This is a genomic window from Rhizobium sp. EC-SD404 (genome assembly GCF_902498825.1).
Taxonomy (GTDB): domain Bacteria; phylum Pseudomonadota; class Alphaproteobacteria; order Rhizobiales; family Rhizobiaceae; genus Georhizobium.
Window position 1 is genome coordinate 1945568 of record NZ_LR701459.1, and the last position, 55503, is coordinate 2001070.

Genomic DNA, 55503 nt, shown 5'->3' on the forward strand with positions numbered 1-55503 from the left:
GGATCTCGTCCTGCTCGAGGCCATGGGCGGCGGCTTTACCTGGGGCGCCGTGCTCGTCCGCTGGTGATTGGCGACCGCTCCGAAAGCAGCAGGGCTGCTTCCTTGACGCGTGGCTCAAAGCCCAATAATCTCAATTCATTGAGAAGCGTTTTGACATTCGTTTTCGACATTTCGGAACGGGATTATGAGCGGAAAAACGATTACCAGAGCTGACCTGGCCGAGTCCGTATTCCGCAAGGTGGGCCTCTCCAGAACCGAATCTGCTTCCTTGGTCGAGATGGTCATCGAAGAAGTCTGCAACGCCATTGTGCGCGGCGAGACCGTCAAGCTGTCCTCCTTTGCCACCTTTCAGGTTCGCGACAAGAACGAGCGTATCGGCCGCAATCCCAAGACGGGCGAAGAAGTACCGATCTCGCCACGCCGCGTCATGACCTTCAAGGCCTCCAACGTGCTCAAGCAGCGCGTGTTGAAGACCCATCGGGTCCGCCAGACCGGCCAGAAGATCGCTTCCACCGCCTGACCGTTAAGGTCGCCCCATCGAATTCTGTGCACCACATGCGGCTGGGGCTTGAAATAAGTCCGGCAAGCGATTGAAATGCATGTCATTAGGCCCCCTCGTTGTGGTGCCCCTCGTTGCGACGGAGGTTGGCATGGAAAAAAGCCCAGACGCGTTTCGCACGATCAGTGAGGTCGCGGACGATCTCGATCTGCCCCAGCATGTCCTGCGATTTTGGGAAACCCGGTTCACGCAGATCAAGCCGATGAAGCGGGGCGGCGGGCGGCGATATTACCGGCCCGACGATATCGAGCTCCTGAAGGGCATTCGCCACCTGCTCTACGATCAGGGCTACACCATTAAAGGCGTCCAGAAGCTTCTGAAACAGAACGGCCCGAAATTCGTCATCGCCGTCGGCAATGGCGATGTCGCGTCGATGGAAGCGTTGACCGCCGAAGCGGCCACGAATGCGCCAAGTGTCGAGGTCGCCGATCCCGATCAGGTCATCGGCCGCGCCAAGGTGCCGTCCGGACGCCGATTCTTCGGCTTTGGCGGCGAGGGTGACAAGGCGGCAGCCACCGACGGTGCCAATCTCTCCAAGGAAAACAAGGCGCTGCTGCAGGAGGCTCTGTACGATCTGCTGGAGTGCAAACGCCTGCTCGATCAGGTTCGCTGAGTCGTCAGCCGAAGTGCGTGCCGCCCGCGGAATTTGCGCGCGGGCGGGCTTGCCTTGATCGCGGTGAACGACTAGACAGTCCGAGCCTTCACGAAGGCAGGTCGGAGCGTAGCGCAGCCCGGTAGCGCACTTGACTGGGGGTCAAGGGGTCGTGGGTTCGAATCCCGCCGCTCCGACCATTTTTCCCCCAACCCTCATGCCCCCTCGACGATTGTGAATCCCTCGAACTGCGGCGGGCCGAGATACTCTGCTTTCGTGTCGCCTGCATTGCGATGGGCCTGGCGGAACGCGTCAGATTTCGTCCAGTCCTTGAACGCCGCTTCGGACGCCCAGACCGTGTGCGAGGCGAAAAGCGTGTAGCCGTCGTCCGCGTAGACCGGCCCGCGCAGGAGATTGAACTCCTTGAATCCCGGCACGTCGGCCAGCGACGAGCTGCGATTCTTCCAGATATCCTCGAACGCCGTTTCCGACCCGGACTTTACCTTGAAGCGGTTCATGGCAATGAACATGCGATCTCCTGTTCCAGTTGGCAGCGCTTTGAACATGGCGTCGCCGAGGCGTTCGATCAACCACGTGCCCATGCAGGAGATTGTCGCGTCTTGCGCCTATGGGCTTGAAAAAGCGGTGTCGGCTGGTCAAGAAGGGAACTTGCCGGTGGCGGCCGCCGCATGGCTTTTCAAGACAAGCATGAGGATGCCCGATGATCTACCGCAAGCTCGGTCGCACGGATATTGATGTCAGCGCCATCTGTCTCGGTTCGATGACCTGGGGCACGCAGAACAGCGAGGCCGAAGCGCACGAGCAGCTCGACTACGCGGTGGATGAAGGCGTCAATTTCATCGACACCGCCGAGATGTATCCAACGAACCCCATGTCGAAGGAGACGAAGGGCGACACCGAGCGCTTCATCGGCAGCTGGCTCGCGCGATCCGGTCGCCGATCTGACGTGGTGATCGCCACGAAGATCACCGGACCGGGCAGGGACTATGTGCGCGGCGGTCGCAAGATCGATCGCGCCGGGATCCTCGAGGCGGTGGACGAGAGCCTGAAGCGGCTGCAGACGGACTATATCGATCTTTATCAGCTCCACTGGCCGAACCGCGGTTCCTACCATTTTCGCCAGTCCTGGACGTTCGACCCCTCCAAGCAGGACAGCCAGCAGGCGCAGAATGACATTGCCGAAGCGCTGCAGGCGCTGGACGAGGTCGTTAAGGCCGGCAAGGTGCGCCATGTCGGATTGTCGAACGAAAGCGCCTGGGGCACGGCGCAGTATCTGAAGGTCGCGGAAGCCGGCGGCCTGCCGCGTGTGCAGTCCATCCAGAACGAATACAGCCTGATGCAGCGCATCTTCGACCTGGATCTGGGCGAACTCGCCCACCACGAAAATGTCGGCCTGCTCGCCTATTCGCCGCTCGCAGCCGGCCTACTCACCGGCAAATACCAGGGCGACGTCACGCCCGCAGGCACACGCCGTGCGGCAACGCCGGATCTCGGCGGCCGCATCGGCGCCATCTCCTTCGCCGTCATCGATGAATATCTCGCGGTTGCGCGCAAGCACGGGCTTGACCCGGCCCAGATGGCGCTCGCCTTCTGTCTCAGCCGGCACTTCATGACTTCGGTCATCATCGGCGCAACGTCGATGGCGCAGCTGCGCACCAATATCGCCTCCGTCGACGTAACGCTCGGGGACGACGTGCTGGACGACATCCAGGCCATCTACCGCCGCTACCCGGTCCCGATGTGAGCAAAGCCCGGTGACCATGCGGCAGATCAGCGACACGGCGATCATTCTCGCGATCGCTGCTGTAGGGGCAGCCATCGCCACGCTCATCGGCTTTCCGGCGCCGTTTCTGACCGGCCCGGCTGCAGCCGTGTCGCTCGCGGGCGTCGCCGGGGCCCGGCTGACCTTGCCTATGCCGCTCGTCAATTTCGCGCTGATCATGATCGGCATGAGCATCGGCACGGGCGTTACGCCGGAGGTCATCGACACGGCGCGCCAATGGCCGGCAAGCTTCATCGTGCTCGCGCTCAGCCTCGTCGTCATCATGATCGCGACGAGCCGCTACTTGATGCGCATCCATGGCTATGACCGGAACACGGCGCTGCTTTCGGCTGCACCCGGTCACCTGTCGTATGTTCTGTCGCTGTCTTCCGACCTCGACGCCGACATCCGCAGGGTCAGCATCGTGCAGTCGATCCGCGTTCTGGCGATCACGCTGATCGTGCCCGTCGCGATCACCGCGATGGGCGGCAGCACGGATCTGCCGCCGACGGCGCTTGCAACGATGGAGCCGCTCGCGATCGTCCTGATCTTCGTCGCGTCGCTCGCCACCGGGTTGGTCTTCAAGAAACTGCGGGTACCGGCGGCGCTTCTGATCGGCGGCATGGTCGTCTCGACCTTCACGCACCTCACCGGCTTCGTTTCCGGCGTCATGCCCAACTGGCTCCAGATGCCGGCCTTTCTGGTCATGGGAGCGATGATCGGATCGCGCTTCTCAGGCGTTACGCCGCAGATGCTGAAGAGCTCGGTCACCGCCGGCGTCGCCATCACCGTGCTTGCGACGGCGCTCGCAGCTGCCTTCGCGGCTATCATCGCGATTTCGCTCGGCCTGCCGATGACGCAGGTGCTGATCGCTTTCGTGCCGGGCGGCGTGGAAGCGATGGTGGCGATGGCGGTGCTGCTCGACGCGGATCCGGCCTTCGTCGCAGCCCATCACGTCATGCGGCTTTTCATCCTGACCGCGCTGGTGCCGTTGCTGCTCGGGCGCCAGAAGAAACCGAAGACATGACGCGCTCGCGTTGGAAACGCGCCTCCAGTGCGAAGCATCCCCACAAAATGCCGAGCAGCAGATAGAAATGGCGCCAGTGGTCCGTGTCGATCACGGTGCCGATCAGAATATGCCCGAAGAAGACGATGTAAGTCGTGAGAAGATATGGCTGCCATGGTCGGTCGCGCAGCAGGTAGCGGAAGCCGAGCGTCAGCGTCCAGAGCATCAGGCCGAGATAGGTGACGAAGCCGAGCCAACCGTAATCCATCAGCGCCTTCAGCCAGATATTGTGCGTATCTTCGCCGTAGATCGTACCGAAAACGACGGCGCCGACACCGAGCGGCTTTTCCATTGCCAGGATGAAACCGATCTTGTGGCGTTCGAAACGACCGAACCGCGCGCCGTCATAATCCTGGACGAGCTGCGCACGCACCGTGAAGAGATCGGACACGGCATCGAACTGCAGCGCGACGGCCAGGGCGCCGACCATGGCAAGGATGGCGCAGAGTGCTAGCGTGAATATCCGCAGGCGGAACTTCGCGCTCTGCGAACTGATGAGCATGGCGAAGACCATGATCAGGATGCTGACCGCGTATAGCCCCCAAGCCGCGCGTGAAAACGACAGGAAGATCGCGAAGGTCAGGACGAGGAGGGCGGCGAGTTTCAGCGGAGCGGCCGTGATCTTGCCGGTCAGCAGACTGTGGATCAGATAGAGCGCCGGAAGGACGAGATAGGGACCGAAAACGTTCGGATCCTGGAACGCCCCGCGGGCCCGATCGTAGAGAGTGAAGAGCTCCGCGTTGGGAATGGCGCCAAAGTAACCGAGAATGCCGAGCATGGCAGTCGCCAGCGCGCCGAAGACGTAAGCGATGAAGATGAGTTTCAACCGCCGATGGTCGGCTTCGATGATGACGGCAAAGAAGATCGACGTCAGCGCCAGGAAAAGCGACACCGCCATGTAGAGCGGTCCGCCTTCCAAATTGGCCATCTGGGTGAGCGCGATCATTCCTCCGACATTGAAGAGAATGAGCAGCACGACCAGCGGCATGATCGCGCGCGAGAGCGACATGCCGAAGACGGCCCAGAGCCCGATGAGGCCCACCATGAAGAGTTCGTAGGGCGCCGGTTCGTTGATGACGAACCCGGAGAGGAAGACGCCCAACGCCACCATCGCCGCACCGACCAGGCGGAACGAATGAGAGACCGGCGCTGTCGCCGGTCGGAACGTCTCATGGGCGTGGCCGACGAGGCTCAATAGGCGTTCTCCGTATTGAGCAGGCGCAGCGGTGTCAGGAAAAGGATCTTGAGGTCGAGAAACAGAGACCAGTTCTCGATGTAGTAGAGATCGTAGGCCGTACGTTGCTTGATCTTCTCGTCACTGTCGATCTCGCCGCGCCAGCCGTTGATCTGCGCCCAGCCGGTTACGCCTGGCTTGACGCGATGGCGCGCGAAGTAACCATCGACCACTTCAACGAAGAGCCGGTCGCGTGTCTGCGCAAGGACCGCATGAGGACGGGGGCCGACGAGCGAAAGGTTGCCCTTCAAAACGTTGAAGAGCTGCGGGAGTTCGTCGATCGACGTCCGCCGAATGAAGCGACCGACCGGGGTGACGCGCGGGTCGTGCTTCGTGACCGCGAGCAGGGCTGTCGGGTCGCTCATCTCCGTATACATCGACCGGAACTTGAAGACCTCGACCTCTTCGTTGTTGAAGCCGTGGCGCTTCTGCTTGAAAATGATCGGACCCTTCGACGTCGTCTTCACCGCGATCGCGGCCGCCAGCATCACCGGCCAGAGGACCAAAATTGCACCCAGCGAAAAGCAGATGTCGAAGATGCGCTTGGCGACCGAGTCCCAATCGCGGATCGGCCGATCGAAGATATCGAGCATCGGCACATCGCCGACATAAGAATAGGAGCGCGGCCTGAAGCGCAGCTTGTTGGTATGGGCCGCCAGCCGGATATCGAGCGGCAGCACCCACAGTCTCTTCAAGAGCTGCAGGACGCGCGCTTCCGCTGTGATCGGCAGCGCGATGATCAGCATGTCGATCCGCGCGCGGCGAGCGAAATCCACGAGATCGGTCGTGTTGCCGAGCTTCGGATAGCCGGCCACCATGCTCGGCGACCGAGCCTCGTCACGATCGTCGAAGAGGCCGCAGATGCGGATATCGTTGTTCGGTTGCTGTTCGATCTGGCGGATCAGGGTCTTGGCGGTGTCACCACCGCCGACGATGACGGCGCGCCGTTCCATCGTGCCGTCACGCGCCCAGCGCTTGATGGCGAAGGCGGTGAACTGGCGGCTGGCGAACAGGAAGGCGCAGCCAAAGAGGAACCAGACAGCAAACCAGAAGCGCGAGAATTCTTCCCCGATTTTCAGAAAGAACGCCGCCAAGGCCATGATCGCGATCGTCGCACACCAGGCGACGAGCGCCCGTTTGAGCGTGCGCATGGGGGTGCGCAGAGCAGGAACCTGATAGGCGTCGGCCGCCTGGATGAGAAACACCGCAAGCAGGGAGCCGATGATCATGGATGTCGGGTAGCTGATCGCAAAGGCTTCTTGCGGCAGCACATAGATCAGATAGATGCCGATGGCGCCGAGAAAGAGCCCGGCAAATTCGAAGAGGCGCAGAAGCCCGACGATCATGCGCGGCGAGTAGCTTTCTTCGCGCAGCTGCGAGGCGATCTGGTCCGCCAGACGCCGGGTTTCATCGGACGCGTTAGCCACGGGCGTTGCTTCCGACCCGGATTCGCTGTTGACGAGATGCTCGCGAAGCGCCTGCGGGTCGAACAACGGGGCACGTTTGTCGTTCTTCATGAGCGCACGGACCTCTTGATCGGTCCACAACGCCTAGCAGAAAGGAGCTAAGAAAGGCTTGATGGAAAGCGCTTCAGCCCACGCGCGTTGCCCTCATCGAGCGCTGTACCGTAAGCGGACATAACGCCGTCGGCCATGGTCTCGACGGAAAAGCGCTGGGCGAACTGTGCCGCATCGGGCATTTCCGCGTCGAGGCTAAAAGGGTCCACAATAGCCACCGACATCGTCGCTCCGAGCGCGCGCGCATTGCCTGGCTCCACCAAAGCTGCGCTGTCTTTGCCCAAGATTTCGGGAATGCCGCCGACGCGACTTGCGATCACCGGCTTTGAGCTCGCAACCGCTTCCAGCACGATATAGGGCATCGCTTCCGCCCTCGACGGAACGATGACGGTGCGTGCCATCGCGAAAGCCTCGCGCGCCGGCATTGCGGGGCGCATGGTGACGCGATCGGCGAGCCCTAGCGTTTCGAGGGACGATTGGTAACGAGGCTTGTCGTCGCCATCACCAACCATCAGCGCCGATAGCGGCCGGCCCGACAGGCGCTCTGCCTCGACGAAAGCGTCGATGAAGACGTCAGGGCCCTTCAGGTCCCGCATCATGCCGATGTAGAGGAAATCCACTGCGGTTTCGCTCAACCTCACGGGTTCGAATTCGGCGGCGCGCAGTCCGTTATAAACGACTTGGCAAGCCGCGCGCGGAGCGCCGATCTTGCGGGTGTAGACGTCGCGCTCGTAGTCGCAGACGAAGACCAGCCTGTCCGTCATGCGCTCCAGAAAGCGTTCGATCGCGAAGAATACACGGCCCTTCGTTGAGCCTGGGTCATAATGCAGGCTCCCGCCATGCGGCGAATAGAAACGGGCTACGCAATACCCAGATGCCCGTAGGAACGTGCCGGCGAGCCGGGCATAGGCGCCACCTTTGGCGCCATGCCCATGCAACACATCCGGCCGCAATGCTTTGATCTCTCTGTAACTCTTTACCCCGGCGCTGAGATCGCTCGGACTGATGGATCGCCGCATAGGCAGCCGGGTCAGACCCAGCGCCAGATGCGGGCGAATGCTTTCGAACAGCGCGTCTTCATAGGCGCCGCCGGTTGAACTGTCGCAGACGATGCCGACTGCATGTCCTTGCTGGCTGTGACGCTCTGCGAGATCGCGCACATGCCTGAAGATGCCGCCGACGGGCGATCGAAAGCAGTGGATGATGCGCAGGGGTCCTTGAGTGGACATCTGGCTCAGAACAGCCGCTCGCGGACGTAGATCGTGTCACCGGCAATGATCGGATCGGAAATTGGGACGCGGCCTGTGATCACCTCGCCGTTGATCTTGCGGGTGACGTCCGCATCGTTCTGGTTGGCACGCGAGGTGAAGCCGCCGGCAATGGCAATGGCGTTCTGTACGGTCATGCCCGGCACGTAGGAATACTGGCCAGCCGCACCGACTTCTCCCATGATGAAGAAGGCACGGTACTGGTCGACTTCGACCGTGACGTCCGGATCGCGGAGATACCCCTCGCGCAGCTTGGCGGCGATGGCACCTTCCAGTTCCTGTACCGAGCGGCCGCGCGCCGGCACCGAGCCGATCAGCGGGAAGGCCACGTAGCCTGCCTGGTCGATGGAATAGGTGCCTGTGAGGCTCTCTTGCTCGAACACGGTGATACGCAGCCGGTCGCCGGCGTCCAGTTGGTATGGCTGCATGGTTGCCGCGCTGAACCCTTCCGGCGCTGGCCGGTAGCCGGAGCATCCGCCAAGCAGCAGCGAGGCAGCAAGAGTGAGGAGCAGCGCCCGTGGGCGAGGGTTGGCGATCATGAGTTTCCGTCCATGCGCGTTCGACGCAGCCGATCAAGGCTCCCCCACTTATCGAACTGTTAGGGTTAATGGCCGGTAAAGAGGCGTCGAAAGAAGATGTCTCCAAGCATTCACGCGGATCGTCGACGAAATTAACGGTTGAGTTACCATGATTATTTACGGTCGCGCATGAAGCATTCCGCGCGTGCGCCGCTGCGCCCAGTATTCGCGGAGATCCTGAAGGAGCCCAGAATGTCCGGCAATCTATCGTCACGCGGGGATGTCGATATCGATTTGGCCGGTCTGGCCGCTGCGCTCTGGGCGCGAAAGTTCGCGATAGCGGCCAGCGTGCTCATCGTCGGAGCGCTGACTTACTTCACCACAAGCTCCATGGCGCCGCTCTATCGCAGCGAAGCGCGCATCCTCATCGAAGAGCGCGGGTCGGCCTTGTCGCGGACCAGCGAGGGCGGGGCGGTCAGGGATCTCGTTCTCGACGAGCAGGCGATCGCAAGCCAGGTCGAAGTCATCCGCTCCTCCGACCTTCTGCGCGAAATCATCGCCGAACTCGACCTCGGCAGTCGTGCGGAATTCGATCCGGCCGGTCAGCCATCGATGATCGGCGACCTTCTCGTGCTGCTCGGCATCGGCAACGATCCGATCGATGACAGCGCGCAACAGCGCGTTCTCGAAGCCGTGCGCGAAAACATCCAGGTCTATCAGGTGCAGAATTCGCGCGTGATCGCGATCGAATTCTCTTCCGAAGACCCGGAATTGGCTGCGGCCGTCGCCAATGGTCTTGCGGGGGCTTATCTCGAAGTTCAGAGCGGCGCCAAGCTCGATTCCAATGCCGGCGCTGCCGCCTGGCTCGAGCCGGAAATCGCCGAGTTGCGTGGCCGTGTGCGCGATGCCGAAGCGGAAGTTGCAGCATTCCGCGCCGAAAACGGACTTCTTCTCGTCACGGAAAACAATACGCTCGTCACGCGGCAACTCTCGGACATCACCACAGAACTGTCGCAGGTGCGGACGCAGCGCGCCGATGCTGAAGCGCGTGCGTCGAACGTCCGTTCGGCACTCGATGCAGGCCAGTCGGCGGACGCGGTCAGCAGCGTCGTTGACTCGCCTTTGCTCCAGCGCCTACGCGAGCGGCAATCGGAGATCGAGAGCCAGATATCCGATCTTTCGATCACCTTGCTCGACAACCATCCCCGCATTCGCAGCCTGCGCTCGCAGCTTGCCGGCATCGGCACGCAGCTCGATGAGGAAGTCCGCAAGGCGTTGGTCAATTTGGAGGCCAATGCGGCCGTCGCCCGGTTACGTGAAGAGGAACTGACGCAGCAGCTCGATCTCCTGAAGCAAAATTCCGCTCAGGCCGGCACCGACGAAGTCGAGCTTCGGGCGCTCGAGCGCGAAGCTCGGGCCGAACGGGACCTCCTGGAGACCTATCTCGCGCGCTTCCGTGAAACCGTCTCGCGCGGCGACCCCAACGCGCTTCCGGCCGATGCGCGCATCATTTCCAGCGCTGGCGTACCAAGCGAGCCGTATTTCCCGAAAGTGATCCCGGCCGTCATCGTCGCCATGCTCGCGACCGCGCTCATTCACATGATCATCATTCTGCTGCTTGAGCTTTTCTCCGGTCGTGCGCTCCGCGAACGCGTGGTCATCGATGAGACAAGCGCGGCCACGCCCTCCCTTGAACCCGGCCTGATCGCTACGACGGGCACTGCGACTGCAAGCCTTGCTCATCAGCCTCTGGCGGCGTCCGCTCAGCCAGATCCCTCTCTTGCAACTGCGGGGCCGTCTGAGCTCGTGACGCATTCGGCATCGGCCGTCTCGAAAGTGGCGACCGAGGAAGAGGATTTCTCCGTCAACGGCGTCGCCGCCGCCCTGATTTCCAAACGCGTCCAGGTGGTCGCCGGCATCTCGCCGGAAGGCGATGCGGCAACGCTCGGTGCCGTTCTTCTGGCCCGCGCTGTGTCGGATCGGGGCCATCGGGTCCTGACAATCGACATGACGGGCGCCGGTATTCCCGGCGCGACGATGGCCGGGACGGGCCTGCCGGGAATCACCGATCTTTTGTGCGGTTCGGTATCGATCGCCGAATCCATCCACGCCGACTATGCATCGTCGGCCGATATCATCCCGCTTGGAACGGCTGATCCCGAAACCGCCATGCGCGGCGCTTCCAGGATCGCCATGATCATCGAAGCCCTCTCGGACGCCTATGATACGATCATCGTCGAGTGCGGCAGCACCGAGATCACGTCCGTCCAGAAGATGCTGGCAGACCGACCGATCACCGTCGTGATGTCGGTGGTCGATCCGGATGCCTCGATCGTCGCAGAAGAATTCGAAGCGTTGGTAGAAGCCGGCTTTGACGATGCGCTGATCATGCTGGTCGACGAGGACGGCCCCCAGTCTACCCGCAGCAACGCAGCCTGAGGGCTTCGGTCTACTCGGTTTAGCCCGTCAGGATATCCGGCGCTGAATGGCCCGAGCGATCTTGTCGAGCCGGGGATTGGCCTTGATCGCCTGCTTGGTCGATGCGATGGCACGAAGGGTCGCGCCAACGGCACGGCCCTTCGTCGTCAACGGCAGGTAGCAATCGTACTGCGTCGTGATCTGATCGCACCAGGACCGCTTGTAGGCCTCATCGCCGATACCGAAATCGAACATCATCTGGCCGTTGGCGCAGGCATCTTCGATAAGCCGGTAGAACAGAAACTCGCCGATGCTGAGTTCGTCCGCCAATTTTTCGTCGATCGAGCCGAATTGGCAGATCAGGTGCCCGTTCTTGCGCGTTACCCCTGATATCGCGCCGTAGCGCCCATCGGTCAGCTGCACGGCCGAAAGCCGCAGCAATGGCACGGTTTCTTCGGTCTCGGTGACGACCAGCCGACGGAAGAAGGCCTGCACGTCCGGCTTGGCGAAAACATCCAGCTTACCCTGCTTGTCGAAGCGGGCTGCCTTCTGAACGAAGAACGCCTCAAGCAGGCGAAGCGCCGTTTCGGGGTCGTCACCATGCACGATCTCGTAGCCGCCCAGTTCCTCCAGCGTGCGTTCGCCGAGGCGATGCTTCTTGCGCCGCTTCTTGCCATTGATCCGCGACAGCGCTTGGTCGAAGCCGCCGTCGAGCGTCATCTGGAACGCCTGGTTGTTGCTGACGACCCTGTCGAGCGGCATCAACGGGTTGTCCACCCCGCGCCAGCTTTCAGGTGTCCGATAGAGTGCGAGCAGATCGAGCTTCAATCCGGCGTCTGACAACGCAGACGACAGGAGCGGCGGCGAAAACTGCATGTTGTCCGGCGAAAAAAGGCCGAAATTCAGATTGCTGAAGGACGTGCCGATATAGCGGCCGACCTTTGCGCCACCCTGGCTGATGATTTCGAGCGGCAGCATGATCCGACCGCCGCCGGTGAAATGAAGCAGCACGACGACCGGTTCGGTACCTGTGGCTTCAAGCCAGTTGCGGCACCAGTCGTAGCCGAGGTGAACGGATGTGAAGAACTGCGTTTCGAGCGAGCGCCATTGGCGTTCGGCCTCTTCGATGCTGCCGAAAATCTCGACGCGCTCGACCGTCTGCGCAGCGCCTGGAGCAGGCACGTGCGATGTCACGCCAGCGATCAGCGGTGCTTCGATCGGTTCACCGGTTGTCTTGCGCGCAACTTCCATGGGTACGATCCTCGTCATCAAACGACCTCGTCACGATGCGCGCGAGGATGGTGGATCGTCCTGAACAAAGCGTTGTCCAATCCGCTCTTGGATGGATGAAAATGGGCAAGGTCCCCGATTAAGTCGTCCCATGCTTTCGGTGACGTTAATCCAAAAGATCGGATTTTCTCTTTGGCGGACGTTCCATCCAACTGATGAGAAGCATGGCCGGTACGACCCAAAGCACGCCGGAGAAGAGGAAATAGAGGAGATGCACCCACCAGGGCGATTCCGCCAGGCGATAGGTCGCGATGGTCGTGGCGACGAGCGCGTAGATGATGACCAGTGCGACGATGGCGAAGGTGCCGATGAACTTCTTGAGGCGGACGGGCATGGTGGTCTCCTTGATCCTTCACATAGCTGGTCGAGCGGCTCAGGCAAAGCGGCGCGACGCCATGCCGCAAAGCTCTTCGCCTTGAATTGAAGGGCAGGGTGGGGCAAATGCCATGGCAACCCGCAAGGACAGTGCAATGACCGTACTCGACGCCGTCTCACCCGCCTCCAGTCCCTCCGAAATCGCCGCCCAAGCTCGTCGCGGCGAACTGGAATCGAACCGTCGGATGGTGCGTCTCTGGCTCGGGATCGTCATGCTGGCGATTTTTGCGCTCGTCATTGTCGGCGGCGCGACTCGCCTTACGGAAAGCGGGTTGTCCATCACCGAGTGGAAACCCATTCACGGCGTGATCCCGCCGCTCAGCGTCGAGGAGTGGCAGGAGGAGTTCGATCTCTACCGACAGATCCCGGAATATCAGGAAATCAATCGCGGCATGAGCCTCGACGAATTCAAGACGATCTTCTGGTGGGAGTGGGCGCACCGGCTTCTCGCGCGCGCCGTCGGCGTCCTCTTTGCCGTCCCGCTGGTGTTTTTCTGGGCCACCGGCCGCATAGAGCCGCGCCTGCGCTGGCCGCTCGTCGGCCTGTTTTTCATCGGGGGGCTGCAAGGCTTCGTTGGCTGGTGGATGGTCGCGTCCGGTCTGAGCGAACGGGTGGATGTGAGCCAGTATCGCCTGGCGGTGCATCTGACACTCGCCTGTATCATCTTCGCCAGCATCATGTGGGTGTCGCGCGGCCTTGCCCCCCATTCCCCGGACGCGCCACCGACCGAGCGCTCGCACCTGGCCGCCGGCGGACTCGTGCTGTTCATCGTCTTCCAAATCTATCTCGGCGCGCTTGTGGCGGGTTTGAATGCCGGCTTTGCGTTCAACACCTGGCCGCTCATCGACGGCGCCTTCATTCCCGCCGGCCTGTTCGTGATGGATCCGGCTTGGCTAAACTTCTTCGAGAACGTCAAGATGGTGCAGTTCACGCACCGCATGACGGCCTATGCGATCTGGTTCGCCGTTTTGGTCCACATGATCGCGGCGCTGCGCCATGGCGCCGGCAGCACCCATGCCAACCGGGCTGTCGTGCTGTTCTTCCTTGTTACGATGCAGGCGCTGATCGGCATCATCACGCTGGTCATGGTCGTACCGCTCGGCTGGGCACTTCTGCACCAGGCGTTCGCCGTCGTCGTGCTCGGTTTTGCGGTGGCGCACTGGCGCGCGTTCTACGGATCCTACGCGCCGACCGGCCGGCTTGCCGAAGCCGGCTGATCGGTCATCAAAATTGGAAAGACTGCTGACGCCTGTCAGTCGACAGGCGTGATCCCGAGCATCAGGTCCATGTTCTGGACGGCAGCGCCCGAAGCGCCCTTGCCGAGATTGTCCAGAATGGCGACCAAATTGACGTGCTCGCCGCCTTCCGACCCGAACACGTAAATCTTCATCGTGTCCTTGCCGTTCAGCGATGTCGGGTCGAGGCGCTGGATCGCCATGCTCTCGTCGATATCGACGACGGTGACGATCTCCTGGCCGCGATAGTGCTCGGCAAGCGCCTCATGCACGCTGCGAAGTGAAGGGGAGCCATCGAGATCGGCGAGATGCAGCGGCACCTGCACGGCCATGCCCTGAGCGAACCGTCCGACGGATGGCGAAAAGAGCGGCGTCCGCTTCAAGCCACTGCGTATCTTGATCTCGGGGACATGCTTGTGCGCAAGCGACAGCCCGTAGAGGAAATGCGGTGCGCCGAGATAGTCCGGCCGGCTTTCGTCCTCCATCTGCGCGATCAACTGCTTGCCACCACCCGTATAGCCGGAAACGGCGTTGATCGTGATGGGGTACTCCGTGGGAAGCAGCCCCGCGTCGACCAGCGGCTTCAGGATGCCGATGGCGCCCGTCGAGTAGCAGCCGGGATTCGACACGAAACGGGCAGATGCAATCTGCTCGGCGCGCTCGGGATCGGACTCGGCGAACCCATAGACCCAGTCGGGATCGACGCGATGCGCCGTACTCGTGTCGATGATGCGTGTGGTGGACGAAACGCCAAGCATTGATACGGCTTCCTTCGCGCCGTCATCGGGCAGGCAGAGGATCGCGATGTCGGCTTCCCGCAGGAATTCCTCGCGCAGCGCGGTGTTCCGGCGCTCCTCTTCCGGGATGGAGATGATCTCGATATCCGTGCGCTCCGCCAGGCGCGAGCGGATCTGCAGACCCGTTGTGCCATGCTCGCCATCAATGAAGATCTTCGCCATGTCCGTCATCCCGTTTGTGAGCGAATCCAGACGCTTGAACGCGAGGCCGGATTCACCCTGTGAGCGCGTTGACTCCAACTATGAACGTTCGATCGCGCGCCGTTCAGCCATGAGGCCGAGCGTATACATGGCGACACTGGCACCGGCAATGGCCGTCACATCCGCGTGATCGTACGGTGGAGACACCTCCACAACATCGCCGCCACGGATATCGAGGCGTCGCAACTGCCGGAGAATAGAGAGCATCTTGGCGGTCGACGGGCCGCCTGCAACTGGCGTTCCCGTGCCCGGCGCGTAGGCGGGATCGAGGCAGTCGATGTCGAAAGTCAGGTAGGCCGGGCGATTGCCGACGCGCGCGAGGATCCGAGAGGCGACGTCGCCCGTGCGCATCTCTTCCAACTCGTGGCCATAGATGATCTGGATGCCGAAATCCTCAGGCGCGTGGGTGCGGATGCCGATCTGGATCGACGTGTCTGGATCGACCAGCCCTTCGCGCACGGCGCGCGCCACGAAGGATCCGTGATCGATGCGCTTGCCATCGTCGTCCCACGTGTCCTGATGGGCATCGAACTGGACGAGCGAAAGGGGACCATGGCGCGCCACATGTGCCTTCAAAAGGGGCCAGGTGACGAAGTGGTCGCCACCGAGCGTGAAGAGAAATGCGCCGGTATCGAGGATGCGGCTGGCTTCTGCTTCGATCCGGTCGGGCGTTTCCTGGTGATTGCCATAGTCGAGCAGGCAATCGCCGTAATCGACGACTGCGAATTCGGCGAATAGGTCCCGTTCGAACGGATATTGCGGGTCGTTATCGAAAATCGCGGAAGCACGGCGGATCGCCTGCGGGCCGAAGCGCGCACCCGGCCGGTTGGAAACGGCTGCGTCGAAGGGGATGCCCCACACCACGGCATCGGCGCCGGTGACGTCCTTGCGATAGGGCCGGCGCATGAAGGATAGAGCACCGGCATAGGTCGGGTCGAACGCCGCCCCGGTCAAGTCGTTGGCATTGAAGGCGTGATCGATCGACGTCGATGGCATGGGCACTAATCCTTTTTGGACGAAAGGCAGCAGCCGAAAACCAGCGCTGCGATTTCGAAAATTGGTAAGGCAGCCATAAGATGGGACGAGGGGACCCGGTTGAGAAGGCCAATGCTGCATCGCAACGAAAAAAGGCGGAGCCGAAGCCCCGCCTTTTGATTTGGCAGTCGTCCGAAGCTTAGCGCTTGGAGAACTGGAACGAACGACGGGCCTTCGCCTTGCCGTACTTCTTACGCTCGACGACGCGGCTGTCGCGCGTCAGGAAGCCGCCCTTCTTGAGGACGCCGCGCAGTTCCGGCTCGTAATAGGTCAGAGCCTTGGAAATGCCGTGACGAACCGCGCCGGCCTGGCCGGAGAGACCGCCACCGGCGACCGTGGCGATGACGTCGAACTGGCCGGTACGCGCTGCGGCGACGATCGGCTGCTGCAGAACCATCTGCAGAACCGGGCGCGCGAAGTACTTCGCGAACTCGCGGCCATTGACCGTGATCTTGCCGGAGCCTGGCTTGACCCAAACGCGAGCAACAGCGTCCTTGCGCTTGCCGGTTGCGTAGGAACGGCCCTGTGCATCGACCTTGCGGACGTGCGCCGGCTGAGAAGCCTGGGCGGCGCCGGCGGTCACGCCGGTTGCCTGGCCGAGGTCCTGGAGGGAATTCAGTTCAGCCATGATCAGGCAGTCCTCTTGTTCTTGGTGTTCAGCACGCCGATGTCGACGGTCTCGGGCTGCTGGGCTTCATGCGGATGGTTGGAGCCTGCATAGACGCGCAGGTTCTTCATCTGGCGACGGCCGAGCGGACCGCGCGGGATCATGCGCTCGATCGCCTTTTCGAGGATACGCTCCGGGAAGCGGCCTTCGAAAATCTGGCGCGCGGTGCGCTCCTTGATGCCGCCGGGATAGCCGGTGTGCCAGTAGTATTTCTTGTCGGTGTACTTCTTGCCCGTCAGCACGGCCTTTTCGGCGTTGATGATGATGACGTTGTCACCATCGTCGACATGCGGGGTATAGGAAGGCTTGTGCTTGCCGCGCAGGCGGGTGGCGACGAGGGTGGCGAGACGGCCGACAACGAGTCCTTCGGCGTCGATCAGCACCCACTTCTTCTCCACCTCTGCAGGCTTCTGCGAGAAGGTCTTCATGGATATCACTCTTTCGTTCGGGTCCCGAACCATGCGTGCACGGCAAGGGCGCTTCTTGTTGCTTGTCTTGGCCAGGCCAAGTGCGGCCCGCATGGATCCATGCGTGGCTGCGAGCGGTGTATAACCCAAGCGCCCGAAACGCGCAATCGCGACGAATTCGCTCATCTCAAAATTAAGACAGCAAGAACAATAGCTTAATGATGTGGTATTATTTTACCGTAGTTTCTGCCTGCGGTGGGATCGAATAGGTGGCGGATGCCTGCGCCACGATCGTTCCCGCTTCGTCCGTGATGATCACGTCGACCACCGCCAGCCGCTTGCCGAGCTTGAGCAACCGGCATCGCGAATAGAGCGGAACGCCGTCGGCCGGCTTGCGCAGGAAATTGATGGTGAGATTGGTGGTGACGGCCAGCGCGACCGGCCCGATATGGGCGAGGATGACGACGTAGGCCCCGAGATCGGCGAGCGCGAACAGCGTCGGACCCGAAACGGTCCCGCCCGGGCGAAGATGGCGACGATCGGGCATCAGCCGCAGCACCGCCGCGCCGGGTTCGACCTCGGTCACCGCATAGAACGGCCCACCCTCGTTGATCTGCGGAAATTCCTGCGCCAGAAAAGCTTCCAGCGCGTCGATGTTCATGACCGGTTTCACGGCAATCCTTTGGTCTCGATCTCGGCGCGCAATTGAAAGCGCTGGTCCGGCCCCGTCAAGTCGTGCCAGAAATCGACTGAAGCAAAGACGTGATCAGAGGAGCCGGCATAGCATGGCCGACATCGTTTCGATGAAGCAGAAGCAGGACACGGACGCATTGATCGTCGCTGACAGGTATGACGGCATACTCCGGCTGTCGCTTAACAATCCGCCGGCGAACGCCCTGTCCGTCGCACTCATGGAAGCGCTGCTGCGTAACCTGGAAGAGGCGCGGGACGATGCGCAAACGCGTGTCATCATCATCGCTTCTCTGGCGAAGGTATTCTCCGCCGGCCACGATCTGAAGGAATTGCAGCGCCATCGTTCCGAAGACGACGGGGGCCGTGAATTCTTCGATAAGACGATGCGGCTTTGCGCGAAGCTGATGCAGACGATCGTGGCGCTGCCGAAGCCCGTGATCGCCGAAATCGACGGGATCGCCACGGCGGCCGGCTGCCAGCTCGTCGCCTCCTGCGATCTCGCCATCTGCACCGATACCTCCGGCTTCGCGACGCCGGGCGTCAATATCGGGCTCTTCTGTTCGACGCCGATGGTCGCCCTGTCGCGCGCCACGCACCGCAAGCAGGCTATGGAAATGCTGCTGACTGGCGAGACGATCGACGCGTCGACTGCCAAGGAATTCGGCATCGTCAACAGGATCGTGCCGAAGGAATATCTGCGCCAGGTGGTCGACAAATACGCCGCCGTCATTGCGTCCAAATCACCGCTGACGGTGAAAATCGGCAAGGAAGCCTTCTACCGGCAAGCGGAAATGAGCCTGGAAGATGCCTATGATTACACGGCGCGCGTGATGGTCGAGAACATGATGGCGCGGGACGCCGAAGAGGGCATCGCGGCCTTCATCGACAAGCGCAAGCCAGAATGGACGGGTGAATAGGCGGGCAGCCTACCGGTCTCTCAAACCGAGCAGATCCATCGTCGTCTGCCCGGCGCGCAGAGCGCCACGCATGGCGGCCTCTTTCTCCTCGCGATTTCGTGCGGCCTCGATGGCGGATGCGATCATCGCCTGGGGAACGATGACGACGCCGTCTTCGTCGCCGACGACGATGTCGCCGCGATGGATGGTTGTTTTCCCAAGTATGATGGGCGCGCCGAGCGGTGACGTCCGGACCTTGTCCGTTCCCTCGATGCACAATCCCCGGGCAAAGACGGGAAAGCCCATCGCCCGCAATGTCGTCGCATCGCGCACACAGCCATCGATGACGAGGCCGGCGATGCCACGCGCCTGACAGGCTTCGGCGAGAACATCGCCGAACGGCCCGTCGCCCATCGATGATTCGTGGTCGACGACGAGAATTTCGCCGGCGGCTGCAGCCACGATGGCCTTGTGGATCATCAGATTGTCGCCAGCGGGGCAGAAGACCGGAAAAGCCGGCCCGCAAAGCCGAGTATCCCGATCGATCGGTTGGATGGCGGCGGGCAGGGCGCCGATCCTGCCCATCGCTTCATGCAGGGTGGCGGACGAAAAGCACGCCAGGGCAGCAAGCTGCCCCGGACCCACCGAAGCCAGACCTTCGTCCGCCCTGTCGGTCATTTCGCGGGATCGCCGATCTTGACGGTCAGCGGCTCCAGCCCGTCGATCGTGCCGACAAGTTCGTCGCCCGTCTTCACCGGTCCGACGCCGTGGGGCGTGCCGGTGAGGATGATGTCGCCCGCTTTCAGCTCGTAGAATTCAGACAGCTTGGAGATGATCTCCGGCAGCGACCAGATGAGCAGGCTCACATCCGAATCCTGACGCGCTTCGCCGTTGACGGTAAGCTTGATGTTGCCCTTCTCGATGTGTCCGGACTGTTCAACCGGCGTGATCGGACCGCAAGGGCAGGATTCGTCGAACGACTTGGCGATTTCCCACGGGCGGCCGCCGCCCTGGATGTCGCGACGCGTCATGTCGATGCCGACGCCATAGCCGTAGACGTGGTCGAGCGCCTTGTCCTCGGGAATGTTGTAGCCGCCCGACTTCAGCGCCATCACGAGTTCCAGCTCGTAATGGAAGTCCTTGGTCATCGTTGCGTAGGCGATGGTCGAGCCGGACTCGACGATCGAGTCGGTCGGCTTCTGGAAGAAGATCGGCGGATCGCGGTCTGCGCTTCCGCCCATTTCTTCAACGTGCGCCACATAGTTGCGGCCGACGCAATAGATGCGCCGAACCGGGAAACGCTCGTCCTTTCCGACGACCGGCAGCGACGCCGCCTTCGGCCGTTCGATGACAAAGCCTTCATGACCCATGATATTCTCCTCCTCAGGGTGCCGGCGCCAAAGACGCCGATCGTGAAATCGATGAAAAACGGTTTAACGCAAAAAAATAGATATTTGACAACAAAAAAATGAAAAGTATGGTTTGAGGTGTGGCGGCGCCACAGGTCCGATGGGGAGTTCGGGCCGAATTCAACATCCAAGGGAGGATGGCTATGCACGGATATCGGAATTGGCGGATCGCGTTTGCAGCATCGCTGCTGGTGGCTGCTCCGCTCGGCCTAACGACGGCGAACGCGCAAGACATGATGCAGTTGACGGTGGCGGTACCGAACCCGTCGGCGATCAACAATTTCCCGCTCTTCGTGGCGATGGGCGAGGGATATTTCGAAGAGGAAGGCCTTGAACTGACGGTCGAGGCACTGAACGGGTCGGCAGCCGTTCTCCAGGTCATGGCATCCGGCCAGGCGCAGATCGGCAACCCGGGACCCGGGCCATTGCTCTCGGCCCGTGCGCGCGGCGAAGACGTGGTCTTCATCTACAACCAGTATCCGAAGTCCATCTTCGGCCTGATGGTTCCGGAAGAATCCGAAGCTCAGGGTCCGGCCGATCTCGACGGCACCACGGTCGGCGTCGGCACGGCCGACGGCGCGGAAGTCGCGTTTACGCGCGGCATCCTGCAGGATGCCGGTCTGACGGAAGGCGAAAACTACGAGTTCCTCACTGTCGGCGATGGCGGCACGGCGGCTGCAGCGTTCCTCGGCGAAGAAGTCGACGCCTATGCCGCCGCGGTCAGCGACGCGGCCATCATCGAGTCGCGCGGTATTCCGCTGCGCGAAATCACGCCCGAGGAATATCTCTCCTTCTTCGGCAATGGCTGGGCCGTCACGGGCCAGTTCATCGAGGAGAACCCGGAAGCGGTTGAAGGCTTCGGTCGTGCGCTGGTGCGGGCCACCCGCTTCGGTCTCGACCCGGCCAACCGTGAAAAGGTTCTCGAGCACACGACGGCCGGCAATCCCCAGGAAGGCGAGGACACCGAGTTCGCAAACGCGCTTCTCGATGCCGTGATGGAGCGCATCCAGCCGGTCGACGACAGCAATGGTTATGGCTACCAGCCGCCGGAGCACTGGGAAGCCTGGCACCAGAGCCAGCTCGACACGGGCGGCCTTGCCGAACCGCTGGAAAACCTCGAGGAAGCCTACAACAACGACTTCGTCGAAGCGTGGAACGCGGAATGACCATAGCGGCACAAAAAGCCGCGGCACTGCAGGCCGACCCCAAGGGTCGGCCTGTCTACCAGTTGCGCGGCGTTTCCAAGCATTATGCCCATGGTCATATCAAGGCACTCGATACGATCGACCTGACATTGCGGGAGGGCACCTTCTCCTCCGTCATCGGTCCTTCGGGCTGTGGAAAGTCGACGCTTCTGAAGATCATGGCTGGCCTGGTCTCGCCGACCAGGGGCAGCGTCGTGCTCGAAGGCAAGCCCGTCACAGGCGCGCGTCGCGACATCGGCATGATGTTCCAGCAGGCGACGCTCTTTCCCTGGCGCACGACGGCGGAAAACATTCTGCTGCCGATCGAGGTGCGCGATGGTCGAGCCGCCGCGAAAGCTGCGCGTGGAGCGGCTGAAGAACTTCTCAATACGGTCGGCCTCAAAGGGTTCGAGAATGTCTATCCGACGCAATTGTCGGGTGGCATGGCGCAGCGCGCCGCGATCTGCCGGATGCTCGTCACCAAGCCGAGCGTACTGTTGCTCGACGAGCCTTTCAGCGCGCTCGATGAACTCGCCCGCGACTTCATGAACATCGAACTCCAGCGCATCTGCATGGAGCGCAACGCCACCGCGTTCCTCGTCACGCACTCCATTCCCGAAGCGGTGTTCCTGTCCGACATCGTCTACGTCATGTCGTCGCGGCCGGGCCGTTTCGTCGAGACGATCGAGATCGATCTGCCGCGGCCGCGCACCGTGGAGATGCTGGTCGATCCTGCCTTCGGCCAATATGTGAACCGCATTCGCAACCGTCTGGACAAGGGAGCCTTCGTATGAGCTCGGCAATGACGGACGTTCCCCTTCACGCCGATGGCGAGACTGTCTTTCCGGAGACCGTGTGGGAGGAAGAGGTCGCCTTCATCGACCGAATCCCGCGCCCGATCGCGATGATCGGCATCCTGGTGGTGTTCATCGCCGTCTGGCAGGGGCTCACCTCTTTCGGCATCGTCTCCCGGATCATTCTGCCGACGCCATGGGAAACTGCGAAGGACATCGTTTTTGTCGGCAAGAACCTCTTCAGCGGCGGCTACATGCTGGAGGCCTTCTGGATGACGACCAAGGCGGTGCTCATGGGATTCGTCTATGCGCTGATCTTCGGCTTTTCGCTCGGCATTCTGGTCGGGGAAACCTCGTTCGGCGAACGGGCCGTTCTACCTTACCTGGTTGCGATCGATACGATGCCGAAGGTTGCCTTCGCGCCGCTGTTCCTGGCATGGCTCGGGTTCGGTATAGCGTCCAAGGTGGCGCTAGCGGCATTCATCGCGACGTTCCCGATCGTGGTGGCGGTGGCGGCCGGTCTGCACGCGGCCGACGACAATGCACGTATGCTCTTTCGCACCATGGGCGCCACCCGCTGGCAGACCCTGTTCAAGATGAAACTGCCGATGGGGCTTCCGCATATCTTCACCGGCCTCAAGATCGCGGCTGTCGGTGTCATGGCGGGCGCAATCACGGCGGAGTTTCTAGGCGGTGGAAACGGCTTTGGCGAATTGATCCGAGTTGCTGCATCTCAGCTCAATACGCCGCGCGTCTTTTCCCTGATCCTCTATCTCAGCCTGCTGGGCTTCGCGCTATTCTGGTCTGTGGTTTGGCTTGAGCGCCGTTTGGTGTTTTGGCATAGCTCCACCGTCTCGGGCATCAACAAATAGGGATGGCGCTGATAGCGCCATCGGCATCGGAATCCATGACAATCATCGAGGCATTCGATTCGAAATCGTCCGCTGGCGACGCGAGGCGGGAAAAGACAACGGCGGCAACCCTCGTTTACCGCGAGTTGCGCCGTGACATTCTGCAGGGTCGCCTGAAACCCCGGCAAAAGCTTCTGATCGAAGCTTTGGCCGAGCACTATCAGGTTGGCGCCAATCCGGTGCGCGAAGCCTTGAACCGGCTCTCCAGCGAACGTCTGGTCGACCGCGAAGAGCAGCGGGGCTTTTTCGTGCCGCCGCTGTCGCTCGCCCATTTTCGCGAACTGGTGACGACCCGCTGCTGGCTCGAATCGAGGGCGTTGCAGGAATCAATCGCCAACAGCACGGATGCGTGGGAGGAGCGCATCGTCGTCGCCTTCCACCGCCTGTCGCGCACGCCCTTCAAGGCACCCCAGCAGGACGGGCAAGCGGAAAACCATGAGTGGGAAGCGCGCCACCGCGTCTTCCACGAGGCGCTGATCTCCAATTGCGGGTCGTCCTGGCTGTTGAAGTTTTGCGGCGAGCTCATGGATCAGGTGGAGCGCTACCGCTACATCTCCATGACGACCACCTATCCGAGACGCGATTCCAACGAGGAACACCGGCTCATCATGGAAGCCACGTTGGATGGCGACGCTCCGACCGCCACGGAACGGCTGGTCTCGCAATATCAGCTGACGCTGAAGCTCCTGGAGGAGCAGTCGTCTTTTCCAAACACAGATGGCTGAACGGACCGTCGGGCTGCTCCCAGCCTCGACCTTGTCACTCCGTTTCGATAGACCTTCGCACGACACGGTCTGCGCATCGCCTGCCCACACTTTTGGAGCGGCGATCGAGGCGGAGGAGATATGATATGACGTTACCGGAACCGCGCATCTCGTTGATCACGCTCGGCGTGCGGGATCTCAAGCGCGCCACCGCGTTTTACGAGGCGCTTGGCTGGCGACGCGCGGCACCCTCTCAACCGAGCGTCACCTTCATTCAGCTCGGCAATATCGTCCTCTCGCTTTTTTCGCGCGAGGAATTGGCGAAGGACGCGACGGTGGATGCCGATGGCAATGGGTTCTCCGGAGTTACGCTTGCCTACAATACCCGCTCGACCGATGAAGTTGATGAGATCGTCGCGCAGGCCGTCGAGTGCGGCGGCAAGCTGGTGAAGCAGCCCGAGAAGGTATTCTGGGGCGGCTATTCCGGCTACTTCGCAGACACCGAAGGGCATCTTTGGGAAGTGGCGCACAATCCGTTCTTTGCAATGGATAATGACGGGAACCTGAAGCTGCCGCTCTTCGATCACGACAAATACGACGACGCCTACATCGCCGAGATCCTGCGCGAGGTGAAATCGGTCGCGATCATCGGCGCATCCGCCAATGCGGTTCGACCGAGCTATTTCGTGACGAAATACATGATCGCCAAGGGATATGCCGTTTTTCCCGTCAATCCGGGCCAGGCGGGGAAGGAAATTCTTGGCCGCCCCGTTTCCGCAACGCTCGCCGACCTTCCGCAGCCCGTCGATATGGTCGATATTTTCCGGGCTTCGGATGCGGTTCCGGGCGTGACGGACGAGATTTTAGCCATGCCGGTGCTGCCGAAGGTGGTCTGGATGCAATTGACCGTGCGGCACGATGCATCGGCCGAGCGGTTGCAGGAGGCGGGGATCAAGGTGGTGATGAACCGCTGTCCGAAGATCGAATATGCACGGCTGTCCGGCGAAATCGGCTGGAGCGGCGTCAACAGCCGCCGGATTTCATCGCGTAAGCCGATGATGCGCACGGGTTACCAGAGTTTTGGGATCGTCGCGCAGAGCGATGATTCAGATACTTAAGCGAATCACCTAACCACTTGAGAGACGGCAGTTTCTCGGACGGCAATCAGCGGAGGAGAGGGCTCATGTCCAAGAACGAACCAGGATTTGCCACGCTTGCGATCCATGCGGGCGCGCAGCCCGACCCGACAACCGGCGCGCGGGCGACGCCGATCTACCAGACGACGAGCTTCGTCTTCAACGATGCCGACCACGCCGCATCGCTTTTCGGCCTGCAGGCCTTCGGCAACATCTACACCCGCATCATGAACCCGACGCAGGCGGTGCTCGAGGAGCGCATCGCGGCGCTGGAAGGCGGCACAGCGGCATTGGCGACGGCATCCGGCCATGGCGCGCAGTTGCTGGTCTTCCACAACATCATGCGCCCGGGCGACAATTTCCTTGCCGCCAAGCGGCTTTATGGCGGCTCGATCAACCAGTTCGGCCACGCCTTCAAGAATTTCGACTGGCAGGTGCGCTGGGCCGACCCGGCCGATCTCTCCACCTTCGAAAGCCAGATCGACGACCGCACCAAGGCGATCTTCATCGAAAGCCTCGCCAACCCGGGCGGAACCTTCACCGACATCCAAGCGATTGCCGATCTTGCCCACAAGCATGGCCTGCCGCTGATCGTCGACAACACGATGGCATCGCCATATCTGCTCCGTCCGCTGGAGCATGGCGCCGACATCGTGGTCCATTCGCTGACGAAGTTCATCGGCGGCCATGGCAATTCTATGGGCGGCATCATCGTCGATGGCGGCACGTTCGACTGGTCCGCATCCGGCAAATACCCGATGCTCTCCGAGCCGCGGCCGGAATATAACGGCATCGTGCTGCACGAAACCTTCGGCAATTTCGCGTTCGCCATCGCCGCGCGCGTTCTCGGCCTGCGCGATTTCGGCCCGGCAATTTCACCGATGAACGCGTTCCTGCTGCTTATGGGCGTGGAGACGCTGCCGCTGCGCATGCAACGCCACTGTGACAACGCCATCGAAGTCGCGCGCTGGTTGAAGGCGCACGACAAGGTGTCCTGGGTGAACTATGCCGGTCTGCCGGATGATCCGAACAATGCGCTTCAGAAGAAATACGCGCCGAAGGGCGCCGGCGCCGTCTTCACGTTCGGTCTAAAGGACGGATACGAGGCCGGTATCCGCTTCGTCGAGGCGCTGGAGATGTTCTCGCACCTCGCCAATATCGGCGACACGCGCTCGCTCGTTATTCATCCGGCCTCCACAACTCACCGCCAGCTCACCGAAGAGCAGCAGATTGCCGCCGGCGCGGGTCCCGACGTCGTGCGCTTGTCGATCGGCATCGAGGATGTCGCCGACATCATCGGCGATCTGTCGCAGGCTCTGGACAAGGCATGATGGTGAAGGCGCTTCGGGTCGAGACCGGAACCTGCGAAGCGGAGGCCAGCGCGCCTCCGCCCGAACGCGTCATTTCCGGTGACCCGCAATTCACCACCTGGAACATCGAGGACAGTGGCAAGGGCCTCTATGCCGGCGTGTGGGAAGCCACGCCCGGCAAGTGGATCATCTCCTACGAGGAGTGGGAGTATTTCCGCGTCATCTCCGGCCTCTCGATCGTGACGGAAGAGGGCGGCGAGCCGGTCCGCTACGGCCCCGGCGATGCCGGCATTATCCGGCCCGGCTTTCGGGGCACCTGGGAAGTGGTCGAGACGACTCGGAAGGATTACGTCATCTCGATCTGACGCGCATTGGTTCCGCCTGCGGCTTGTCACCAGCGGCAGTCGAGGCGCTCCAACCCATGAAAATGATAGCTGTCGCGGTAGCGCGGCGGTTGAGCGAGTGAAAGACCCGGCAGCCGTTCAAACAGAATCGGCAGCGAGACCTGCATTTCCAGCCGTGCAAGCGGCGCTCCGATGCAGAAATGGATGCCGGCGCCGAAGGAGACGTTCGCGCCATCGCTGCGCTGAATGTCGAACAGGTCGGCGTTCTCGAACCGTCTTGGGTCGCGGTTGGCGGCACCCAGCATCAGCCCGATTCTGTCGCCCTTCTTCAGCGCGATGCCATCCTCGAGCACGACATCCTGCAGCGCGTAGCGCGTGAACATGTGGAGCGGCGCATCGAAGCGCAGGGATTCCTCTACCGTCGCGGCCGTCGATCGTTCGTCGGCGAAAAGAGCCGCCGGATCACTGCCCGCCTCCAGGATGGTCTTCACGGCATTTCCGGTCTGGTGCACCGTCGCTTCATGGCCGGCATTCAGCAGGAGGATCGCGGTCGAGATCAACTCGTCCTCGCTCAGCCGGCCGCCATCCTGTTCGGCGGCGATCATGTGGCTGATCAGATCGTCGCGCGGGTGGGTGCGCCGCTCGCCGACGAGGCCGCGCAGATAGTCGGCGAAGTCCCGTGCGGCCGTATTGGCGTCGTCCTCGGCGGCACGGTCGCGGCCGAACATGTACATACGCACCATGCGGTGCGACCAGTCGAGCAGGTCAGGCACGCGGTCGTCCGGAACCCCGAGCATGCGGGCAATCACTGTCGCCGGAATGATTTCGGCATAGGCCGACAGGAACTCTGCTTCGCCGTTGCCCTCGAACCTGTCGATCAGCTTATGGCAGAGCGCGGCGATCTCCGGTCGCAAACGGTCGACATGGCGCGAGACGAAAGCCCGGTTGACCAGCGTGCGCAGCCGGGTGTGGACCGGTGGCTCCAATTCCAGCAGCGAATGCGCCTCCACCGTGTCGAAATCGGCGAGATGCGCGGCCGGTTCCGGCAAGCCGATTTCTTCGCGCGTTGCCACATGCAAGATCTGTCGGCCGAACCGCCGATCCCGCAAAAGCGCATTGACCGCATCGAACCCGACGAAGCACCAGAATCCGTAATTTTCCCAGAAGAACGCGGGTGATTGGGCATGAAGCGCGGCATAGACGGGATAGGGGTCGGTGAAGAACGCTGGATCGCGCGGATCGAGCGACAGATGCCGCCCGTCAAGCGCCATGATAGGTGCATGTGAGCCCAAACCGTATCCTTTCAGAGGGTTTTACCGTAGTTCGGCAAGCGATAAGCACGGGGCTTCGCTTTGTGAAGCCCGCGCGTGCAGTGAGCCTGAGAAGTGAGGCAGGAAATGAAAGTCATCATCGTCGGCGCTGGGATCGCGGGCCTTTCGACCGCCTGGTCCCTGGTCAAGGCCGGTCATCAGGTGACGCTTCTCGAGCAGGGGCCGATACCGAATCCGCTGGCCGCTTCCGGTGACCACCACCGCATCATCCGCCGTGCCTACGGCAGGTCCTCGGGCTATGGGCGCGCGATCACGGAGGCTTATGAAGCCTGGGACGAGATGTGGGCCGATCTCGGCGAGAGCCATCTGGATGCACGAGGCTTCATGTGCATTTCCCGCGAGCCCGGCGACGAGGCCGAAGAGATGCGCGATGGCCTGGCCGATGGCGGCTACCCGTTCGAGGAGCTGGATGCTGCCGAGACCGCGCGCCGCTATCCGTTTCTCGACGAGCAAGCGATTCGCTTTGCATTCGAGTCGCCGGAAGGTGGCGCTCTGCACTGCCGGCGTATCGCGTCGGGGCTCGCGACCTGGCTGCTCGGTGCCGGAGCGCAGTTGGAAGAGAACGCAAAGGTCATCGCCGTCGATGCCGAGGCGGGCGCGGTGCTGCTGGAAAATGGCCGTCGTTGCGAGGCCGACCAGGTCGTCGTCACAGCGGGTGCATGGGTCCTGAAGCTCTTTCCGCATCTGGGCGTCGACCTGAAGACCTATCGCACCGCCGTCGTCTATCTCGATCCCCCGGCCGAATTCGCCGAGGCCTGGGAGCGGACGCCTGTCATCCTCGATGTCGGCGGGAAGACCGACGGCTACATCATCCCGCCATCGGGCGACGGTGGTCTGAAATTCGGCTCGGGGCTCCACAAAAGGCCGCACGACGACGCCGATGCGCAACGCGAGCCAACGGAAGACGAAGGGGAGACGATCCGCGACCTCTTTGCGCCGCCGTTCCTGCGCCTGGAATCCTATCGCGTGCGCCAGACGGTAACCTGCGCCTATACCTTCACCGAGGACGAGCGATTCTTTGCATCCCACTTCGGTCGATGCGTCGCCGTGTCGGCCTGTTCGGGGCATGGCTACAAGTTCGGCGCTGCCGTGGGACGCCGGGTCGCAAGGTTTGTCGACGACCGGGATTATGAGGCTCTGCAGTCCTGGCTCAGGGCCGATCCTTAAGGTTAAGACGTCGAGCCTCTTTCAATCCATGGGTCTCGTCTTGAAGACAGGCATATCCACACTCTATGTAAGGAATGGCAGGATTACGTGATTCTCGTGGCCGGTTCGGAGCCGCAAGTTTTTTCAAGGACTGATTGCATGACAAGAACGGTTGATACCGCAATGGCGCTGGTGCCGATGGTCGTCGAGCAGACGAACCGCGGCGAACGTTCCTACGACATCTTCTCGCGCCTTCTGAAAGAGCGGATCATCTTCATCACCGGTCCGGTCGAGGACCAGATGGCGACGCTGGTTTGCGCTCAGTTGCTTTTCCTCGAGGCCGAAAACCCGAAGAAGGAAATCGCGCTCTACATCAATTCGCCGGGTGGCGTTGTCACGGCCGGCATGGCAATCTACGACACCATGCAGTTCATCAAGCCGGCGGTCTCGACGCTTTGCGTCGGCCAGGCGGCATCGATGGGTTCGCTCCTGCTTTGCGCCGGCCACAAGGACATGCGCTTTGCGACGCCGAATGCCCGCATCATGGTGCACCAGCCTTCGGGCGGCTTCCAGGGTCAGGCATCGGACATCGAGCGCCATGCTCAGGACATCATCAAAATGAAGCGCCGCCTCAACGAGGTCTACGTCCAACACACCGGACAAGATTATGACACGATTGAGCGTACGCTGGACCGCGATCACTTCATGACGTCGGAAGAAGCGCGTGACTTCGGCATCGTCGACAAGGTCATCGCGTCGCGCGAAGCCATGGAACTCGAAGCCGCGAAGTGAGAGCCTAGCTAGAATGCGAAGGCGACCCGATTGTATTGGCCGCTTCGCCATGTGGGGCGAAGCTGCCGTTTGCTTGAAGCAAGTGTGACGATCCGGTATCACCGGGCAATGAAGTCGTATCGGCTAGCCTGTTCGTAACCGTGCTGGATTGTTGCCGAGGGTCGGCAAATCTGATTTTGTCAACCCTCAGGCTATAGATGTCGCTATAGGACATCAGTTGGTGCCGGATACAGGCGACCCCCACCATCCAGGGTCGCTGACGAAGGGCACCCGGGTGGGATGCCCGAACGCAGATTGAACAGGTTTCGGCACCCTTGTCGAAAGTGCTGGAAGGGAATGGATATGAGCAAGGTCAGCGGCGGCAATAGCGGCGACTCCAAGAATACGCTTTATTGCTCTTTCTGCGGCAAGAGCCAGCACGAGGTGCGCAAGCTCATTGCGGGTCCGACGGTTTTCATCTGCGATGAATGCGTCGAACTCTGCATGGACATCATCCGCGAGGAAAACAAATCCTCGATGGTCAAGTCCCGCGACGGCGTACCCACGCCGCAGGACATCATCAAGGTTCTCGACGAGTATGTGATCGGCCAACAGCAGGCCAAGCGCATCCTCTCGGTCGCGGTGCACAATCACTACAAGCGCCTGGCGCACGCAGCGAAGAATTCCGACGTGGAACTCTCCAAGTCGAATATTCTGCTCGTTGGCCCTACGGGTTGCGGCAAGACCTATCTTGCCCAGACCCTGGCACGCATCATCGACGTGCCGTTCACGATGGCTGACGCCACGACGCTCACCGAGGCCGGCTATGTCGGCGAAGACGTCGAGAACATCATTTTGAAGCTGCTACAGTCGGCCGACTACAACGTCGAGCGGGCGCAGCGCGGCATCGTCTACATCGACGAAGTCGACAAGATTTCGCGCAAGTCGGACAATCCCTCGATCACCCGCGACGTGTCGGGCGAGGGCGTGCAGCAGGCGCTTCTGAAGATCATGGAAGGCACGGTCGCATCCGTTCCTCCGCAGGGCGGTCGCAAGCATCCCCAGCAGGAGTTCCTGCAGGTGGATACCACGAACATCCTGTTCATCTGCGGCGGCGCCTTCGCCGGTCTCGACCGGGTCATCTCGGCCCGCGGCGAGAAGACGTCGATCGGCTTCGGTGCAACGGTCAAGGCCGCTGAAGATCGTCGCGTCGGCGAGGTTCTTCGCGATCTCGAGCCGGAAGATCTGGTGAAGTTCGGTCTCATTCCGGAATTCATCGGCCGTCTGCCGGTTATCGCGACACTCGAAGATCTCGACGAAGATGCTTTGATCCAGATCCTCTCCGAGCCCAAGAACGCGTTGGTGAAGCAGTATCAGCGCCTGTTCGAGATGGAAGACGTCGAACTGACCTTCCACGAGGACGCGCTTCGCGCCATCGCCAAGCGCGCGATCACCCGCAAGACCGGCGCACGTGGCCTTCGTTCGATCATGGAGAAAATCCTGCTCGACACGATGTTCGAGTTGCCGGCGCTGGATGGCGTTCGTGAAGTTGTAATCTCGGACGATGTGGTCGGCGGCTCGGCTCGCCCGCTCTACATCTACTCGGAGCGCGAAGAGGAAAAGGGCAACGCGACAGCGTGATCCCGGCCCACCCATCGGCTCCAAAAGTCTCGGCCGAAAGCCCGCCCAAAGGCGGGCTTTCGTGTTTGTTGATCTCGGGCTTTCCGCCTGTCCCAAGAGCTGTTGATGCTGAGAAATTCTCGACGTTTTGACAATTGCGTGACAGCCCGTTTCCGAAGGATGATGGTGTGACTCGTGGCCGTGGCAGCCACTTGAAACACACACGGGATAACGCCACTTAACTTTCAACGATCGAGGGCCTCAAACCCCCGTTTTCCGCCGATCGGCGGCTCCCGCAAGTGCCGCAAGGCACGTCACGCGGGCCAGAAAGGAAGATTGATGAACGACAAGACCATGACAGCAGCCGCGGATGCCTATCCCGTCCTCCCGCTGCGCGACATCGTTGTGTTCCCACACATGATCGTGCCGCTCTTCGTGGGCCGTGAGAAATCCATCCGCGCATTGGAAGAGGTCATGGGTGGCGATAAGCAGATTCTGCTTGCGACCCAGACCAACGCCGGCGACGACGATCCGGAACCATCTGCGATCTACAAGATCGGAACGGTTGCGAATGTCCTTCAACTCCTGAAATTGCCGGACGGCACCGTCAAGGTGCTGGTGGAAGGCCGTGCGCGCGCCGAGATAACCGGCTATTCGGATCAGACCGACTACTACGAAGCCAGTGCCAAGCCGCTCGAAGAGCCCACCGAAGATCCGGTCGAGCTCGAAGCGTTGGCGCGTTCGGTGGTCACTGAATTTGAAAGCTATGTGAAACTCAACAAGAAGATCTCGCCGGAAGTCGTCAGCGCCGCCAGCCAGATCGACGATTATTCGAAGCTCGCCGATACGGTCGGCTCGCATCTGTCCATCAAGATCAGCGAAAAGCAGGACATGCTGTCCACGCTTTCGGTGAAGAAGCGTCTGGAAATGGCGCTCGGCTTCATGGAAGGCGAAATCTCCGTTCTGCAGGTTGAGAAGCGCATCCGCTCGCGCGTCAAGCGCCAGATGGAGAAGACCCAGCGCGAGTACTATCTCAACGAGCAGATGAAGGCGATCCAGAAGGAACTCGGCGACGGCGACGACGAGCGCGACGAGATGGCCGAACTGGTCGAGCGCATCCAGAAGACCAAGCTGTCCAAGGAAGCGCGCGAAAAGGCCGATGCCGAGCTGAAGAAGCTGAAGCAGATGAGCCCGATGTCGGCGGAAGCCACCGTCGTGCGCAACTATCTCGACTGGCTGCTCGGCCTACCGTGGGGCAAGAAGTCCAAGATCAAGACCGATCTCAACAATGCCGAGATGATCCTCGAGACCGATCACTACGGTCTGGACAAGGTCAAGGAACGCATCGTCGAGTATCTCGCCGTCCAGGCGCGGTCCAACAAGATCAAGGGTCCGATCCTCTGCCTCGTCGGCCCTCCCGGCGTCGGCAAGACCTCGCTCGCCCAGTCGATCGCCAAGGCGACCGGCCGCGAATACATCCGCATGGCGCTTGGCGGCGTGCGGGACGAGGCTGAAATCCGCGGCCACCGTCGCACCTATATCGGCTCGATGCCTGGCAAGGTCATCCAGTCGATGAAGAAGGCGAAGAAGGCCAATCCGCTCTTCCTGCTCGACGAAATCGACAAGATGGGCCAGGACTTCCGCGGCGATCCGTCCTCGGCACTTCTTGAAGTGCTCGATCCGGAACAGAATTCGACCTTCATGGACCACTATCTCGAGGTCGAATACGACCTCTCGAACGTGATGTTCATCACCACGGCGAACACGCTGAATATTCCTGCGCCCCTGATGGACCGCATGGAGATCATCCGTATCGCCGGCTACACCGAAGACGAGAAGCTGGAGATCGCAAAGCGTCACCTTCTGCCGAAGGCGATCCGCGACCACGCCCTGCAGCCGAGCGAATTCTCGGTCTCAGACACGGCGCTCATGGAAGTCATCCGCACCTATACACGGGAGGCGGGTGTCCGTAGCCTTGAACGCGAGCTGATGAAGCTTGCTCGAAAGGCCGTGACGCGGATCCTGAAAGACAAGGAACTGAAGACGATCGATGTGACGCCCGAGAACATCCCTGATTTTCTTGGCGTACCGCGCTATCGCCATGGTGAGATCGACGGTGAGGATCAGATCGGTGTCGTCACCGGTCTTGCCTGGACCGAAGTCGGTGGCGAATTGCTGACGATCGAAGGCGTCATGATGCCCGGCAAGGGCAAGATGACGGTCACCGGCAATTTGAAGGACGTGATGAAGGAATCGATTTCCGCGGCGGCATCCTATGTCCGCTCGCGCGCCGTCGATTTCGGCATCGAGCCGCCGCTGTTCGACAAGCGGGACATCCACGTGCACGTGCCGGAAGGCGCGACGCCCAAGGACGGTCCGTCTGCCGGTGTGGCAATGGTGACGGCGATCGTCTCCGTAATGACCGGCATCCCCGTTCGTAAGGATGTCGCCATGACGGGTGAGATCACGTTGCGTGGCCGTGTCCTGCCGATCGGTGGATTGAAGGAGAAGCTTCTGGCGGCGCTTCGTGGCGGCATCAAGAAGGTGCTGATTCCCGAGGAAAACGCCAAGGATCTGCCGGAAATCCCGGACAACGTGAAGAACGGGCTCGAAATCGTCCCCGTTTCGCGCCTCGGCGAGGTTCTGGAGCATGCGCTGACGCGAGTACCGGAGCCGATCGAATGGGATGCAGCGACTGCGAGCGCCGTCGTCGCTCCAGATCTCGGCGAAGACCACGGTGCAACCATCGCTCATTGATGGATAAAGAGGCACCTTTAGCGGGCTTCATGTCCCTGCTGTGATAAGCAAGTGGAAAACCGGGCCAAGTGCCCGGTTTTTTCATGTCCAATTGCTGAAAACGCTGGAAAACCGGGCTTTTCCGTGCGATTGGCATTCGATTGCCAGGCGTCTGGACTAAGATGCCGAGCCAGTTTCAGTGAAACGTTTCGTACCAATTAGAAAGGGGTGGAAACATGAACAAGAATGAACTCGTCGCTGCCGTCGCCGAGAAGACCGGCATGGCAAAGACCGAGGCGGGCTCCGCTGTTGAGGCCGTCTTCGAAGTCATCACCGGCGAATTGAAGTCGGGTGGCGACGTGCGCCTCATTGGTTTTGGAAATTTCTCGGTATCGCGCCGTGAAGCTTCGAAGGGCCGCAACCCCTCGACGGGCGCTGAAGTTGATATCCCGGCACGCAACGTTCCCAAGTTCTCTGCCGGCAAGGGCCTCAAGGACTCCGTCAACTAAGACGGGTTCCACAGGACAAGAATTCGAAAAGCCCGGGCTCTCGCCCGGGCTTTTCATTTTGCGGTCCGGCGTTCTTGGTCTTGAGCCGGTCGGGCTCAGCCGTTGAGTACATCGTCGATGACGGTTGCCAGAAGATCGGGCAGAACCCGGAACGTGTAATCCCCGTGGGTGCGCTCCAGGAAATGATGATAGTCGCGCCCCCACGGACCGATATTCACGGTGGGGATCGGCGGATGGCCGTCATCGTCCGCAAAGCGGATCGAGGAACCCCAAAGCGGGATTTCACCACGGATACCCTCAAGGCTTGCCGACGCATTGCGCGCCAGGAAGCTGATATCCGAGATGGCGGGAAAGAACTCACGGGAGCCGACCGATAGCCGTTCGCGATCCGCAATTTTCGCCATGGCAGACTCGACCACCTTGCGGGTCTGCACCGCGGACGTGTCTGTAGGCCACGCGATGGCTGGGTAGGGCGTTGATGCGATCCCCAGGACGACTGCAGCGCCTGGGAGCTGCGCCGCATCCAGCGCGAGCTCCGTCAACCGGCGTGAGCGCTCGGGCAGGTCGAAGGAAGACTGCTCCAGCGTCGCTGCCGCAATTCGGTACTGGTCGTCAAAGCCAGGGCTCGCGGCCTCGGCACGCTCGCGCAATTCGGCAAAGGTGAGAATGGAGACGTCGTCCCATAGCGGGCTGGCGGACAGCTTGAACGCGGCCGCGCGCTCCTTCATGCGACCCGCCGCCCGGCCGACGGCCGTCACTGCCATCTCACGCGCCATCGCGATGATGTCTTCCGGGCGCCGACGGTGCATCAGCACGTTCCAGTAGAGCCAAGCGCGTCCAGGCGTCGTGACGTTGTAGACGCTTTTCGCATCCTTGAGCGACAGTGCAGTCGGCGGCGCCGCGACTTCGTCGCCCGTCATTTCACCGAGCGCTGGCGCGCATTCGAATTCGATGGCGAGTTCCGCCGCCAGATAGGCGGCGTTGATGCCGTCGAACGGATAGCAGGCGTGTGCGTCCTTGCCGGCCACGAACGCGCTCAGCAGGACCTTGCCGATCGTGCCGAAGGTTGCCACCCGGCCGTTCTGCCCGGCATCGGCATCGCACGTCGCATCGAGATTGATCGCCACGATGGGCTCGAGGCCGCGTGAACGCAGAAACTCGGGCAACATGGCAGAGACCGCGCGCATGCCGACGGAGTTTTCTTCCTCGTCCGGCGTCGCGATCAGCAACAGATTGCCGATGCGATCGTCGCCGCTCTCGGCAAAGTGCTCCAGCACGGCAAGCCCTGCCGCCACGCCGGATTTCATGTCGAGCATTCCGCGTCCGGGAACGAAGTCACCGCTCTTGAGATCGGCCAGCGCCTGCGGATATCCACCGCTCGCTTCGAGCCGCGCGATCAAGCCTTCGCGCAGCGCATCCGGCGATCCGGCAAGCGTCGACAGGTCGCCATAATCGTCGACCGGCACGACGTCGAAATGGCCGGCCAGGATGATCGTGCGACGGCCCGAACCCCGCACGAGCGCGAGTACATTGGCCCGGTCATTGGGATCGCCCTCGATCGGGGCGAGCGTGAGATCGCTCGGATTGGTCTTGAAATAGGGGTGTTCGGCGATCAGGTCGTTCAACCGACCGGCGAACGCCGCTTCGTCCGGCGTGCCGGTGACGCTGGGCCAGCCGACGAGCGTGTGGGAGAGCGCGCGTGCGCGCTCCGTCAGCCGCTCGCGCTCAGGCACGATCGCGCGTGCCGTGGCTCGCCTCGCGGTGATAGGCGGCGACGATTTCCACCTCTTCGCGCGAACCCATGATGACACTGACCCGCTGATGGAGTTTTTCCGGCTGCACATCGAGAATGCGTTCGTGGCCCGTGGTGGCCACGCCGCCCGCCTGTTCCATGAGGAAGCCCATCGGGTTCGCCTCGTACATCAGGCGCAGCTTGCCCGGCACGTCCGGCTTCCGCTTGTCCCAGGGATACATGAAGATGCCGCCACGTTTCAGGATACGGTGAATGTCGGCGACCATGGAGGCCGTCCAGCGCATGTTGAAGTCTTTGCCGCGCGGCCCGGTCTTGCCGGCGAGGCACTCCTCCACGTAGCGCTGCATGGGCGCATCCCAATGCCGCTGGTTCGACATGTTGATGGCGAATTCCGCGCTGGTTTCGGGAACGCGCAGCCGCTCGTCGGAAAGCACCCACGAGCCCATTTCGCGATCCAGCGTGAATTCGAAAACGCCGGTGCCCACCGTCAGGACGAGAAGCGTCTGCGGCCCGTAGATCGCGTAGCCGGCGGCGACCTGGCGGGTGCCGTGTTGAAGGAAATCCTCCTCCCGGATCTCACGGCCGGAGGCGTCTGCAGGCGCTTCCAGCACCGAGAAGATGGTGCCGACGGAGAGATCGACGTCGATGTTGCTCGATCCATCGATCGGGTCGTAGACGAGGAGGTATTCACCCTTGGGGTATCGGTTCGGAATGCGATGGATCGTATCCATCTCTTCCGACGCCATGGCGGCGAGATGCCCGCCCCATTCGTTGGCTTCGATCAGGAATTCGTTGGCGAGGACGTCGAGCTTCTTCTGCACCTCGCCCTGAACGTTCTCGCTGTCGAGCGAACCGAGATTGCCGCCCAGAGCGCCCTTGTTGATCGTGTGGCTGATCGCCTTGCAGGCGCGCGCGACGATCTCGATCAGGAGGCGTAGCTGTGCCGGAAGCGCTTCTTCCTTCCGCTGCTGCTCGATGAGAAACTGCGTCAGTGTCTTGCGCTTCATGGCTCGGTTCTCCGCTCGTCGCGGCGCTCTCAGGCTGCCGCGCTGCTTTTTTCCATCGACAGCGGGAAGAAGCAAGCGGCATCGCGGCCTTCCACCGGCATCAATGGCGGCATCTCGCGTCGGCATCTGTCCTCGGCGCGCCAGCAGCGCGGATTGAAGGGACAACCGGGGGGTGGATTGAGCGGCGAGGGCAGTTCGCCCGTCAACGGAATGCGCTCTTTTTGCCGCTCAGGATCGGCCATCGGCGTCGCCGACAGCAGAGCCGCGGTATAGGGATGCTGCGGATCGGAGAACACGCGCTCCGCAGTACCGAATTCGACGGGCTTGCCGAGATACATCACCATGATGTCGTCGGCGATGTGCCGCACGACGGACAGATCGTGGCTGATGAAGAGATAGGCCAGGCCGAGCTCGTCCTGCAGGTCCATCAGGATGTTCAGAACCTGCGCCTGGATCGAAACGTCCAGCGCCGAAACCGGCTCGTCCAGGACAAGGATTTTCGGGTTGAGCATCAGGGCTCGCGCGATAGCGATGCGCTGGCGCTGGCCACCTGAGAACATGTGCGGATAGCGCTCATAGTGCTCGGCGCGCAGGCCGACGCGCGTCAGCATCTCATGCGCCTTCCGGCGTCTGGTGGCGGCATCGTCTTTGGTGTTGATCTTCAGCGGCTCTTCCAGAATCGCGCCGATCTTCTGGCGCGGATTGAGCGAGCCATAAGGGTTCTGGAAGATGATCTGCACCTTGCGGCGCAATTCCGCCGTCGGCCCCGTGACGGGGATTCCGTCGATCTTCAGCTCACCCTCGGTTGGGGTCTCGATCATCGTCGCGAGACGGGCGAGCGTCGATTTCCCGCAGCCTGATTCCCCGACAACGGCAAGCGTCTTGCCGGCCTCGAGGTCAAACGACACGCCATTCAGCGCCTTGACCGTTGCAGGCTTGCTGAAGGCTCCCCGCGTCACCTCGTAGTGGCGGTGGAGGTCGGTTCCTTGAAGGACAATCTCTGTCAAATAAGTTCCTCCTGCCGTTCCGCAACGGCTTTTTCAGGCGCGGGATGGCCTTGAGGCACGCCGTTGACCAGCGGGTAGTTGCAGAGGGCAAGCCCGAGCGATGTCGGTTGGCGCTTTACCGTCTGGCGACAGAGATCGGTCGCAAAGCTGCAGCGCGGTTCGAACAGGCATGCCGGCGGCCGATCGTTCGGGCCCGGAACCACACCGGGAATCGACGGAAGACGCTTGTTGCCGCGGGCACGCTCGGGAAGGGCAGCCAGAAGCGCGGCCGTATAGGGATGATGCGGGTCGCGGAAGAGCTCGGTAACCGGCTGTTCCTCCACCTTCTGGCCTGCGTATTGGACCTGCACGCGCTCGGCGGTCTCAGCCACCACTCCCATATCATGCGTGATCAGAATCAAGCCCATATCGGTCTCCTTCTGGAGCCGCACGAGGAGATCGAGGATCTGCGCTTGGATGGTGACGTCGAGCGCCGTTGTCGGTTCGTCGGCGATCAGGAGCTTCGGGTTGCACGACAGCGCCATTGCGATCATCACGCGCTGGCTCATGCCGCCGGAAAGCTGGTGCGGAAAGGCGGAAAGACGGTCGGCAGGCGCGGGGATCCCGACCAGTTCCAGAAGCTCGATCGAGCGCTGACGCCGTTCCTTGCGACCGAGGCCGAGATGCTTCTTGAGCATTTCGCCGATCTGAAAGCCGACGGTGAAGCACGGGTTGAGGCTCGACATCGGCTCCTGGAAGATCATGGCGATGTCCTTGCCGATGATCCTGCGCCGATCACGCGCCGACATGCCGATGAGGTCGTTGCCTTCGAAGCGCATGACGTCAGCTTCGATCTTGGCAGTCCACGGAAGAAGCCCCATCAGCGCCAGCATCGAAACCGACTTGCCCGAGCCGGACTCGCCGACGATCGACAGAATCTCTCCGGCATCGACACTGAGGCTGACGCCATCGACCGCTTTGAAGGGGCCGGAGGAGGTGTCGAAGGTGACGGTCAGGTTTTCAAGTTCGAGAAGCGGCATCAGGACCTCTTCAGCTTGGGGTCGAGCGCATCGCGCAGGCCATCGCCCATTAGGTTGATGGCGAGCACCGTGATCAGGATGGCGAGACCCGGGAAGGTGACGACCCACCAGGCGCGCAGAATGAACTCGCGGGCTTCCGCCAGCATCGTACCCCATTCCGGTGTGGGCGGCTGGGCGCCCATACCGAGGAAGCCGAGTGCCGCAGCGTCAAGGATCGCGTTGGAGAAGGAAAGCGTCGCCTGAACGATCAGAGGTGCCAGGCAGTTCGGCAGGATCGTCACGAACATCAGACGCAGGCGGCTCGCGCCGACGACGCGGGCGGAGGTGACATATTCGCGCTCGCTTTCGGCGAGCACGGAGGCACGCGTGAGGCGCACGAAGTGCGGCTGCAGGACGAGCGCGATGGCGATCATCGCGTTGACGAGGCCCGGGCCGAGGATCGCGACCAGCACCAGCGCCAGCAGAAGAGACGGGAAGGCGAGGATCACGTCCATCACCCGCATGATCACCGTGTCGATCCAACCGCGGAAGAAGCCCGCAATCAGGCCGAGCAGCACGCCGGTCGACACCGAAAGCACGACGACGACCACACCGATGAATAGCGAGAAGCGAGCGCCGTACATGAGCCGCGAAAGGACATCGCGGCCAACCGGATCAGTTCCGAGAATATAGGCGCTACGACCGCCTTCTTCCCACATGGGTGGAATCAGCAGTGCATCCCGGTTCTGAATGGTCGGGGCATGCGGTGCAAGGATGGGCGCGAAGACGGCGATCGCCACGATCAGGAGGAAGATCACAAGCCCGATGACCGAGCCCTTGTTCTGGCTGAAATAATACCAGAACTCGGCAAGGACCGAACGGGGTTTGGCGATTGTCGTTTCTCTTCCCGCCTCGGTACGTTCGTCGACGGCGGATTTTTCAGCTTCGATGTGGGTCATGGCCGCTTCCTAGTGCCGGATTCGCGGGTTGATCAGCCCGTAGAGCATGTCGACGAGGAGATTGACGAACATGATGACGATGGCGATCATCAGCAGGCCGCCCTGGACGACCGCATAGTCGCGCCGGAAAACGGAATCGACCATCCACTTGCCGATGCCTGGCCACGAGAAGATCGTCTCCGTCAGGATCGCGCCGGCAAGCAGGGTGCCCACCTGCAGACCGATGGTGGTGATGACCGGTATCATCGCATTGCGTAGGGCGTGAAGTCCGACGACGCGCCTTGGCGAAAGTCCCTTCGATCGAGCGGTACGGACATAGTCTTCGCCGAGCACTTCCAGCATGGCGGAGCGCGTCTGGCGCGCAATCACGGCAAGCGGAATGGTGGCAAGCACGATGGTCGGAAGGATCAGATGGCTGAGCGCTGACACGAACGCACCATCCTGGCCTGACAGCAAACTGTCGACCAGCATGAAGCCGGTGACGGGCGGTAAGAAATACAGGAGCGAGATGCGCCCGGAGACAGGCGTCCAGCCGAGCGTGCCGGAAAAGAAGATGATGAGCAGCAGGCCCCACCAAAAGATCGGCATGGAATAGCCGACGAGCGCCGTGCCCATGACGGTCTGGTCCACCCAGGTGCCGCGCTTGACGGCGGCGAGAACGCCGAGCGGGATGCCGATGACGGTGGCAAGCACGATTGCGCAGAAGGCGAGTTCGATCGTCGCCGGAAACAGCGTGAAGAACTCGTCGAGCACCGGTCTGCGTGTGACGATCGAAGTTCCGAGATCGCCCTGCAGGATACCCATGAGATAATCGAAATACTGAGCAACCAGCGGCCGATCGAAGCCCATTTCGGCGCTTAGCTGCGCGTAGCGCTCCGCGCTCATGCCGCGTTCGCCGGCAAGAAGCATGATCGGGTCGCCGGGCAACAAACGGATGAACGCAAATGAGATGATCGAAACCCCGATGAATGTCGGGATGATCAGCGCCAGGCGCGAAAGAAAGAATCTTAGCATGGCAAAAACCGGGAGCGGCTCATCGCCGCCCCCGGCTCCCTGTCTTTGAGCAGACTTTATTCCGCGATGTCGACGCCGTCGAACGTCATGTCGCCGAGCGGGCTCTGGACGAAGCCGCTGACTTCATTGCGCATCGGGACGTAGACAACCGAGTGAGCGATCGTCGCCCAAGGAGCTTCTTCCTTGAAGATTTCCTGAGCCTGCGTATAGAGCTCGGCACGCTCTTCCTGGGTCGGAAGCGTCTTGGCTTCCTGGACGAGCGCGTCGAATTCCTCGTTGCACCACTGAGCACGGTTGGCGCCACCGATGGCATCGCAGCCCAGCAGAACGGCAAGGAAGTTGTCCGGATCACCGTTGTCACCGGTCCAGCCGAGGAGCACGGCACCGTCACGGTCTTCAGCGGAAGAACGCTCCAGATATTCGCCCCACTCGTAGGAAACGATCTCGACGTCGACGCCGATCGCATTGAAGTCAGCCTGCATCAGCTCGGCCATGCGGCGTGCGTTCGGGTTGTACGGGCGCGAGACGGGCATCGCCCAGATCTTCATGGACAGATCGGTGACGCCGGCTTCTTCGAGAGCCGCCTGGGCAGCTTCCGGATCGTACTCGTCGTCCGTCAGATTGTCGTTGTAGGACCACATCGTCGGCGGGATCGGCGCCTTGGCGACGGTGCCGGCGCCCTGGTAGACGGCGTCGATGATCGCCTGCTTGTTGATCGCCATGTTCAGAGCGCGGCGAACTTCAGGGCGATCGAAGGGCTCCTGCTGCGTGTTGTAGGCGAAGTAGCCGACGTTCAGGCCTTCCTGTTCCATGACGGTCAGGTCGGCGTTCTGCTGCAGGCTCTCGAGGTCGGCCGGGTTCGGGAAGGCCATGATGTGGCACTCGCCGGCGGCCAGACGCTGCTGGCGGACCGAAGCGTCCGTGGTGATCGCGAAGACGAGATCGTCGATCGGCTGCACGCCTGCCCAGTACTCATCGAACGACGAATAACGGATGGCGGCATCGGCCTGGTAGGCGACGAACTGGAACGGGCCGGTGCCGATCGGTGCCTGGTTGAGCTGCTCGGGCGTACCGGCTGCCTCGAGCTGGTCGGCATATTCCTTCGACATGATCGAAGCGAACGGCATGGCAAGGTTGGCGAGGAACGGTGCGTTCGGCGCCGTCAACGTGAACTTGACCGTTAGATCGTCGACCTTCTCGATCGATGCGACGAGGTCAGGCATCGACATGGAGTTGTAGTATTCCCACGAAGCGCCGGAGACGTAGGCGTTGTAGGAATTCTCAGCATCACCCTGGCGCTCGAACGAGAAGATCACGTCGTCGGCGTTGACGTCGCGGGTCGGAGTGAAGGTTTCACTGGTGTGAAACTTGACGCCTTCGCGCAGCTTGAAGGTGTACTCCAGGCCATCGTCGGAGACTTCGAAGCTTTCAGCCAGGCCCGGCTCGGTTTCGGTCGTGCCCTTCTTGAACTCGAGCAGGCGGTTGTAGATCGGGTGCGCGGAAGCATCGAAGGTCGTGCCGGCCGTATAGAGCGCGGGGTCGAAGCCTTCAGGCGAGCCTTCCGAGCAATAAACGAGCGTCTTGGCCTGCGCAGCCGCTCCGAAGCAGGCCACGAGCATCGTCGTAGCCAAAAGCGTCTTGAGGTGACTCATAATAGCGTTCCCCTGGAACTGGTTTTGAAGGAAGTTTTCTTTTGAACGCCTGAACCGATCCGAATTGGTGGAGAAAACGGCCATCAGGTTGGGTTCTGGTCTGAAGCAAACGTCAATCTGCAGGGAATTGCAACGCAAGCATTGCGGTTTTTTTGACTGGATGATCAAACCGTAAAGATCGCGCAATAAAATTACGCCGGTTGCGCCGCGCAAGACCATTTCCCACAAAAATGCTGCGTCGCAGCATAATCGTGCTGTGGATAGGCGATCCGGCGCAATATTTATCCCCAGAGAGCAGGCGACGCAGGCCACACCATGGAGCCCTCGTAATGCATCGGATTTTGACGGTCTTCGGCTAGCAGTAAGGGACCGTCGAGATCGATGATTGCGGCGCCCTGCGCGGCGATGATGGCCGGTGCCATGGCCAGCGAAGAACCCACCATGCATCCGACCATCAGCGAGAAGCCTGCAGCAAGAGCGTCTTCGCGCAGTGCCAGCGCTTCTGTCAGCCCGCCTGTCTTATCGAGCTTGATGTTGACCATGTCGTAGCGGCCCTTAAGTCCTGCAAGCGATGTCCGGTCATGGCAGCTTTCGTCGGCACAGACGGGCAGGGGCCGATGGATCTCGCCGAGCATGGCGTCCTGGCCGACTGGCAGCGGCTGTTCGACCATCGCCACCCCGAGTTGCAGGAGATAGGGCGCGATTTCGGAATAGAGCTCCGCGGTCCAGCCTTCGTTTGCGTCGACGATGATCGTCGCCTGCGGCGCACCGGCGCGAACCGCTTCGAGCCGCGCGATGTCGTTCTCGCCACCGAGCTTGAGCTTGAGAAGAGGTCGTCCGGCGTTCTCCTCAGCTTTCCGGCGCATCGTCGCCGGTTCGGCCAGAGACAGCGTGTAGGCGGTCTCAAGCGCCGTCGGCGCTGCCAGACCCGCCAGTTCGTGGACCGGCCGGCCGGCACGCTTGGCTTCGAGATCCCAGAAAGCGCAGTCGAGCGCATTGCGCGCAGCCCCGGCGGGCAGACGTTCCTGCAGGCTTTTTCGATCGAGCGCCCCGGAAGCGATCTCATCGGCAAGATGTCGGATTTCTGTAATCACGCCTTCGACAGTCTCGCCGTAGCGGGCGTAGGGAACGCATTCGCCCCAGCCCATGAGATCGTCATCGGTGAGCTTTACAGTGACGACCCGCGCCTGGGTGCGCGATCCGCGCGAAATGGTGAAGACATCCTTCAGGGCGAAGACATCTTCGCTGACATCAAGCTTGATCATCGCTCAGACCAGTGCCTCGACGAGCCTTGCCGCCCCGTGACGGTATGGATCGACGGTGGGAAGGCCCATCCGCGCTTCGATGTCCTCCAGAAGCCGGCGCGCTTCATCCTCGCCGAGCGCCGCCGTGTTGATCGATATGCCCGTGACGATGCAATCGGGATTGACGATGCGAGCCATTTTCAAGGCGATGTCGCGCAGATCTTCCAGCGATGGCAGCGCATAGGAAGGCAGGCCGCGCATATGGGTGCGTGTCGGTTCGTGGCAAAGCACCAGAGCGTCCGGCTGACCGCCATGGATCAGCGCCAGCGTCACGCCGGAATAGGAGGCGTGGAAGAGGCTTCCCTGTCCCTCGATGAGATCCCAGTGATCAGGATCGTTGTCGGGGGTGAGCCATTCGACGCTTCCGGCCATGAAATCGGCAACGACGGCATCCAGCGGAACGCCGTTGCCGGTGATGAGGATGCCGGTCTGGCCGGTTGCCCGGAACGTCGCCTTCTGGCCCCGCGCCGTCATTTCCCGTTCCATGGCGAGTGCTGTGTACATCTTGCCGACCGAGCAATCGGTGCCGACCGCCAGGCAGCGCTTACCCCGCCGACGTTCGCCGTTCGCGATGGGATAGTCGACGCTCGGCACGCGCACATCATGCAGCGATCGCCCATTGGCCTCGGCGGCGCGCACCAGTTCAGGCTCGTCGGTCAGGAGGTTGTGGAGACCGGAGGCAACGTCGAGGCCGGCTTCGAGTGCCTGAACCAGAACTGCGATCCAGTCCTTGGAGATCACGCCGCCCCGATTGGCGACGCCGACGACGAGCGTCTTGACGCCATTCGCCACGGCTTCCTCGATCGTCATGTCGGGCAGGCGCATGTCCGCCTTGCAGCCGGGCAGCCGAAATCGTCCGATTGCGAAATCCGGCCGCCAGTCGCGAATGCCCTGGGCAACCTTCGCCGCAAGCGGGTCGGCCGCATCACCGAGAAAAAGCAGATAGGGCGTCGGGATCATCGTCATTTCGCAGTCGGCTCCAGAATTCGGTTCGCACAAGCCTAGCGATGACGCCAACGTGGCGAAAGGGGAAAGGTCGCAGTGCACAAAGCGTAGCCGTCCGGAACGCTCTGGCTTCGCCGAACTTATCAGGTAGATTGCATCCTTCTTGACCGCGACGGGCACCATCCATGAGACGCAAATGAGCGGGCTGCTGGCACTCCTCGACGACGTTGCCGCCCTCACCAAGCTTGCGGCAGCGCAAATCGACGACATCACCGCGCAAGCGTCGCGGGTCGGCGTCAAGGTCGCCGGCGCCGTGATCGACGATACGGCAAAGGCCGGCGCGAAGTCGCTCGGCGTCGTCGTCGACGATGCGGCGGTGACGCCCAAATACGTCCAGAACCTACCGGCTGCCCGCGAACTGCCCATCGTCTGGAAGATCGCGCGCGGCTCGATCTTCAACAAGCTGGTGATCCTGCTTCCCGTGGCGCTGGTGCTCGATACGTTCGCGCCCTGGCTGATCACGCCACTGCTCATGCTGGGCGGCGCGTATCTCTGCTTCGAGGGCGCTGAAAAAATCCTGCACCTCTTCGCGCCGCACGAAGAGGGGAAAGAGCATGCCGAAACGCTCGATGCCGCCCATCTCGAAGAGCAGCGAGTGGCAGGGGCCATCAAGACTGACTTCATCCTGTCGGCGGAAATCATGACGATCGCCCTTGCCGCGATCGAGGCGGAAGGCATCGTCTCGCGCGGAGTGGTCCTCGCCCTCGTCGCCATCGGCATCACGGCGCTCGTCTACGGCGCCGTGGCGCTTCTCGTGAAGGCCGACGATTTTGGCTTGAAGCTCGCACAGGTCGGCAGGCTCGGGGTCACCCGCTCCATCGGGCGCGGCATCGTCAAGGGCATGCCGGGCGTGATGACGGCGATCTCCACCATCGGAACGGCAGCGATGCTGTGGGTCGGCGGTTCGATCGTGCTGCACGGCCTCGAAGTGTTCGGTTTCGGCGGTCTCAGTCACATGATCGAAGATGTGGCCCATGGCGCCGCAGCGCTTTTGCCGGCGGCGGAAGGCGCCGTGACCTGGATCGTTACCGCAGCGCTCGACGGCGTGTTCGGCCTCGCACTCGGCCTGCTTCTCGTCCCGTTTGTCACGCGCGTGCTGACGCCGATCACGAATGCGGTTCGCGGCAAGAAGGAAGCGCCCGCCGGACATTGAGCGCTTGCGGCAGCCTGGAAGACTAGAACAGCGTTCCCTGCTTCGGCTTGACCGCCTCATCCTCTGACGCAGGTGTCTTGCGGACAGGCTTTCTCGGTGCCGAGCCGTCCAAGGCAAGTGCGTCGACGGAACCGTCGGCAAACTTCAGCGAAAGTCGCTGGCCGGAACCGATCTGTTCGGCAAGCGAAAGGGCTTGCCCGGCTTCATCGCGCACGATCGCATAACCGCGCTTCAGCACATTGTCGGGATTGAGGGAGCCGAGGACCCGGGATTGCTCGATCATCTGTCCACGCAAGCGCTCGAGCCGCCTTGCAATCGCACGATCGGCCCGTTCCTGTCGCGCAGCGACCGTCTCCGAAAACCGTTCGATACGCAGTTCGATGGGGCGAAGGCTGAGCTGGGACTCGAGCCGGGTCAGCCCCGAGCGGGTCCGATCGAGCCGGCGCTCCACGATGCGCTCGCTCTTGGCGATGAGATCCGTCACGCGTTGACGGCGATCCTTGATGCGCCCATCGAGCGCCATCGGCGTCAGCCGGCTTGCCCGCGCTTCGAAGGCGCGGCGTTTGTTCAAGGTGTTGAGTTCCAGCGCGCGACCGAGCTTTGCCGACACCTCGTCGAAATGGCGCCGAGGCAGCGCAAACAGCGTGTCGATCGAGGGCAGGGCGCGGGCCGTCTGTCGCAGCACCTGACGGCGCTGGTCGAGATGTCTTGACATGCAGCCGCTGAGCCGTGCCGAGAGCTGGGAAAGCCCGGCTTCGAGATCGGCTTTGACCGGCACAGCCATCTCTGCGGCACCGGTCGGCGTCGGCGCGCGGCGGTCGGCGGCGTGGTCGATCAGCGTCCAGTCCGTTTCGTGGCCGACGGCGGAGATCAACGGGATGCTGGAACTTGCGGCCGCACGCACGACGATTTCGTCGTTGAACCCCCAGAGGTCTTCCAGGCTGCCGCCGCCGCGGGCGACGATCAGGACATCCGGCCGCGGGATCGCCCCGTCTTTAGGCAAAGCGTTGAAGCCGGCGATCGCGTTCGAGACTTCCGTCCCTGTCGTCTCACCCTGGACGCGCACCGGCCAGACGAGCACATGCACGGGAAAGCGGTCGCGGATGCGGTGCAGGATATCGCGGATCACGGCACCGGTCGGCGATGTCACGACACCGATCGTCATCGGCATGAAGGGCAGGGCACGCTTGCGCGCATCCTCGAACAGCCCCTCGGCGGCGAGCTTTCGCCGGCGCTCTTCCAGAAGCGCCATCAGCGCACCGGCACCGGCAGGCTCGAGCGCTTCGATCACGATCTGGTATTTCGACGAACCGGGATAGGTCGTGACCTTGCCCGTCGCGATCACTTCCATGCCTTCCTCGGGCTTGAAGCGAAGCTTGGCAAAGGAGGTGCGCCAGATGACGGCCTCGATGCGGGAGCGATCGTCCTTCAGCGAGAAATAGGCGTGGCCGGAAGAATGCGGGCCGCGATAGCCCGAGATTTCACCGCGCACGCGCACATGGCCGAACGCATCCTCGACCGTTCGTTTGATCGAGCCTGAAATCTCGCTGACGGTGAATTCGGTGAGATTCGTCACGGCCTGCGATGCCGTCGGAGAATCGATATCGAAAAAGTCGCTCATCGCACCATTGCGCCCGATCGCTTCGAGAGGGTCAAGCGATGCCGCCTACCAGCCCGGCATCAGGTGCCCGTTGCGCTGGCGCGGGCGCATCTGCACGAAGCCCTGATCGCTCTCTTCCATGGCGGCAAGCGGCATCGGTGTGATGTTGTCGAGGCTGGCCGAAATATGCTGGCTGATCGCGTTCATCAGCGAGGCCGGCACGCCCGGCCGACGCATGATGCCGATCTGCGCGGGCGCCAGCGGCGGGAACCCATCCGCCGGCGAGAGAATGCGCATTCCCGGCCTGAGCGCCGCTTCTGGCAGCAGCGAAACCGCCAGCCCCGCCAGCACCGCGGAAGCAACCACGGTCGAGGACCAGCTCGTGAACAGGATCTGATAGTCGCGGTCGACCGAATCGAGCGCTGCGCAGGCGAGCTGACGCCACTGGCAATTTCGCCGTCCAACGGCAAGCGGCAGCGGCGTCGTCTCGTGCGCCGTGTGGTTGGCCGAAGACACCCAGTGGAGAGGCTCCGTGCGCACCACTTCCGATTGGCGTACGCGCGGATTGTGCGTCACCAGGGCAATGTCGAGCTCTCCGCGCGCCATCTTTTCCCCGAGGTCGTTGGAGGATTCGCACACGATATAGAGTTCGACGTTCGGATTGGACTTGGCGAAACGCGCGATGATTTCCGGCAGGAAACGATCCGCATAGTCGTCCGGCGTCCCTATCCGCAGCAGTCCCTCCAGACGGTTCTCGTCGAAGGCGGCCAGCGTCTCTTCGTTCAGCCGCAGCATGCGTCGCGCATAGATGATCAGCTTTTCGCCGTCTTCCGTCAGGCGGTTGGTGCGCCCGTCCTTGACGAAGAGCGGCTTGCCGATCCGCTCCTCCAGCCTGCGCATCTGCATGGAGACGGCTGACTGAGTCTTGTGCACACTGTCGGCCGCGCGGGTGAAGGAGCCTGCGTCGACGATGGCTGCGAACGTTTTGAGCTGATCGATATCCAAGGGGGCCGGCATGGGTGTCGTCCACATCATAAAGATTGATGCTTACCATTAGAAACATTCGCTGGAACGATCAATGTGATTCTGCGATCACTCTGAGCGTTCACACTCGTGATCAACGAAGCTCGTCACAACCGACGCGAACCATTTTCAAAATTGGGTTCTCGTCGGGTGGGTTTCTGCGACCACAATTTGGGAAACCGGGCACGTCAAGAGAGCACACGCCGCCCGAACTGAAACTGCTCTCCATCATCGGTCGCCGGCTGGAAACCGGCGCGAAGGAGCACTGCCATGAAGACGATCGAAACCCGCCCCGATCTCGATATCGCCCCTGCACGGATCACCGCGTCCGTAATCGCCAAAGCGATGGCGTTCCGTCTTCTCACCGTGTTCCGCGCGCTGCGAAATCGCAAGCAGGTCATGTATCTTGAAGACTTCACCGAGGAGCAACTGGCCGATATCGGCCTGACGCGGGGCGATCTCCTGACCTCGCTCGAAAGTCCTTGGTATGACGACCCGTCGCAGCATCTGTCGCGCTCGGTTTGGCAGCGGCGCAGCCGCATTCGTCCCCGGGCCTGATCCGGACGGCCGAGCCGTCCTCACTTACCGCGCGGCGCTCTCGTTGCCCCGAGAGCCGCGCACCGCGCATGCCCCGCGTCACGCGGGGCATGCGTCGTTTCAGGCAGTGCGCATCATGACTGGCGCTTCATGCCGTCGAGATACTGGTCGAAGATCTGGTCCATGGACTTGGCGTAACCGGTCTGGACCTCACGCCCCGCATCGAACATCTGTCCGAACATCCCGTCCAGCGTGGCCTTCTGATCGCCGCGCTTGTGCTCGGGCGCCGGTTCGTCCGCTTCAGGCGGCGGTTCGGTGTCGGACGTCCGGTTCTGCCCGAACATCGTCTCCATCATATCGTTGAAATTGCCGAAGACCGGGTTGTCGAAGGGCGAGGCCGCTTGCGGCTTGGGTTCCGGCAGATCCTCGCGGCCGGCCGCCTGGTAGCGGATCATCTGCTTCAGCATGTCGCCGAAGAAGTCGGGGCCGGTAACCATCGGATTTTGCGCCCGAGCGGCCTGGTTGTTCGCCTGCGTGTAGAGCCCGCCCATGACCATCGAGGCGAGCACCGGCAGCATCTGCTTGAAGATGTCCTGGCCGATACCAGTCGCCGATGCCGCCTGTTCTGCGACCTTGCGGCTGAGATCCTTGGACCCGAAGATATGCCCGAGAATGCCGTTTCCTTCCTGCACGCCCTGCGGCGTGAAGGCCGCTTGGGCGTCCTCGAAATAGCGGCGGTGATGGCCATCGGATAGCGCAGAGAGAAATGCGGCCATGGGCGCAGAGCCTGCCGTGTTGCGCTTCAGCCCAGCCGAAAAGGCAGGCGCGAGTGCCGCCATCGCTTGGGCGACCTGCGCCTCGGAAAGCCCGAACCGGCGCGCCATTTCGGCGGTGGCATGGCCATTGGCGGCCTGCTGCATCATGTCGTAAAGCGGCATCATCGGCGGTCGTCCTCCCAAACATTTGCTTGGCAGGAACTATAGGCCGAATGGGCTCAACCTGAAACGGGGGCCAGGCTCAGTAGGCGTATTCGTCGAAGACTGGTTCCACTGAGCCGTTCCACCGGCCTTTGTAGAGCGAAAGCATCTGCCCGGCCGCCGTTTCGCCGCGGGCAACGATCTCTTCCAGCGGCGCCAGGAAATGGCTCTCGTCATTGCCTTCGTCGTTGAGGCGAGCGCGGGACTGAAGCCCCTTTCGCGCAATGTCGAGAAGATCGCGGGAAAGGTGGTGCAGCGTGCGCCCATCGATTTCTGCGTCGAGACCCTGGACCGGAACGGCGTCTCGCAGCGCGTTGACCTGCTCGAATGTCCAGGCCTTGGTCAGCTGTTCCGCCGCATCGAGCGCTTCGCCGTCATAGATCAGCCCAACCCAGAAAGCGGGCAGGGCGCAGATGTTGCGCCACGGGCCACCATCGGCTCCGCGCATTTCGAGGAAGCGCTTCAGGCGAACATCCGGGAAAAGCGTGGAGAGGTGGTTTGCCCAGTCGCCCATCGTCGGCAGGCCATCAGGCAGTTCGTCCTTCAGCGCACCGTCCATAAACTGCCGGAAGGTGACATGCGTGCAGTCGTGATAGACGCCCTTGCGCGTCACGAAATACATCGGAACGTCGAGCGCCCAATCGACATAGTGTTCGAAACTGAAGCCCGGCTCGAAGATGAAGGGCAGAAGCCCCGACCGCTGGTTGTCTGTGTCCCGCCAGATGTCGCCGCGCCAGGAAAGGAAACCGTTCGGCTGGCCTTCGGTGAAGGGTGAGTTGGCGAAGAGCGCAGTTGCGATCGGCTGCAGCTTGGTCGAGACCTGCATCTTGCGGCGCATGTCGGTCTCGCTCGAAAAGTCGAGGTTCACCTGGATCGTGCAGGTCCGGTACATCATGTCGAGGCCCTGCTTGCCGACCTTCGGCATGTAGGCTGTCATGATGTCGTAGCGCGATTTCGGCATGCGCGGCGTTTCGGCAAGCGACCATTTCGGGCTGCCGCCGAGGCCGAGGAAGCGAATCCCGAGCGGCTCGGCGATCTCGCGCAACTGCGCCAGATGGGCGTTTGATTCCCGGCACGTCTGGTGGATGGTTTCAAGCGGCGCGCCCGAGAGTTCGAACTGGCCGCCGGGCTCCAGCGAGATCGCTCCCTGGCCGGTCGGCTCGACGAGCCCGATGATCTTGCCGGCGTCGATGATCGGCTCCCAGCCCAGCATCCGGGTCATGCCGTCCAGCAGCGCCTTGATCGAGCGCTCGCCCTCATAGGGAACCGGCGTGTTGCCGTCGATGAAGAAGGGGAATTTCTCGTGCTCGGTGCCGATGCGGAAGTCGCTTTCCGACTTCGATCCGTCTGCGAGATGGGTGATGAGCTCGGCCTTGGAGGCGATCGGCGTCAGGTCGGTCGTGTCGCGTGCCATGAAGCTCTCTGCGGATGTTGCAACGAGCCCGCCTGATCTTGCCGAGCGGGACGCTCGCTGCTTGAACCAGAAGGCGCGCGGTGCGCAAGCGAAAATCATTGAACCCGCTGTCAACGGATGGAAAGAGGGATAGGCCTTTCGTACGGACTGGCCTCAGCGCCAGTCGCCGATCGTCGCCTGCAGCACCGCAAGCGCCGCGACGGCAGCGGTGTCCGCCCTCAGGATTCGCGGCCCCAGCGGAATGGCGGTGACGAAGGGAAGAGCGTGCAGCATGCGGCGCTCATCTTCCGAAAACCCGCCTTCCGGCCCGACGAGCAGCGCCAGATGCGTCTCGGTGATCGCGCTCAATGCCAATACCGGGTTTTGCGTCTCTGCCCCTTCGTCGCAGAACACGATCCGGCGCTCATCATCCCAGCCGGTAAGCAGCGGCTCAAGCTTCAGCGGTTCGCGCATTTCGGGAATGGCGAGGATACCGCACTGCTCGGCCGCTTCGCGCGCATTGGCCGCAAGCCGCTCCACATGGACGCGGTGAACCTGCGTGTGCTGCGTCAACACCGGCTGCAGAATGCCGGCGCCCATTTCCACCGCCTTCTGCACCATGTAATCGAGCCGAGCCTGCTTCAGCGGGGCGAATAGATAATGGAGGTCGAGCGGTGCCGGCTGCGGGCGCACCTGTTCGGTCGGCAGGATCTCGACGCGCTTTTTTGCCGGCTGTGTCAGCCTGCACAGCCATTCGCCGTCCCGCCCGTTGAAGACGAGCACTTCGGCGCCTTCGCCGAGGCGAAGCACGTTGATGAGGTAGTTCGTCTGGTCCTTGTCGAGCGGCACGGATTGCTGGTCGAGGAGGGCGGCTTCGACGAAGAGGCGTTGCAGTCTGAAATTTGCGCGCATCCAAACGCCATGCATGAGGCGCGCTGCGAACTCAAGTGCCGTGCGACAGACCCGAAGGGTGGATCACCGGTCGGTAGCCGGCCTCAAGCGCTCGAAGCGTCGACGGCGGCGTCAAGATCACGCCATCGCTTGCACGCGGGGCTGGATCATCGTGGTATCCATCGAACGACCACCCAAGGAGCTTACCTCCGAGAACCAGACACGCGCGTCCCGACACGTCGAGGAAACTGCCGTCCGGCAAACAGTGCAGATCCCGCATCGGCAAGCGACGACGCACATTTGCGTCGAGCCGCTCACTGTGAAGGAGGGCGTCGATCTCCGGCGCTTTCATCGCCGCCAGCCCGTTGCCCGCGGCAAAGCAGCGGGAGAACTCGATGGCGCGGGCGCGCTGGCATTCGAAGCAGGGTCGATGGCCGGAAGCCAGCGCGGTCGCTTCGTCGAGAAAGAAGAGCTCTGTGTAACTCTCGCCCATGACAATCCGCCTTCGACCCTTGAAGTCGCAAAGACAGATGATCCAGGCTCTCGACGCAAAGCGACGCTTCGTCAGCGTGCGCGTCGCGGGATCGTGGATCCGGCCGCCGCGATTGCCCATGAAAAGACCCCGCGCGGGATGAGCATGGATCGATCCGAACGGATCGACCCGGTTCTGGAGCGGCATGTCAGCCTCCCGGCTGGTCCTTCGCGCGATGCACCGTGTAGACGCTCTTTGCGTCGCCCTCGAGGATCAGAGCGGTCAGTTTCTCGCGCACATAGACGCCCGTATCGATGTTGATCCGGTTCGGTCGCAGGTCCGCTTCTTCTTGCGGCGTATGGCCGTGGACGATGACTTTCGGATGCAGCCCCTCGTAAGCGAGGAATTCGCGTCGGATCCACATGAGATTGTCGGGTGTCTGCGCTTCCAGCGGCACGGTCGGCTTGATGCCCGCGTGACAGAAGAAGAAGTCGCCTAAGGAGACGGAGTAGGGTCGCTGCTCGAGGAAGCGGCGATGCATCGAGGGCAGGGACTGCACGAAGCGCCGGGCGCTTTCGCGAAATGCCGCGTCGCTCGCGGTCGACAGCGACACGCCGTAGGACCGGATCGTTTCCGGCCCGCCATTGGTTGCGAACATGCTCGACGCGTCCGGTGCGTCCAGAAAGTCCAGCATCCCCTGATCGTGGTTGCCGCGAAGCGCGATAATCCGCGCATCCTGCGCCATGCGACCGATCAGGAAATCGAGCACCCCTTTGGAATCCGGGCCTCGGTCGACATAGTCGCCGACATGCACGATACGCCAGTCTTTCGCCGGCCGAAACCGCAGATCTTCGTCGATGCGCCTGTGCATGGCGCGCAGAAGATCGGCGTAGCCGTGAACGTCGCCGATGGCATAGATCCTGAGGCCCTCGGGCGCGCGGGCCGCGGCGAGATCGACCGCCATGCTCAGCTGCCTTCGTCGACCACGATGATGTGGAGCGCGCGCGGACCATGCGCGCCGAGCAGAAGGGTCTGCTCGATGTCCGCCGAGCGCGAAGGTCCCGTCACGAAGTTGACGACGCGGCTCATTTTGCCCTTGCCGAACATCTGACGCACCCGCCGCCACACCGCTTCCATGTCGCCCTCTATATCGGCGCCATTGATGACGACGAGATGATATTCGGGAAGGAAGTTGATCGTGGTCGGATTGTCGGCGCCGGCCGTCAGCACAACGGTCCCGGTTTCTGCCACACCGGCGATCGCGTGGCTAAGGCCTGCCATGTCCAGGCCGTCGCTCGCACCGTCAACCACGCTCAAGGATGCAGCTGCCTGCCAATCCGCGCTCCGCAGACGTGCATCGTTGCCGATGCGAATGGCGGCAGGCAGATTGCGTTCGCGCAGATATCGGCTGACGCATTCGGGCAGTGCGGCATAGCTGCTCACCCTTTCCACGGTTGCCTGAACGCCTTCCGCCTTGTCGATGAAGAGCGCCTGCCGTGCTTCCTTCGGCAATTGCCCGCGTTGCGGAACGACGCCGAGAGGCGCGTTGGCGAGACGCTCCGAGACTGCATGCCGGCGTTCTGCATCCGCCAGCGCTCGGCCGTTGACGGCGCGGATCCGGTCGAGGATTCCGGCGCGTGCGTTTGCTCGATCAGCCATGGTGTTCAGCCTTTGCACGTGCAGCATATTGCTGCTGGAACGTCTTGCCTTCCGGCGCCGGCAGGTCCCGATGGGTCGTCCAGCCCGATGCGAGGGGCAGGCTTTTCAATCGGTGGCGGTCGCCGCCGAGCCTGGCGATGATCGGCATCGCGATCGACACGGCGGCCCGATAGAGCGCCGGCCGCTTGGCGAAGAAGGCCCAGAGCCCAAGCCCGTAGCGCGCGCCCTTCGGCGACAATTGCCGCTCGAACTCGTCCTCGCGCCAGTGTCGCATCATCTTCGGCAGCGGAATGCGCATCGGACAGACGGATTCGCACCTGCCGCAGAAAGTCGAGGCGTTCGGCAGATGACCTGCCTTGTCGATGCCGTTGAGCGACGGCGTCAGCACCGCGCCCATCGGCCCCGGATAGACCGAGCCGTAAGCATGGCCGCCGACGGCGTGATAGACCGGGCAATGGTTCATGCAGGCGCCGCAGCGGATGCAGCGCAGCATCTCCTGGTATTCTGTGCCAAGCATCGCCGTGCGGCCGTTGTCGAGCAGCACGACGTGGTATTCCTCCGGACCATCGGGATCCTCGGCGCGCTTCGGGCCGGTGGAGAAGGTCGTGTAGACCGACATTTCCTGGCCAGTCGCCGAGCGTGC

Annotated in this window: 55 protein-coding genes, 1 tRNA gene and 1 pseudogene (2 of these 57 only partly in view); 24 read left to right on the forward strand and 33 right to left on the reverse strand. The window is 62.0% G+C overall.

Annotation, left to right across the window (positions count from 1 at the left end):
• The 4 genes from GC125_RS10085 to GC125_RS10100 all read left to right on the forward strand — a co-directional run.
• Positions 1 to 67, forward strand: the final stretch of a protein-coding gene (locus tag GC125_RS10085; protein ID WP_151985554.1) for a beta-ketoacyl-ACP synthase III. The gene continues 905 nt to the left of window position 1, outside the view; only the last 67 of its 972 coding nucleotides appear in the window; its start codon lies off the left edge, out of view; the stop codon is at positions 65 to 67.
• Between the two features lie 117 nt (positions 68 to 184).
• Positions 185 to 520: an integration host factor subunit alpha gene (locus GC125_RS10090; RefSeq protein ID WP_151985555.1), complete on the forward strand. Its 336-nt coding sequence runs from the start codon at positions 185 to 187 to the stop codon at positions 518 to 520.
• A 130-nt stretch (positions 521 to 650) separates the two neighbouring features.
• Positions 651 to 1172, forward strand: a complete 522-nt coding sequence (locus GC125_RS10095; protein WP_151985556.1) for a MerR family transcriptional regulator — start codon at positions 651 to 653, stop codon at positions 1170 to 1172.
• 102 nt (positions 1173 to 1274) lie between these two features.
• Positions 1275 to 1351 (forward strand) — tRNA-Pro (locus tag GC125_RS10100).
• Positions 1352 to 1366: 15 nt separating this feature from the next.
• On the opposite strand, the gene hmuQ is transcribed toward GC125_RS10100, so the two are convergent.
• A complete protein-coding gene (hmuQ, locus tag GC125_RS10105) occupies positions 1367 to 1681 on the reverse strand; it encodes a heme-degrading protein HmuQ (RefSeq protein WP_151985557.1) in 315 nt (104 codons plus the stop codon).
• 191 nt (positions 1682 to 1872) lie between these two features.
• On the opposite strand from hmuQ, the gene GC125_RS10110 reads away from it, so the two are divergent.
• Positions 1873 to 2916 (forward strand): aldo/keto reductase, encoded by a 1044-nt coding sequence (locus GC125_RS10110; protein ID WP_151985558.1) that lies wholly within the window; start codon positions 1873 to 1875, stop codon positions 2914 to 2916.
• A 16-nt stretch (positions 2917 to 2932) separates the two neighbouring features.
• Positions 2933 to 3961 carry an AbrB family transcriptional regulator gene (locus GC125_RS10115; protein WP_151985559.1) on the forward strand — a complete coding sequence of 343 codons (1029 nt, stop codon included), beginning with the start codon at positions 2933 to 2935 and terminating at the stop codon, positions 3959 to 3961.
• Here the strand turns inward: GC125_RS10115 and GC125_RS10120 are convergent.
• From GC125_RS10120 to GC125_RS10135, 4 genes are all read right to left on the reverse strand, one after another.
• Positions 3903 to 5111 (reverse strand): O-antigen ligase family protein, encoded by a 1209-nt coding sequence (locus GC125_RS10120; RefSeq protein WP_151987777.1) that lies wholly within the window; start codon positions 5109 to 5111, stop codon positions 3903 to 3905. The genes GC125_RS10115 and GC125_RS10120 overlap by 59 nt on opposite strands.
• Positions 5112 to 5191: 80 nt before the next feature.
• Positions 5192 to 6751, reverse strand: coding sequence for an undecaprenyl-phosphate glucose phosphotransferase (locus GC125_RS10125; protein ID WP_151985560.1), 1560 nt, complete (start codon positions 6749 to 6751; stop codon positions 5192 to 5194).
• A 47-nt stretch (positions 6752 to 6798) separates the two neighbouring features.
• Complete coding sequence (locus tag GC125_RS10130; RefSeq protein ID WP_151985561.1) at positions 6799 to 7980, reverse strand: glycosyltransferase family 4 protein; 1182 nt, start codon at positions 7978 to 7980, stop codon at positions 6799 to 6801.
• Positions 7981 to 7985: 5 nt separating this feature from the next.
• Positions 7986 to 8558: a polysaccharide biosynthesis/export family protein gene (locus GC125_RS10135; protein WP_151985562.1), complete on the reverse strand. Its 573-nt coding sequence runs from the start codon at positions 8556 to 8558 to the stop codon at positions 7986 to 7988.
• A gap of 231 nt (positions 8559 to 8789) precedes the next feature.
• Between GC125_RS10135 and GC125_RS10140 the strand changes: the two genes are divergently transcribed.
• A complete protein-coding gene (locus tag GC125_RS10140) occupies positions 8790 to 10976 on the forward strand; it encodes a GumC family protein (RefSeq protein ID WP_199864539.1) in 2187 nt (728 codons plus the stop codon).
• Between the two features lie 27 nt (positions 10977 to 11003).
• On the opposite strand, the gene GC125_RS10145 is transcribed toward GC125_RS10140, so the two are convergent.
• A complete protein-coding gene (locus tag GC125_RS10145) occupies positions 11004 to 12224 on the reverse strand; it encodes a GNAT family N-acetyltransferase (RefSeq protein ID WP_151985564.1) in 1221 nt (406 codons plus the stop codon).
• Between the two features lie 127 nt (positions 12225 to 12351).
• Entirely contained in the window at positions 12352 to 12579 is a 228-nt protein-coding gene (locus tag GC125_RS10150) for a DUF2842 domain-containing protein (RefSeq protein ID WP_151985565.1), read from the reverse strand.
• A gap of 136 nt (positions 12580 to 12715) precedes the next feature.
• Between GC125_RS10150 and GC125_RS10155 the strand changes: the two genes are divergently transcribed.
• Positions 12716 to 13837, forward strand: coding sequence for a COX15/CtaA family protein (locus tag GC125_RS10155; protein ID WP_151985566.1), 1122 nt, complete (start codon positions 12716 to 12718; stop codon positions 13835 to 13837).
• Between the two features lie 35 nt (positions 13838 to 13872).
• Here the strand turns inward: GC125_RS10155 and argC are convergent, their stop codons facing one another.
• The 5 genes from argC to GC125_RS10180 all read right to left on the reverse strand — a co-directional run bounded on the left by argC (position 13873) and on the right by GC125_RS10180 (position 17641).
• A complete protein-coding gene (gene argC, locus GC125_RS10160; RefSeq protein ID WP_151985567.1) occupies positions 13873 to 14814 on the reverse strand; it encodes an N-acetyl-gamma-glutamyl-phosphate reductase in 942 nt (313 codons plus the stop codon).
• 78 nt (positions 14815 to 14892) lie between these two features.
• On the reverse strand, positions 14893 to 15849 hold the full coding sequence (gene speB, locus GC125_RS10165) for an agmatinase (protein ID WP_151985568.1): 957 nt from the start codon (positions 15847 to 15849) through the stop codon (positions 14893 to 14895).
• A 178-nt stretch (positions 15850 to 16027) separates the two neighbouring features.
• Positions 16028 to 16516, reverse strand: a complete 489-nt coding sequence (gene rpsI, locus GC125_RS10170) for a 30S ribosomal protein S9 (RefSeq protein WP_151985569.1) — start codon at positions 16514 to 16516, stop codon at positions 16028 to 16030.
• Positions 16517 to 16518: 2 nt separating this feature from the next.
• Positions 16519 to 16983 carry a 50S ribosomal protein L13 gene (gene rplM / locus GC125_RS10175; RefSeq protein WP_151985570.1) on the reverse strand — a complete coding sequence of 155 codons (465 nt, stop codon included), beginning with the start codon at positions 16981 to 16983 and terminating at the stop codon, positions 16519 to 16521.
• 208 nt (positions 16984 to 17191) lie between these two features.
• On the reverse strand, positions 17192 to 17641 hold the full coding sequence (locus GC125_RS10180; RefSeq protein ID WP_151985571.1) for a PaaI family thioesterase: 450 nt from the start codon (positions 17639 to 17641) through the stop codon (positions 17192 to 17194).
• A gap of 106 nt (positions 17642 to 17747) precedes the next feature.
• Here GC125_RS10180 and GC125_RS10185 point away from each other — a divergent pair, with 106 nt between their 5' ends.
• Positions 17748 to 18572 (forward strand): enoyl-CoA hydratase, encoded by an 825-nt coding sequence (locus GC125_RS10185; protein WP_151985572.1) that lies wholly within the window; start codon positions 17748 to 17750, stop codon positions 18570 to 18572.
• A gap of 9 nt (positions 18573 to 18581) precedes the next feature.
• Here the strand turns inward: GC125_RS10185 and GC125_RS10190 are convergent, their stop codons facing one another.
• Positions 18582 to 19229, reverse strand: coding sequence for a 4-carboxy-4-hydroxy-2-oxoadipate aldolase/oxaloacetate decarboxylase (locus tag GC125_RS10190; protein ID WP_151985573.1), 648 nt, complete (start codon positions 19227 to 19229; stop codon positions 18582 to 18584).
• The gene (locus GC125_RS10195) at positions 19226 to 19921 is read right to left on the reverse strand and encodes a fumarylacetoacetate hydrolase family protein (protein WP_151985574.1); all 696 of its coding nucleotides are present in this window, start codon (positions 19919 to 19921) and stop codon (positions 19226 to 19228) included. The genes GC125_RS10190 and GC125_RS10195 overlap by 4 nt, the downstream gene beginning before the upstream one ends.
• Before the next feature lie 182 nt (positions 19922 to 20103).
• Here GC125_RS10195 and GC125_RS10200 point away from each other — a divergent pair, with 182 nt between their 5' ends.
• The 8 genes and pseudogenes from GC125_RS10200 (at position 20104) to GC125_RS10230 (ending at position 26364) form a co-directional block, all read left to right on the forward strand.
• Complete coding sequence (locus GC125_RS10200) at positions 20104 to 21126, forward strand: ABC transporter substrate-binding protein (RefSeq protein ID WP_151985575.1); 1023 nt, start codon at positions 20104 to 20106, stop codon at positions 21124 to 21126.
• Positions 21123 to 21938, forward strand: a complete 816-nt coding sequence (locus GC125_RS10205; RefSeq protein ID WP_151985576.1) for an ABC transporter ATP-binding protein — start codon at positions 21123 to 21125, stop codon at positions 21936 to 21938. Before GC125_RS10200 ends, GC125_RS10205 begins: the two co-directional genes overlap by 4 nt.
• 8 nt (positions 21939 to 21946) lie before the next feature.
• A complete protein-coding gene (locus GC125_RS10210) occupies positions 21947 to 22810 on the forward strand; it encodes an ABC transporter permease (protein ID WP_151987779.1) in 864 nt (287 codons plus the stop codon).
• A 35-nt stretch (positions 22811 to 22845) separates the two neighbouring features.
• Positions 22846 to 23574, forward strand: a complete 729-nt coding sequence (locus tag GC125_RS10215; protein ID WP_151985577.1) for a GntR family transcriptional regulator — start codon at positions 22846 to 22848, stop codon at positions 23572 to 23574.
• A gap of 125 nt (positions 23575 to 23699) precedes the next feature.
• Positions 23700 to 24065, forward strand: a pseudogene (locus GC125_RS20005) (VOC family protein); the annotation flags it as partial.
• A 33-nt stretch (positions 24066 to 24098) separates the two neighbouring features.
• Complete coding sequence (locus GC125_RS20010; RefSeq protein WP_199864693.1) at positions 24099 to 24671, forward strand: CoA-binding protein; 573 nt, start codon at positions 24099 to 24101, stop codon at positions 24669 to 24671.
• A 65-nt stretch (positions 24672 to 24736) separates the two neighbouring features.
• Positions 24737 to 26020: an O-acetylhomoserine aminocarboxypropyltransferase gene (locus GC125_RS10225; RefSeq protein ID WP_151985579.1), complete on the forward strand. Its 1284-nt coding sequence runs from the start codon at positions 24737 to 24739 to the stop codon at positions 26018 to 26020.
• Positions 26020 to 26364 (forward strand): cupin domain-containing protein, encoded by a 345-nt coding sequence (locus GC125_RS10230; RefSeq protein WP_151987781.1) that lies wholly within the window; start codon positions 26020 to 26022, stop codon positions 26362 to 26364. The genes GC125_RS10225 and GC125_RS10230 overlap by 1 nt, the downstream gene beginning before the upstream one ends.
• A 26-nt stretch (positions 26365 to 26390) precedes the next feature.
• On the opposite strand, the gene GC125_RS10235 is transcribed toward GC125_RS10230, so the two are convergent.
• Complete coding sequence (locus tag GC125_RS10235; RefSeq protein ID WP_151987783.1) at positions 26391 to 27614, reverse strand: cytochrome P450; 1224 nt, start codon at positions 27612 to 27614, stop codon at positions 26391 to 26393.
• A gap of 126 nt (positions 27615 to 27740) precedes the next feature.
• Here GC125_RS10235 and GC125_RS10240 point away from each other — a divergent pair, with 126 nt between their 5' ends.
• From GC125_RS10240 to hupB, 5 genes are all read left to right on the forward strand, one after another.
• Positions 27741 to 28841 (forward strand): NAD(P)/FAD-dependent oxidoreductase, encoded by a 1101-nt coding sequence (locus tag GC125_RS10240; protein ID WP_151985580.1) that lies wholly within the window; start codon positions 27741 to 27743, stop codon positions 28839 to 28841.
• 138 nt (positions 28842 to 28979) lie between these two features.
• The gene (locus GC125_RS10245) at positions 28980 to 29612 is read left to right on the forward strand and encodes an ATP-dependent Clp protease proteolytic subunit (RefSeq protein ID WP_151985581.1); all 633 of its coding nucleotides are present in this window, start codon (positions 28980 to 28982) and stop codon (positions 29610 to 29612) included.
• 342 nt (positions 29613 to 29954) lie between these two features.
• Positions 29955 to 31232, forward strand: coding sequence for an ATP-dependent Clp protease ATP-binding subunit ClpX (gene clpX / locus GC125_RS10250; protein ID WP_151985582.1), 1278 nt, complete (start codon positions 29955 to 29957; stop codon positions 31230 to 31232).
• Between the two features lie 318 nt (positions 31233 to 31550).
• Positions 31551 to 33968: an endopeptidase La gene (lon, locus tag GC125_RS10255; protein WP_151985583.1), complete on the forward strand. Its 2418-nt coding sequence runs from the start codon at positions 31551 to 31553 to the stop codon at positions 33966 to 33968.
• A gap of 215 nt (positions 33969 to 34183) precedes the next feature.
• The gene (gene hupB, locus GC125_RS10260; RefSeq protein WP_126010689.1) at positions 34184 to 34456 is read left to right on the forward strand and encodes a DNA-binding protein HupB; all 273 of its coding nucleotides are present in this window, start codon (positions 34184 to 34186) and stop codon (positions 34454 to 34456) included.
• Positions 34457 to 34551: 95 nt separating this feature from the next.
• Here hupB and GC125_RS10265 read toward each other — a convergent pair whose 3' ends face one another.
• From GC125_RS10265 to dgcN, 9 genes are all read right to left on the reverse strand, one after another.
• Complete coding sequence (locus GC125_RS10265; protein ID WP_199864540.1) at positions 34552 to 36189, reverse strand: M20/M25/M40 family metallo-hydrolase; 1638 nt, start codon at positions 36187 to 36189, stop codon at positions 34552 to 34554.
• A complete protein-coding gene (locus GC125_RS10270) occupies positions 36182 to 37216 on the reverse strand; it encodes a class 1 fructose-bisphosphatase (protein ID WP_151985585.1) in 1035 nt (344 codons plus the stop codon). The genes GC125_RS10265 and GC125_RS10270 overlap by 8 nt, the downstream gene beginning before the upstream one ends.
• Before the next feature lie 29 nt (positions 37217 to 37245).
• Positions 37246 to 38223: a peptide ABC transporter ATP-binding protein gene (locus GC125_RS10275; RefSeq protein ID WP_151985586.1), complete on the reverse strand. Its 978-nt coding sequence runs from the start codon at positions 38221 to 38223 to the stop codon at positions 37246 to 37248.
• Positions 38220 to 39242 (reverse strand): ABC transporter ATP-binding protein, encoded by a 1023-nt coding sequence (locus GC125_RS10280; RefSeq protein ID WP_151985587.1) that lies wholly within the window; start codon positions 39240 to 39242, stop codon positions 38220 to 38222. The genes GC125_RS10275 and GC125_RS10280 overlap by 4 nt, the downstream gene beginning before the upstream one ends.
• Complete coding sequence (locus GC125_RS10285) at positions 39242 to 40180, reverse strand: ABC transporter permease subunit (protein WP_151985588.1); 939 nt, start codon at positions 40178 to 40180, stop codon at positions 39242 to 39244. Before GC125_RS10285 ends, GC125_RS10280 begins: the two co-directional genes overlap by 1 nt.
• A gap of 9 nt (positions 40181 to 40189) precedes the next feature.
• Positions 40190 to 41194 carry an ABC transporter permease subunit gene (locus GC125_RS10290; protein WP_151985589.1) on the reverse strand — a complete coding sequence of 335 codons (1005 nt, stop codon included), beginning with the start codon at positions 41192 to 41194 and terminating at the stop codon, positions 40190 to 40192.
• A 56-nt stretch (positions 41195 to 41250) separates the two neighbouring features.
• The gene (locus GC125_RS10295; protein WP_151985590.1) at positions 41251 to 42846 is read right to left on the reverse strand and encodes an ABC transporter substrate-binding protein; all 1596 of its coding nucleotides are present in this window, start codon (positions 42844 to 42846) and stop codon (positions 41251 to 41253) included.
• Positions 42847 to 43127: 281 nt separating this feature from the next.
• On the reverse strand, positions 43128 to 44111 hold the full coding sequence (dgcA, locus tag GC125_RS10300) for an N-acetyl-D-Glu racemase DgcA (protein ID WP_199864541.1): 984 nt from the start codon (positions 44109 to 44111) through the stop codon (positions 43128 to 43130).
• Positions 44112 to 44114: 3 nt separating this feature from the next.
• Positions 44115 to 45110: an N-acetyltransferase DgcN gene (gene dgcN, locus GC125_RS10305; protein ID WP_151987787.1), complete on the reverse strand. Its 996-nt coding sequence runs from the start codon at positions 45108 to 45110 to the stop codon at positions 44115 to 44117.
• Positions 45111 to 45291: 181 nt separating this feature from the next.
• Here dgcN and GC125_RS10310 point away from each other — a divergent pair, with 181 nt between their 5' ends.
• A complete protein-coding gene (locus GC125_RS10310; protein WP_151985591.1) occupies positions 45292 to 46308 on the forward strand; it encodes a DUF808 domain-containing protein in 1017 nt (338 codons plus the stop codon).
• 22 nt (positions 46309 to 46330) lie between these two features.
• Here GC125_RS10310 and xseA read toward each other — a convergent pair whose 3' ends face one another.
• Complete coding sequence (gene xseA, locus GC125_RS10315; RefSeq protein ID WP_151985592.1) at positions 46331 to 47929, reverse strand: exodeoxyribonuclease VII large subunit; 1599 nt, start codon at positions 47927 to 47929, stop codon at positions 46331 to 46333.
• A gap of 45 nt (positions 47930 to 47974) precedes the next feature.
• Complete coding sequence (locus tag GC125_RS10320) at positions 47975 to 48925, reverse strand: LysR substrate-binding domain-containing protein (RefSeq protein ID WP_151985593.1); 951 nt, start codon at positions 48923 to 48925, stop codon at positions 47975 to 47977.
• Positions 48926 to 49201: 276 nt separating this feature from the next.
• On the opposite strand from GC125_RS10320, the gene GC125_RS10325 reads away from it, so the two are divergent.
• On the forward strand, positions 49202 to 49489 hold the full coding sequence (locus GC125_RS10325) for a YjiS-like domain-containing protein (RefSeq protein WP_151985594.1): 288 nt from the start codon (positions 49202 to 49204) through the stop codon (positions 49487 to 49489).
• 113 nt (positions 49490 to 49602) lie between these two features.
• On the opposite strand, the gene GC125_RS10330 is transcribed toward GC125_RS10325, so the two are convergent.
• The 7 genes from GC125_RS10330 to GC125_RS10360 form a co-directional block, all read right to left on the reverse strand.
• Entirely contained in the window at positions 49603 to 50409 is an 807-nt protein-coding gene (locus GC125_RS10330; RefSeq protein ID WP_151985595.1) for a DUF937 domain-containing protein, read from the reverse strand.
• Positions 50410 to 50485: 76 nt separating this feature from the next.
• Positions 50486 to 51859: a glutamate--cysteine ligase gene (locus GC125_RS10335; RefSeq protein ID WP_151985596.1), complete on the reverse strand. Its 1374-nt coding sequence runs from the start codon at positions 51857 to 51859 to the stop codon at positions 50486 to 50488.
• 153 nt (positions 51860 to 52012) lie between these two features.
• Positions 52013 to 52750: a 16S rRNA (uracil(1498)-N(3))-methyltransferase gene (locus GC125_RS10340; RefSeq protein ID WP_151985597.1), complete on the reverse strand. Its 738-nt coding sequence runs from the start codon at positions 52748 to 52750 to the stop codon at positions 52013 to 52015.
• A gap of 31 nt (positions 52751 to 52781) precedes the next feature.
• Positions 52782 to 53408 (reverse strand): hypothetical protein, encoded by a 627-nt coding sequence (locus GC125_RS10345; protein ID WP_151985598.1) that lies wholly within the window; start codon positions 53406 to 53408, stop codon positions 52782 to 52784.
• A 1-nt stretch (position 53409) separates the two neighbouring features.
• On the reverse strand, positions 53410 to 54165 hold the full coding sequence (locus GC125_RS10350) for a metallophosphoesterase family protein (RefSeq protein ID WP_151985599.1): 756 nt from the start codon (positions 54163 to 54165) through the stop codon (positions 53410 to 53412).
• A 2-nt stretch (positions 54166 to 54167) separates the two neighbouring features.
• Positions 54168 to 54860 (reverse strand): LutC/YkgG family protein, encoded by a 693-nt coding sequence (locus GC125_RS10355; RefSeq protein WP_151985600.1) that lies wholly within the window; start codon positions 54858 to 54860, stop codon positions 54168 to 54170.
• A protein-coding gene (locus tag GC125_RS10360; protein WP_151985601.1) for a LutB/LldF family L-lactate oxidation iron-sulfur protein crosses the window boundary here: on the reverse strand, positions 54853 to 55503 show its end. Its footprint extends 780 nt past the window's final position; only the last 651 of its 1431 coding nucleotides appear in the window; its start codon lies off the right edge, out of view — the gene reads right to left on this strand; the stop codon is at positions 54853 to 54855. Before GC125_RS10360 ends, GC125_RS10355 begins: the two co-directional genes overlap by 8 nt.

What these genes read in the sequence shown, in the direction of transcription:
- GC125_RS10120 (WP_151987777.1), bottom strand. Translation starts at nt 5,111, where the DNA reads ATGGTGGCGTTGGGCGTCTTCCTCTCCGGGTTCGTCATCAACGAACCG.
- clpX (WP_151985582.1), top strand. Translation starts at nt 29,955, where the DNA reads ATGAGCAAGGTCAGCGGCGGCAATAGCGGCGACTCCAAGAATACGCTT.
- GC125_RS10215 (WP_151985577.1), top strand. Translation starts at nt 22,846, where the DNA reads ATGACAATCATCGAGGCATTCGATTCGAAATCGTCCGCTGGCGACGCG.
- GC125_RS10145 (WP_151985564.1), bottom strand. Translation starts at nt 12,224, where the DNA reads ATGACGAGGATCGTACCCATGGAAGTTGCGCGCAAGACAACCGGTGAA.
- GC125_RS10190 (WP_151985573.1), bottom strand. Translation starts at nt 19,229, where the DNA reads ATGACCGACAGGGCGGACGAAGGTCTGGCTTCGGTGGGTCCGGGGCAG.
- GC125_RS10240 (WP_151985580.1), top strand. Translation starts at nt 27,741, where the DNA reads ATGAAAGTCATCATCGTCGGCGCTGGGATCGCGGGCCTTTCGACCGCC.
- GC125_RS10320 (WP_151985593.1), bottom strand. Translation starts at nt 48,925, where the DNA reads ATGCCGGCCCCCTTGGATATCGATCAGCTCAAAACGTTCGCAGCCATC.
- GC125_RS10270 (WP_151985585.1), bottom strand. Translation starts at nt 37,216, where the DNA reads ATGAAGCGCAAGACACTGACGCAGTTTCTCATCGAGCAGCAGCGGAAG.
- GC125_RS10185 (WP_151985572.1), top strand. Translation starts at nt 17,748, where the DNA reads ATGGCCGACATCGTTTCGATGAAGCAGAAGCAGGACACGGACGCATTG.
- GC125_RS10140 (WP_199864539.1), top strand. Translation starts at nt 8,790, where the DNA reads ATGTCCGGCAATCTATCGTCACGCGGGGATGTCGATATCGATTTGGCC.
- GC125_RS10210 (WP_151987779.1), top strand. Translation starts at nt 21,947, where the DNA reads ATGACGGACGTTCCCCTTCACGCCGATGGCGAGACTGTCTTTCCGGAG.
- GC125_RS10350 (WP_151985599.1), bottom strand. Translation starts at nt 54,165, where the DNA reads ATGGCGGTCGATCTCGCCGCGGCCCGCGCGCCCGAGGGCCTCAGGATC.
- GC125_RS20010 (WP_199864693.1), top strand. Translation starts at nt 24,099, where the DNA reads ATGGATAATGACGGGAACCTGAAGCTGCCGCTCTTCGATCACGACAAA.
- speB (WP_151985568.1), bottom strand. Translation starts at nt 15,849, where the DNA reads ATGCCATCGACGTCGATCGATCACGCCTTCAATGCCAACGACTTGACC.
- rpsI (WP_151985569.1), bottom strand. Translation starts at nt 16,516, where the DNA reads ATGGCTGAACTGAATTCCCTCCAGGACCTCGGCCAGGCAACCGGCGTG.
- GC125_RS10340 (WP_151985597.1), bottom strand. Translation starts at nt 52,750, where the DNA reads ATGCGCGCAAATTTCAGACTGCAACGCCTCTTCGTCGAAGCCGCCCTC.
- GC125_RS10345 (WP_151985598.1), bottom strand. Translation starts at nt 53,408, where the DNA reads ATGCCGCTCCAGAACCGGGTCGATCCGTTCGGATCGATCCATGCTCAT.
- GC125_RS10245 (WP_151985581.1), top strand. Translation starts at nt 28,980, where the DNA reads ATGACAAGAACGGTTGATACCGCAATGGCGCTGGTGCCGATGGTCGTC.
- GC125_RS10280 (WP_151985587.1), bottom strand. Translation starts at nt 39,242, where the DNA reads ATGCCGCTTCTCGAACTTGAAAACCTGACCGTCACCTTCGACACCTCC.
- GC125_RS10155 (WP_151985566.1), top strand. Translation starts at nt 12,716, where the DNA reads ATGACCGTACTCGACGCCGTCTCACCCGCCTCCAGTCCCTCCGAAATC.
- GC125_RS10200 (WP_151985575.1), top strand. Translation starts at nt 20,104, where the DNA reads ATGCACGGATATCGGAATTGGCGGATCGCGTTTGCAGCATCGCTGCTG.
- GC125_RS10225 (WP_151985579.1), top strand. Translation starts at nt 24,737, where the DNA reads ATGTCCAAGAACGAACCAGGATTTGCCACGCTTGCGATCCATGCGGGC.
- GC125_RS10230 (WP_151987781.1), top strand. Translation starts at nt 26,020, where the DNA reads ATGGTGAAGGCGCTTCGGGTCGAGACCGGAACCTGCGAAGCGGAGGCC.
- lon (WP_151985583.1), top strand. Translation starts at nt 31,551, where the DNA reads ATGAACGACAAGACCATGACAGCAGCCGCGGATGCCTATCCCGTCCTC.
- GC125_RS10335 (WP_151985596.1), bottom strand. Translation starts at nt 51,859, where the DNA reads ATGGCACGCGACACGACCGACCTGACGCCGATCGCCTCCAAGGCCGAG.
- GC125_RS10195 (WP_151985574.1), bottom strand. Translation starts at nt 19,921, where the DNA reads ATGGGTCATGAAGGCTTTGTCATCGAACGGCCGAAGGCGGCGTCGCTG.
- hmuQ (WP_151985557.1), bottom strand. Translation starts at nt 1,681, where the DNA reads ATGTTCATTGCCATGAACCGCTTCAAGGTAAAGTCCGGGTCGGAAACG.
- GC125_RS10115 (WP_151985559.1), top strand. Translation starts at nt 2,933, where the DNA reads ATGCGGCAGATCAGCGACACGGCGATCATTCTCGCGATCGCTGCTGTA.
- dgcA (WP_199864541.1), bottom strand. Translation starts at nt 44,111, where the DNA reads ATGATCAAGCTTGATGTCAGCGAAGATGTCTTCGCCCTGAAGGATGTC.
- GC125_RS10150 (WP_151985565.1), bottom strand. Translation starts at nt 12,579, where the DNA reads ATGCCCGTCCGCCTCAAGAAGTTCATCGGCACCTTCGCCATCGTCGCA.
- GC125_RS10235 (WP_151987783.1), bottom strand. Translation starts at nt 27,614, where the DNA reads ATGGCGCTTGACGGGCGGCATCTGTCGCTCGATCCGCGCGATCCAGCG.
- GC125_RS10325 (WP_151985594.1), top strand. Translation starts at nt 49,202, where the DNA reads ATGAAGACGATCGAAACCCGCCCCGATCTCGATATCGCCCCTGCACGG.
- dgcN (WP_151987787.1), bottom strand. Translation starts at nt 45,110, where the DNA reads ATGATCCCGACGCCCTATCTGCTTTTTCTCGGTGATGCGGCCGACCCG.
- hupB (WP_126010689.1), top strand. Translation starts at nt 34,184, where the DNA reads ATGAACAAGAATGAACTCGTCGCTGCCGTCGCCGAGAAGACCGGCATG.
- argC (WP_151985567.1), bottom strand. Translation starts at nt 14,814, where the DNA reads ATGGCGAAGATCTTCATTGATGGCGAGCATGGCACAACGGGTCTGCAG.
- GC125_RS10285 (WP_151985588.1), bottom strand. Translation starts at nt 40,180, where the DNA reads ATGACCCACATCGAAGCTGAAAAATCCGCCGTCGACGAACGTACCGAG.
- GC125_RS10135 (WP_151985562.1), bottom strand. Translation starts at nt 8,558, where the DNA reads ATGATCGCCAACCCTCGCCCACGGGCGCTGCTCCTCACTCTTGCTGCC.
- GC125_RS10295 (WP_151985590.1), bottom strand. Translation starts at nt 42,846, where the DNA reads ATGAGTCACCTCAAGACGCTTTTGGCTACGACGATGCTCGTGGCCTGC.
- GC125_RS10130 (WP_151985561.1), bottom strand. Translation starts at nt 7,980, where the DNA reads ATGTCCACTCAAGGACCCCTGCGCATCATCCACTGCTTTCGATCGCCC.
- GC125_RS10205 (WP_151985576.1), top strand. Translation starts at nt 21,123, where the DNA reads ATGACCATAGCGGCACAAAAAGCCGCGGCACTGCAGGCCGACCCCAAG.
- GC125_RS10330 (WP_151985595.1), bottom strand. Translation starts at nt 50,409, where the DNA reads ATGATGCCGCTTTACGACATGATGCAGCAGGCCGCCAATGGCCATGCC.
- GC125_RS10310 (WP_151985591.1), top strand. Translation starts at nt 45,292, where the DNA reads ATGAGCGGGCTGCTGGCACTCCTCGACGACGTTGCCGCCCTCACCAAG.
- GC125_RS10110 (WP_151985558.1), top strand. Translation starts at nt 1,873, where the DNA reads ATGATCTACCGCAAGCTCGGTCGCACGGATATTGATGTCAGCGCCATC.
- GC125_RS10095 (WP_151985556.1), top strand. Translation starts at nt 651, where the DNA reads ATGGAAAAAAGCCCAGACGCGTTTCGCACGATCAGTGAGGTCGCGGAC.
- GC125_RS10355 (WP_151985600.1), bottom strand. Translation starts at nt 54,860, where the DNA reads ATGGCTGATCGAGCAAACGCACGCGCCGGAATCCTCGACCGGATCCGC.
- GC125_RS10290 (WP_151985589.1), bottom strand. Translation starts at nt 41,194, where the DNA reads ATGCTAAGATTCTTTCTTTCGCGCCTGGCGCTGATCATCCCGACATTC.
- GC125_RS10125 (WP_151985560.1), bottom strand. Translation starts at nt 6,751, where the DNA reads ATGAAGAACGACAAACGTGCCCCGTTGTTCGACCCGCAGGCGCTTCGC.
- rplM (WP_151985570.1), bottom strand. Translation starts at nt 16,983, where the DNA reads ATGAAGACCTTCTCGCAGAAGCCTGCAGAGGTGGAGAAGAAGTGGGTG.
- xseA (WP_151985592.1), bottom strand. Translation starts at nt 47,929, where the DNA reads ATGAGCGACTTTTTCGATATCGATTCTCCGACGGCATCGCAGGCCGTG.
- GC125_RS10090 (WP_151985555.1), top strand. Translation starts at nt 185, where the DNA reads ATGAGCGGAAAAACGATTACCAGAGCTGACCTGGCCGAGTCCGTATTC.